This is a genomic window from Pseudomonas sp. A-1, assembly GCF_004801855.1.
Lineage (GTDB): Bacteria > Pseudomonadota > Gammaproteobacteria > Pseudomonadales > Pseudomonadaceae > Geopseudomonas.
Window position 1 is genome coordinate 1 of sequence record NZ_SSTC01000026.1, and the last position, 52,199, is coordinate 52,199.

Sequence of the window (52,199 nt, forward strand, 5' to 3'; positions counted from 1 at the left end):
TCGGCATCGGCGAAAGACAGCTGCTTCATGCAAGGGAACTCCAGAGGGGCTGGCGGGCCATTTCACCAGATCGGGAAGTGTTTTTCAGACCTTCCCTAGACGCCTAACAAAAAACAGACACCAATTGGTGCATAACACCCCGAACGGGACTGATGGATAAAACTCCGCCAGAGAAACGGAAAACCGCTCTGAGACGCAGCTTTGACAAGAGTGATGGTGGTGAAGGTAGGTTATGCACCATGGCGCCAAGTCCCTTTGTGTGCGCTGATGACAGGTGCCGAGAGTAGCGCGGGGCGCAAGTGCAACACAACCTGAGGAAGTCCCCGCCCATGGCCACGGACGGGGACGAGAGAGAAAGCGCCCTACCCCACCCGCACCTGCGGATTGACCCTGTGCCGCGGCGTGCCGCCGAGCAGCGCGCGCTCCAGGTTGTCCAGCGCCAGCTCGGCCATCGCCTGGCGCGTCTCGTGGGTGGCCGAACCCACGTGCGGCAGGGTCACCACGTTGGACAGGGCGAACAGCGGCGACTCGCGCAGCGGCTCCTTCTCGTAGACGTCGAGGCCTGCGGCGCGGATCTGGCCGTTCTGCAGCGCCTCGATCAGCGCTGCCTCGTCGACCACCGGGCCGCGGGCGACGTTGACCAGGATGGCGCCCGGCTTCATCAGCGCCAGCTCGCGGCGGCCGATCAGCTGGCGGGTCGCGGCGCTGAGCGGCACCACCAGCACCACGAAGTCGGCCTCGCCGAGCAGCTCGTCGAAGCCGCAGTAGCGCGCGCCCAGTTCCTGCTCCAGTTGCGGCTTGCGGCTGTTGCCGCTGTACAGCACCTCCATGTTGAAGCCGAAGCGGCCGCGGCGGGCGATGGCCGCGCCGATGTTGCCGAGGCCGAGGATGCCCAGGGTCTTGCCGTGCACGTCGCTGCCGAACTGCGCCGGGCCGACCGGGGCCTGCCAGTGGCCGGCCTTGACCCAGGCGTCCAGCTCCGGAACCCGCCGCGCGGCGGACATCAGCAGGGTGAAGCCGAGGTCGGCGGTGGTCTCGGTGAGCACGTCCGGGGTGTTGGTGAGCAGGATGCCGCGCTCGTTCAGATAGGCGAGGTCGTAGTTGTCGTAGCCCACCGAGATGGTCGAGACGACCTCCAGCTGGCCGGCGCGTTCTAGCTGGGCGCGGCCGAACGGCCGGCCGACGCCGAGCAGGCCGTGGGCCTCGGGCAGCGCCGCGGCGTACTGGGCTTCGATGTCGCCGGCCGGGTCGAGCAGGGTGACGTTGAAGTTGTGCCGCAAGCGTTCCTGGTGTTCGGGGCTGAGGCGGCTGAAGACGAAGACGTTCTTGCTCATGGCGTTCCTGCGCGGCTGATCCGGGGAAACAAGGCAGCAAGGATTGCCCGGATACGGCGGCCGGTCCAGCCCCGCCGCATCCGGGAGCGCCGGAGCGGTCCTGCGCAGTGCGGTGGCCTGCCGGCGCCGCCCTGCGCCGGTTTCGGTTCCGGGCTGGACTCAGCCGGCCTTCTTCAGGCCCAGCTTGTCGGCGTCGGTCAGCGGGCTGCGCGCCTCGGGGCTGGGCTTGATGGCGCGGCTGGTTTCGCCGCTGACCGACACCGGGATCTCGCCGTGTACGGTGGTGCGGCGCACCACGCGGCGGGCGTTGCCGTAGTCGTCGACGGCGATATGCTGGGTGACGCGGTTGTCCCATACCGCCAGGTCGCCCTTGCTCCAGCGCCAGCGCACGATGTTCTCCAGCTTGACGATGTGCGCCTGGAACAGCTCGAGCAGCGTGCGCGAGTCGCGCGAGCTGAGGCCGACGATCTTCTGCGCGAAGTGGCCGAGCAGCAGCGCCTTCTCGCCGGTTTCCGGATGCACGCGCACCAGCGGGTGCTCGGTCTCGTAGTAGACCGAGGTGAAGTCCTCGCGGAAGCGCAGGTGCTGCTCGACCCCGGCCAGCTCCTTGGGCGAGGCATAGTCGTAGACGTTGGTGTGGCGGGCCCACAGGCTGTCGGCCAGCTGCTTGAGCGGCGCCGGCAGTTCCTCGTAGGCGGTCACCGCATTGGCGAACACGGTGTCGCCGCCGAACTCGGGGACCACCTCGCCGCGCAGCAGGGTGATCTTCGGATAGTCGGCGAGGAAGGTGATGTCGGCGTGCCAGGAGTTGGCGCGCGAGCGCTCGGAGTCCACCTCGAGGATGCCGGCGGTGTTGGCCGCGGTATGCGCGGTGGGGTGCACCGAAAGGTCGCCGAAGCGGCGGCCGAAGGCTTCCTGCTCCGCGTCGCTGAGGTGCTGTTCGGGGAAGAACAGCGCCTTGTGCTTGAGCAGCGCCTGGTAGAGCTCGGCGAACTGCGCGTCGCTGAGGTCGGTGACGCGCACGCCCTTGACGGTGGCGCCGATGCGGCCGGTGATGGGTTGGATGCTGAGGCTCATGTCGGTTCTCCCTGGCGGTGATGCCCGCCGATCTCGTTGGCAAAGCGAAGGTTGTCTGTCAGGTTTCAGCCGGCGGCGCGTTGCTGGCGCTGCCGGACGTACTGGTTTTCCGGCCGGGCCAGGCCGAAGTGCTCGCGCAGGGTGGTGCCGGCGTACTCGGTGCGGAACAGCCCGCGGCGGCGCAGCTCCGGCACCACCAGCTCGATGAAGTCCTCGAGGCCGCCCGGCAGCCACGGCGGCATGACGTTGAAGCCGTCGGCGGCGCCGTTCTCGAACCACAGCTGGATCTGGTCGGCGACCTGTTCGGCAGTGCCGACCACCGTCCAGTGGCCGCGGGCGCCGGCGATGCGCAGGTACAGCTCGCGGATGCTCAGGTTGTCGCGCGCGGCCAGATCGAGCAGCAGCGCCTGGCGGCTCTTGCCGCCGTTGGTTTCCGGCAGGTCCTGCGGCACCGGGCCATCGAGGTCGTAGCCGGACAGGTCGGCGCCGATCATTCCCGACAGCAGCGACAGGCCGACCTGCGGGTGGATCAGCTCCTGCAGCTGCCGGTACTTGGCCTGGGCCTCTTCCTCGGTATGGCCGACGATGGCGAGGATGCCGGGGAGGATCTTCAGCTCCTGCGGGCTCCGGCCGTACCTGGCCAGGCGGCCCTTGACGTCGGCATAGAAGGCCTGCGCGCTTTCCAGGCTCTGGTGGGCGGTGAAGATCGCCTCGGCGGTGCGCGCGGCGATCTCCTTGCCGGCGTCGGAGGAACCGGCCTGCACCAGCACCGGGTAGCCCTGCGGCGAGCGCGCCACGTTGAGCGGCCCCTTGACCTGGAAGTGCTTGCCCCGGTGATCGAGCACGTGCAGCCTGGCCGGATCGAAGAACTGGCCGCTGGCCTTGTCGCGGACGAAGGCATCGTCCTCCCAGCTGTCCCACAGGCCCTTGACCACGTCGAGGAACTCGCCGGCGCGCTCATAGCGCAGGGCATGCTCGAGGTGCTCGTCGCGGTTGAAGTTCTGCGCCTCGGCCAGGGTGTTGGAAGTCACCTGGTTCCAGCCGGCGCGGCCATTGGAGATCCAGTCCAGCGAGGCGAACTTGCGCGCCAGGTGGTAGGGCTCGTTGAAGCTGGTGCTGACCGTGCCGATCAGGCCGATGCGCTCGGTCACCGCGGCCAGCGCCGACAGCAGGGTGAAGGGCTCGAGGAAGGAGGCCCGCGCATTGCGCGATGCCGCCTCCAGGCTGCCGCTGCCGAAATTGGCCGCCACGCCGTCGGCGACGAACACGGCATCGAACTTGGCGGCTTCGGCCAGCCGGGCGACCCGCAGGTACTCCCGGAAGTCCACCTCGGCGCCGGCCGGCACGTCCGGGTGACGCCAGGCGGCGATGTGATGGCCGGTGGCCATCAGGAAGGCATTCAGACTCAATTGACGCTGGCTCATGGGGCTCCCTGTCGGTCGAGAAGGTTCGGATTGCCGCCCGTTACGGCGCTGACAGGATGATTGCAGCAAGCGTGCCAATTGCATGAAGCCCGCATATTCAGCGCCTTTGCCGGCCTTTTGCTGTGCAACTGTTGGATTTTGCGCAGCACAGGCCGCGTTCTGCCGATTTTTCGCCAGCAGTGCGGGCAACAGCTCACAGTCAAAAACTGGAATATAGGAAGTAAATTTGATTATTTTTAAATATAAGCATGTGCCGCTACAGTCCTGCCGGATCGAGAACCCGTAGCAAGCGAGGCCGCCATGAACGCACCCGTCCTGACTCTGGCTCCCCATGAGAACAGCCGCGAGGAAATCCGGGCCAAGGCGCTGCTGTTCGCCGACATCCGCTCCCAGCAGCTGCTGGAACAGGCCGAGCTGGTCGCCGCCAGCCCCGTGCCCGTGCTGATCCACGGCGAAACCGGCACCGGCAAGGAACTGCTGGCCCGTCACCTGCACAAGCGCAGCGGCCGCAAGGGGCCGTTCGTGGCGGTGAACGGCGCGGCGATCAACGAAAGCCTGGCCGAGAGCGAATTCTTCGGCCACGAGGCCGGCGCCTTCACCGGCGCCAACGGCCGCCGCGAGGGCTGGTTCGAGGCCGCCCAGGGCGGCACGCTGTTCCTCGACGAGATCGGCGACCTGCCGCTGGCGCTGCAGGTCAAGCTGCTGCGCGTGCTGCAGGAGCGCGAGGTGGTGCGCGTTGGCGGACGCAAGCCGATCCCCATCGACGTGCGCATCGTCACCGCCACCCACGTCGACCTGCAGTCGGCGATCACCGCCGGGCGCTTCCGCGAAGATCTCTACTACCGGCTGAACATAGTCACCCTGCGCATCCCGCCGCTGCGCGACCGGCCCGGCGACATCCTGCCGCTGGCCCGGCACTTCCTCGGCCAGTTCGCCCGCGAACACGCCCGCCCGCTGCCCGAGCTGAACGCCGACGCCGTGCAGCGCCTGCTGGCGCACAGCTGGCCCGGCAACATCCGCGAGCTGGAGAACACCCTGCTGTCCGCCGCCCTGCTGGCCGGCGGGCCGCTGATCGAGGGACGCCACCTGCAGTTCAGCCGCCGGGCTGCGCCTGCCCCGGCCCCGACCACGACCGCTGGTGCGCCGGCTAATAATGCGGGCGCGCCGACCGACCCGCTCTGGCAGGGCATCCGCCAGCAGCTGCAGGAGCTGCTCGACCACGAGCACCCGGAGCTGCTGGCGCGCTGGGAGGAACTGCTGGTCGAGACCACCCTCGCCCGCCACCACTTCAACCAGGTGCACAGCGCCGATCGCCTGGGCATCAGCCGCCACGCCTTGCGGACCCTGATGAAGCGCTACGACCTGCTGCCACCACCGGCCGGCGCGCGCTACGGCAACGCCGGCTGAGGTCCGTTGCAGGGCGGCTCTCCGCCCGCCCGCGCTGGCGGGCGGGCTTCTGCGTGCTATCTGCTGCTGCGCCTGCTGCTGGCCTCGGGGCCGGTGCCCAGCCTGTCCAACCTGGCGGCGTCCCGAGCGCGGCGCTGCGGACTTTCCAACAGTTCGCTGCCGGCGCTGCGCAATTCGCCACAGCCTCGCCGAGCGCCGCGCCGCACGGCGCACCGTCGCCCGACCGGCGCCCTCCGCTCGCCAGCGGCAGAGCGCGCCAAACGGCCGCTTGCCGGCCTGTTATGTCGTTATGGCATTTTAATTTAACGATTTGAAAGACTTTGGCATAACACCTGCAACCACCCTTCCTGTACTCGCCGCGTCGCCATCCGGAGCTCCGGCAAGCCCCCTTCGACGGAAACAGGAAGTCCCCCATGAAACGCAAACTGCTGCTCCCCCTCGTCGCCGCCCTCGGCGCCAGCTGGTTCGGCGCCGCGCTCGCCGCCGAGCAACCCCAGGTGATCCGCTTCGGCCTGGCCACCGTCGGCAAGGGCGGCATTCCCTTCGCCTCCTCCAGCGTGACCAGCCTGGCCCACCAGCGCCAGGCCATCGAGAAGGAACTGGAAGCCGACGGCATCAAGGTCGAGTGGACCTACTTCAAGGGCGCCGGCCCGGCGGTCAACGAGGCGCTGGCCAACAAGCAGCTCGATTTCGCCTGGCAGGGCGACCTGCCGGCGGTGATCGGCAAGGCCGGCGGCCTCAACACCAGACTGATCGCCGCCGACGGCCTGCTCGCCTCCAACTACCTGGTGGTGCCGGCCGATTCGCCGGCCAGGAGCCTGGAGGACCTCAAGGGCAAGAAGGTGGCGCAGTTCAAGGGCACCAACCTGCAGCTGGCCACCGCGCGCACCCTCAAGCGCGAAGGCCTGCAGGACCGCGACTTCCGCACCATCAACATGGACTTCCCCACCGCCGCCGCGGCGCTGGCCTCCAGGGACATCGACGGCGCCTGGCTGTCGTCCACCGCCTTCGAGCTGCAGAAGAACGGCGTCGGCCGGATCATCTACGACACCCGCGCGGTGGACGCCCGCCTGACCCGCCAGACCCACGTGCTGGTCGACGGTGACTTCGAGCAAAAGCATCCGGAGATCGTGCAGAAGGTGGTCAACGGCCTGGTGAAGACCGCCGCCTGGGTGTCGGCGCCGGAAAACGAGGACGCGGCGTTCGAGCTGTGGGCCAAGTCCGGCACCCCGGTCGACTCGCTGCGCGCCGAGCAGGGCGACCTGCAACTGGTGCGCCGCTACTCGCCGCGTCTGGACGAGTTCTTCGTCGACCGCTACCGCGCCACCGTCGCCGAATCCAAGGAGCTGGGCCTGCTGCGCGGTGACGTCAACGTGGCCGGCTGGGTCGAGCCCAAGTACGTCGACACCGCCATCGAGCAGTTGGGCCTGCAGAAGCTGTGGCCGGTGTACGACGCCGCCAACCAGCCGCTGAACCAGTGAGCCGCGCATGACCACGACCACCGCCGGACTGGCGCACGGGCGCACCCTGGCCAGCTTCATCCTGCTGGCCACCCTGGCCGGCATCGGCGTCGGCCTGGCCAAGGTGACCACCGCGCTGTACGCCATCGACCTGCAGGCCTCGCCGCTGCAGCTGGGGCTGATCGCCGGGGCGCAGACCGCCGGCCTGCTGCTCACCAGCCTGCCGTGCGGCGTGCTGGTCGAGCGCCTCGGCCCGCTGCGCCTGTTCGTCCTCGGCAGCCTGCTGGCCGGCGCCGTCTACCAGTTGGTGCCGCTGGTGCCGCACCCGCTGTACCTGCTGGCGCTGACCCTGCTGGTAGGGCTGTGCATGCCATGCCGCTTCGTCTCGCTGAACACCGTGTTCATGCAGCAGCTGGCACAGATGGGCGAGGCGCGCGCCGGCTGGTTCCGCGGCTCGCAGATGATCGGCCTGCTGCTGATCGGCCCGACCCTGGCGGCGCTGCTGGTCGACTGGCGCGGTACGGCCGGCAGCTGGGGCCTGATCGGTCTGGCCTTTGCGCTGCCGGTGCTGCTGGCACCGCTGGTGCTGCGCATCTATCCAGCGCAGCGGCGCAGCGCCGAGCGCCTCAGCCTGGCTGCGCTCGGCCGCCAGTTCGGCCTGCTGCGCGGCGATGCCCAGCTGCGCGGCAACTGCCTGCTGGATTTCTGCGTGCAGGCGGCGGCGATGTACTTCGCCTTCTTCATCGTCGCCATCACCGTGCAGGACTACGGCTGGTCGGCGCAGCAGGCCGCCACCCTGCTCAGCGGCCACGGCCTGGCGTTCATCCTCGCGCTGTTCCTGCTCGGCCGGGTGTTCGGCGCGCGCAGCCGCAGCGGTTTCGTCGCCAGTCTGCTGCTGTGCAGCGCCGCGCTGGCGACCCTCGGCCTCGGCCAGAGCGCGCCGCTGCTGTGGGCCGGCGCCCTGCTGCTGGGCGCGAGCCTGGGCATGCTGCAGGTGGCCACCCTGTCCAGCTACGCGCGCAGCGGCCTGCGCCTCGGCCACGGCCGGGTCGCCGGGCTGGCCGCGCTGGTCGGGCCGGCCGGCAGCATGAGCGGCTGCCTGCTCGGTGGCCTGCTCGGCGCCCGCTTCGGCCTGCAACCGCTGTTCCTGCTGTTCATCCTGCCGTTCGCCGGCTTCCTGCTGCGCCAGCTGCGCGGCCCGCTACCCGATCTTTCCGCCCGGAGGACTTCCCCATGAGCACAACCCGAGTCGCGGCGGCGCCGCGTTCGTTGCCCCACTGGCGCTGGCCGGACCTGGCCCGCCCGCTCAACTGGCTGGGCGTCAAGGCCAGTGCCCTGCTGCTGCCGGTCGCCCTGCTGCTGCTGTGGCACACCGCGGTGGCCCGCGACTGGGTGTCGGCACAGATCCTGCCGCCGCCGGCGCTGGTCCTGCAGACCTTCCTCGACCTGCTGCGCAGCGGCGACCTGTGGTTCGAGCTGTCGATCAGCCTGCAGCGGGTGCTGGTCGGCTCGCTGCTCGGCGGTCTGGCCGGCCTCGCCCTCGGCCTGCTGATGGGCCTGTCGCGCCAGGTCGAGGCCTACCTGTGGCCGCTGTTCCAGGCCATCGCCCAGGTGCCGGTGCTCGGCTGGATTCCGCTGCTGATGATGCTGGTCGGCATCGACGAGGGGCTCAAGTACCTGGTGATCGCCAAGGCGGTGCTGGTGCCGATGACCATCAACACCTTCGCCGGCATCCGCAACATTCCGCACAGCTACCTGGAAGTGGCGCAGGTGTACCGCCTCACCCTGCTGCAGCGCCTGCGCCGGGTGATCCTGCCAGCGGCGCTGCCGAGCATCTTCACCGGCGTGCGCTTCGCCCTGACTAAGGGCTGGATCGCCCTGGTCACCGTCGAGCTGCTCGCCTCCAGCGAGGGCATCGGCTACCTGATGGTCGACGGCCGGCAGATGTTCCAGCTCGACCTGGTGATCGTGTCGATGCTGGTGATCGGCCTGGTCGGCCTGCTGCTGGACAAGGGCCTGGCGCTGATCGAAACCCGCCTGCAGCGCTGGCAGCGCCAGGCGTTCTGAGGAGCACGACAACATGACCGACCTTGCGAAACGCTTTCCCCTGCTCCAGCGCCAGCCCGATCTGCGCGGCTGGGCGGTGCCGGCCGGCCTGGTGCTGCTCTGGTGGCTGGCCACCGCGCTGCAGTGGGTGGACACCAAGCTGGTCGCCAGCCCGCCGGCGGTGGTCGACGCCGCCTGGCAGGCCGCCGTCAGCGGCGAGCTATGGCATAACCTCGGAGCCAGCCTGCAGCGCAACCTCGCCGGCTTCGTCCTCGGCGGGCTGATCGGCCTCGCCTTCGGTACCCTGCTCGGTCTGTCGCGGCTGGCCGAACGGCTGGTCGGCCCGACCTTCCACGCCGCCAAGCAGATCGCTCTGTTCGCCTGGATCCCGCTGCTGTCGGCCTGGTTCGGCTTCGGCGAGCCGGCCAAGGTGGCGTTCATTGCCCTGGCGGTGTTCTACCCGGTGGCGCTGAACAGCTTCGAGGGCATCCGCGCCACCCGCGCCGAGCTGTACGAGGTGGCCCGCGTGCTCGGCCTGTCGCGCGCCCAGCGGCTGTTCAAGCTGGTGCTCCCCTCCGCCGCGCCGGCGATCTTCACCGGCCTGCACCTGGGGCTGATCTACGCCTGGCTGGCGACCATCGGCGCCGAATACTTCTTCTCTGCCGGCCCCGGCATCGGCAACACCATGATCGACGGCCGCGAGCATTTCGAGATGGACCAGGTGCTCTACGGCCTGGTGGTGGTCGGCGCCGTCGGCCTGCTGCTCAACCGCCTGGCCGCCTGGATCGAGACCCGCAGCCTGGCCTGGCGCGTGCGCCCCCACTGATTGAAGGAAGCAACCCATGAGCAAGACCGATTTCCTGACCCTCGACGGGGTCGACAAGCGCTTCGCGGTCAAGGACGGCGAACTCAGCGTGCTGGAGAACATCAGCCTGAACATCCGCCAGGGCGAGTTCATCAGCATCGTCGGCGGCAGCGGCTGCGGCAAATCCACCCTGCTGCGCCTCTTGGTCGGCCTCGAGGAAGCCAGCGCCGGCCGCCTGCTGCTGGATGGCGTGCCGATCCGCGGCACCGATCCCGAGCGCGGCATCGTGTTCCAGGACCACCGCCTGTACCCCTGGCTGAGCGTGGAGGACAATGTGCTGCTGGCGCTGGCCAACTCGCCGCTCTCCCCAGCCGAACGCCTGGACACCGTGCATAGGCACCTCGAACTGGTCGGCCTGAAGAACTTCACCAGGGCCTATCCGTCCCAGTTGTCCGGCGGAATGAGCCAGCGCGTGGCCATCGCCCGCGGCCTGGTCAACCGGCCGAAGATCCTCCTGCTCGACGAACCCTTCGGCGCCCTCGACGCCCTCACCCGCGCCCAGCTGCAGGAAGAGCTGGCGCGCATCTGGCTGGCCGAGGGCATCACCACCGTGCTGGTCACCCACGACGTCGACGAGGCGGTATTCCTCGGCGACCGGGTGGTGGTGATGGAGCCGCGGCCAGGGCGGATCAAGCGCATCGTCGAGATCGACCCGCCGCACCCGCGCCGCCGCGAGGACTACCGCCTGGCCGAGCTGCGCAACGACATCCTGCAGGACTTCAGCCAGCACCAGGCCTCGCCGCTGCTGCACCCGCAGCACGAGCAGCGCGCCTTCCGCAGCTACGCCATGGCCTGGTAGCGCGCGGCCGGCGGAGGTTTCGTTAGCGCGCCCGCAGGCCTTTTTCACCCTGAACCAAGCGCCGCCGGCAGGTCCGGTGGCGCCTTTTCACGCTCAGATTTTTATATTCAAAATAGACATTAAATTCAAATTAATAATTCTTTTTGGAATTACAAAGGTTCACTTAGCCTAGCTCTCGCCGACAACAACGTCGCTTCATCAGTCGGCCAGTGACAGCCCATTCGACCACGAAACGCCCGCACGGCCGCCTCACCCAGCATTCGATCATTTGGAGCATCGAGCAATGAACAAGTCCACTCTGGCCCTCGCCATTGTGGCGGGCATCGTGGGTCTGCCATCCGTGCAGCAGGCGTCCGCCGCAGGTTTCATCGAAGACAGCAAGGCCAGCCTCGGTCTGCGCAACTTCTACTTCAACCAGGATATCCGCGACGCCAATGCGCCGTCGGTCAAGGAGTGGGGCCAGGGCTTCGTTCTCAACTACACCTCCGGCTATACCCAGGGCACCGTGGGCGTCGGTGTGGACGCACTCGGCCTGCTCGGCGTCAAGCTCGACTCCGGCGGCCGCTTCGGCAAGGCCGGCATCGAGCGCAGCCCCAGCCAGCTGTTCCCGCTGGAAAGCAACGGCAAGGCCGTGGACGAATTCAGCCACCTCGGCCTGACCGGCAAGCTCAGGGTATCGAAGACCGAAGCGCGCCTCGGCACCCTGCTGCCCAAGCTGCCGGGGGTGGTCTACAACGACGGCCGCCTGCTGCCGCAGACCTACGAGGGCGGCCAGATCACCTCCAACGAGATCGACAACCTGACCCTGATCGGCGGCCAGCTGGAACACACCAAGCTGCGCGCCTCCAGCGACCGCGAAAGCCTGAGCGCCGCCGGCCCCAACAAGCCGGACACCAACAAGTTCTACTACGGCGGCGCCGACTACCGGATCGGCAAGAACCTGCTGCTGCAGTACTACTACGGCAACCTCGAGGACTACTACCAGCAGCATTTCCTCGGCCTGACCCATACCCTGGCCCTGCCGCTGGGCAGCCTGGTCAGCGACCTGCGCTATTTCGACAGCAGCTCCGACGGCAAGAATGCCAGCGCCGCCGGGCGTGCCGAGGGCTGGTCGGTCGGCGGCGACCTGGGCCGGCAGGCCGGCGACCCGCACAAGGGCGAGATCGACAGCCAGCTGTCGAGCGCCCAGTTCACCTGGAAGGTCGGCGGCCACGCCCTGGGCCTCGGCTACCAGCACAACGGCGGCGACAGCATCCTCGGCCTGCTCAACCAGGGCGCCGGGGTCAGCGGCTACACCATCGCCGAGCGGCAGATCGGCGGCTTCCGCGCCCCGGGCGCCGACGTGTGGATCGCCTCCTACGCCTACGACTTCGCCGCCCTCGGCGTACCGGGCCTGACCGCCAGGGCGATCTACAACAAGGGCGTCGACTACGACGTGGCCAACAGCTCCAGCGATGTCGGCGAGTGGGAGCGCGACCTGCGCGTCGACTACGTGGTGCAGGGTGGCGCACTCAAGGGCCTCGGCTTTGCCTGGCTGAACGCCTCTCTGCGCAGCGACCTGGCCAGCCAGCGCGACGTCGACGAGAACCGCCTGATCGTCAGCTACAGCCTGCCGCTGCTGTAAGCCCGCTCGGCAGCGACAGCGCCCTGCTGCCACCGACAAAGCCCGTCGGAATTCTCCGTCGGGCTTTTGCCGCTCCGCCGCTTCAGGCGACTGCAGGCCAGCATGGAAGAAGCAAGCAGTCGCTTCATCGGGCACCCCCTGGGGGCAGGACAAAGAAAAGCGGGACTATAGGAAAGCCCGCTTATTCCATAAAAGAACATTTTGTTTCTTGACTAGTTCCTGGATGCATAAGCAAGTCCGGGCCTGACGGCCAGCCTTATATTTCCAAAAAGAATTAGAAAATAGAAATTTATTCTTTTTAATCCTGAAAAATCCTGCGCATAGTGATCTCCACCCAAGGACATTCCCCTTCTGAGGAGCAGAACCATGAGCATCCGCCTCGGCGACATCGCCCCCGACTTCGAACAGGAATCCAGCGTCGGCCGCATCCGTTTCCACGAGTGGCTCGGCGACAGCTGGGGCATCCTGTTCTCCCACCCGGCCGACTTCACCCCGGTGTGCACCACCGAGCTGGGCTTCACCGCCAAGCTGAAGGACGAGTTCGCCAAGCGCGGCATCAAGGCCATCGCCCTGTCGGTCGACCCGGTGGACTCGCACCTCAAGTGGATCGAGGACATCGAGGAGACCCAGGACACCCAGGTCAACTTCCCGATCCTGGCCGACGCCGACCGCAAGGTCTCCGACCTCTACGACCTGATCCACCCGAACGCCAACGACACCCTGACCGTGCGCTCGCTGTTCATCATCGACCCGGCCAAGAAGGTACGCCTGATCATCACCTACCCGGCCAGCACCGGGCGCAACTTCCACGAGATCCTGCGGGTGATCGACTCGCTGCAGCTGACCGACCACCACAAGGTCGCCACCCCGGCCAACTGGCAGGACGGCGACGAGGTGGTGATCGTGCCCTCGCTCAAGGACGAGGCGGAGATCCAGCAGCGCTTCCCGAAAGGCTACCGCGCGGTGAAGCCCTATCTGCGCCTGACGCCGCAGCCGAACCGCTGAGTTTCGACACCAAGGTTTCAACCCTCAAGCCACGCATGGGGTTCGGGGCCTGCCAGGCAGAACAGGCCCCTTTTTTATTCACACGAAAAGGAAATAGCGATGCTGGTCGTATCCCTTTCCGGCAGCCCCTCCCTGCAGTCGCGCTCCGTCGGCCTGCTGGAATGGTCGCGCCGCTGGTTGAGCGCGCGCGGTGTTGAGGTAGTCAGTTTCGGCGTGCGCGACTTCACCGCCGAGGACCTCCTCTACGGGCGCTTCGACAGCCCGCAGGTGGTCGAACTGGCCGAGCGCGTGCGCGCCGCCGATGGCCTGCTGGTCGCCACGCCGGTGTACAAGGCCGCCTATTCCGGTGCGCTGAAGACCCTGCTCGACCTGCTGCCCGAGCGCGCCCTGGCCCACCAGGTGGTGCTGCCGCTGGCCACCGCCGGCAGCCCGTCGCACCTGCTGGCGCTGGACTACGCGCTCAAGCCCGTGCTGGCCGCACTGAAGGCCGAAGAAGTGCTGCAGGGCGTGTTCGCCGACGATCGCCAGACTCGCTACGAAGAGGGCCGCGTGGTCCTCAGCGAGGAACTGGAACAGCGTCTGGAGGCGGCACTGGAACAGTTCTACCAGGCGCTGGTACGCCGTCCGCGCCATCTGCAGCCGGGGCAGCTCGAACAGCAGCTGCTCGGCGCCCGCTGGAGCGTCTGAACCACGATTCCCCTCCGGGCGAGCGCTCCCGCGCAGCCCATGCTTTTTTGCCCTCCCCCACACGGGGCGAGGCACTTGAAAGTCCTCACTCGTCCGTCAACGGACCGGCAGGCATCCACCACTACCGACTTGCATACAAGGAGAGCGCCATGCGCACCCCCTACCTGCGTCGCGGACTGGTCGCCCTGCTGGCTGCAGCGATCTCCTCCGCCGCCCTCGCCGCCGATGACGCCGACAACACCCTGCGCATCGGCTACCAGAAATACGGCACCCTGGTCCTGCTCAAGGCCAAGGGCAGCCTGGAACAGCGCCTCGCCGAACAGGGCGTGAAGGTGCAGTGGACCGAGTTCCCCGGCGGCCCGCAGCTGCTGGAAGGCCTCAACGTCGGCTCGATCGACTTCGGCGTGACCGGCGAGACCCCGCCGGTGTTCGCCCAGGCCGCCGGCGCCGACCTGCGCTACGTCGCCTACGAGCCGCCGGCACCCACCGGCGAGGCGATCCTGGTGCCCAAGGATTCGCCGATCAGGAACGTGGCCGAGCTGAAGGGCAAGAAGGTCGCCCTCAACAAGGGCTCCAACGTGCACTACCTGCTGGTGCGCGCCCTGGAGGATGCCGGCCTGTCGATCACCGACATCACCCCGGCATACCTGCCGCCGGCCGACGCCCGCGCCGCCTTCGAGCGCGGCAGCGTCGATGCCTGGGTGATCTGGGACCCCTTCCAGGCCGCCGCCGAGCAGCAACTGGCGGCGCGCACCCTGCGCGACGGCAGCGGCCTGGTCGACAACCACCAGTTCTACCTGGCCAGCGGCAGCTACGCCCAGCAGCACCCGCAGGTGGTCGGCGCGCTGATCGAGGAAATCCGCGCCATCGGCGAGGAAGCCAAGGCCGATCCGGCCAGGGTCACCGCGCAGGTCGCCCCGCTGATCGGCCTGCCGGCCGAGATCACCCACAAGGCCGTCGCCCGCCAGGGCTACGGCGCCCAGCCGCTGACTCCGGCAGTGGTGGAAGCCCAGCAGAAGATCGCCGACACCTTCGCCGACCTCAAGCTGATTCCCAGGCGCCTGAGCATCAAGGACGTGGTCTGGACGCCGCCAGCCAAGGTCGCCCAGCAGTAAGCCCGCAGGCGGGCGCTGCGCGTCCGCCTGAACTCCTTTCCCGAATCATCGCGCGCATGAGCCAAGCCCCCACGCGCGCCCGCATGAAGGATTATTGCGATGAGTCTGAACATCTTCTGGTTTCTCCCCACCCACGGCGACGGCCACTACCTGGGCACCGCCGAGGGCGCCCGCGCCGTCGACCACGGCTACCTGACCCAGGTGGCGCAGGCCGCCGACCGCCTCGGCTTCGGCGGCGTGCTGATCCCCACCGGGCGCTCCTGCGAGGACTCCTGGCTGGTCGCCGCCTCGCTGATCCCGGCCACCCAGCGCCTGAAGTTCCTGGTCGCCCTGCGTCCGGGGATCATCTCGCCGACCGTGGCCGCGCGCCAGGCGGCGACCCTCGACCGCCTGTCCAATGGCCGCGCGCTGTTCAACCTGGTCACCGGCGGCGATCCGGACGAGCTGGCCGGAGACGGCCTGCACCTGTCGCACGCCGAGCGCTACGAGGCCGCCGACGAATTCACCCGCGTGTGGAAGCGCGTGCTGAGCGGCGAGACCGTCGACCTCGACGGCAAGCACATCCAGATCAAGGGCGCCAAGCTGCTCTACCCGCCGATCCAGCAGCCGCACCCACCGCTGTACTTCGGCGGCTCCTCGGAGGCCGCCCACGAGCTGGCCGCCGAGCAGGTCGACCTGTACCTGACCTGGGGCGAGCCGCTGCAGGCGGTGGCCGAGAAGATCGCCGACGTGCGTGCGCGCGCCGCCAGGCACGGTCGTAGCGTGAAGTTCGGCATCCGCCTGCACGTGATCGTGCGCGAGACCAACGCCGAGGCCTGGGCCGCCGCCGAGCGGCTGATCAGCCACCTGGACGACGACACCATCGCCAAGGCGCAGGCCTCGCTGGCGCGCTTCGACTCGGTCGGCCAGCAGCGCATGGCCGCCCTGCACGGCGGCAAGCGCGACCAGCTGGAAGTGGCGCCGAACCTGTGGGCCGGCGTCGGCCTGGTGCGCGGCGGCGCCGGCACCGCGCTGGTCGGCGACGGCCCGACCGTGGCGGCGCGGGTCAAGGAGTACGCGGATCTCGGCATCGACACCTTCGTGTTCTCCGGCTATCCGCACCTGGAGGAATCCTACCGGGTCGCCGAGCTGCTGTTCCCGCACCTGGATATCGCCCAGCCGCAGCGTCCCGAGAGCCGCGGCTACGTCAGCCCGTTCGGCGAGATGATCTCCAGCGACATCCTGCCCAAGGCAGCAGCGCAGAGCTGAGGCCGCGAACCCCGCTCGCCGGAGCACGTTGTAGGGGCGAATTCATTCGCCCACCACGGCCTGCTCCAGGCGAATGAATTCGCCCCTACACGAGTTGGCATCATGAGTACGCGCAATACCGAGAAACTCCTCCTGCGCCTGGCGCCCTGGGCGCTGCCGGTCCTGCTGCTCGGCGTCTGGCAGCTGGCCGCAAGCAGCGGCTGGCTGTCCAGCCGCATCCTGCCGGCGCCCAGCGCCGTGGCCGTCGCCGGCTGGGCGCTGCTGAGCAGCGGCGAGCTGTGGCAGCACCTGGCGATCAGCGGCTGGCGCGCCGGCATCGGCTTCGTCATCGGCGGCAGCCTGGGCCTGGCGCTCGGCTTCGTCACCGGCCTGTCGAAATGGGGCGAACGCCTGCTCGACAGCTCGGTGCAGATGATCCGCAACGTGCCGCACCTGGCGCTGATCCCGCTGGTGATCCTGTGGTTCGGCATCGACGAGAGCGCGAAGATCTTCCTGGTCGCCCTCGGCACCCTGTTCCCCATCTACCTCAACACCTACCACGGCATCCGCAGCGTCGACGCCGGGCTGGTGGAGATGGCACGCAGCTACGGCCTGTCGGGCTTCGCCCTGTTCCGCCAGGTGATCCTGCCCGGCGCCCTGCCGTCGATCCTGGTGGGCGTGCGCTTCGCCCTCGGTTTCATGTGGCTGACGCTGATCGTCGCCGAAACCATCTCCGCCAACGCCGGCATCGGCTACCTGGCGATGAACGCCCGCGAGTTCCTGCAGACCGACGTGGTGGTGCTGGCGATCCTGCTCTACGCGGTGCTCGGCAAGTTGGCCGATGTCGCCGCCCGCAGCCTGGAACGCGCCTGGCTACGCTGGCACCCGGCCTACCAGCAAGGAGGTGCCAAATGAGCACCCAGGATCTGAAGCGCGGCATTCCGCTGCACCTGCAGGGTGTGGCCAAGGCCTTCGGCGAGCGCACGGTGCTGCATGGCATCGACCTGCACATCCCCGCCGGCCAGTTCGTCGCCGTGGTCGGCCGCAGCGGCTGCGGCAAGAGCACCCTTCTGCGCCTGCTGGCCGGACTGGACCATGCCACTTCCAGCGAACTGCAGGCCGGCAACGCGCCGCTGGCCGCGGCCCGCGAGGACATCCGCCTGATGTTCCAGGACTCGCGGCTACTGCCGTGGAAACGGGTGATCGACAACGTCGGCCTCGGCCTGTCCGGCGACTGGAAAAGCCAGGCACTGGAAGCGCTGGCAGCGGTCGGCCTTGGCGAGCGCGCCCACGACTGGCCGGCGGCGCTGTCCGGCGGGCAGAAGCAGCGCGTGGCGCTGGCCCGCGCGCTGATCCACCGCCCGCGCCTGCTGCTGCTCGACGAGCCGCTCGGCGCGCTGGACGCACTGACCCGCATCGAGATGCAGCAGTTGATCGAGCGCCTGTGGCAGCAGCACGGCTTCACCGTGCTGCTGGTCACCCACGACGTCAACGAGGCGGTGGCGGTGGCCGACCGGGTGATCCTGATTGAGGACGGCCGCATCGGCCTCGACCTGCCGATCCCCCTGGCCCGTCCGCGCCCCCGCGCCTCGGCGGCGCTGGCCGCGCTGGAAGCCCGGGTGCTCGAGCGCGTGCTGGCCCTGCCGGCGCAGGCAGAAACGGCCGAACCCGTATCGCCATTGCCCACGCAGCTGCGCTGGGCCCTTTGACCAACCATTCCCAGTCCAAAACCACCAGCCTTACCCATACCCCTGAAGGAGCAAGACCATGACCATCAAAGCCATCAACGTGCGCAACCAGTTCAAGGGCACCATCAAGGAGATCGTCCTGGGCGACGTGCTCTCCGAAATCGACGTGCAGACCGCCGCCGGCATCGTCACTTCGGTGATCACCACCCGCTCGGTCAAGGAGCTGGAGCTGGCCGTCGGCAGCGAAGTGATCGCCTTCGTCAAATCCACCGAGGTGTCCATCGCCAAGCTGTGATCCGCCGAGCGGAACGGGGCGACGCAGCGGGAGCGCCCTCTCCCGCTCGCATCCGGCCACCTCCGCTGGCGCCCGAGCATAGTGCAACGCCCGCTGGAGACAGCGGGCGTTCTCTTTCCAGGCAGGCAACCGCCCGGCAGGCACATCTGGCTTAAGTCCCGATTAAGCCCATTCCCGCAGCCCTTCAGCCTGGATTCAGCCTGGTTCCGTACTGTAGCCACATCGAATCCGCAGGAGCCTGCCCCCATGAACAAGAAGCTCATCTCGCTGGCCCTGGCCGGCGCCACCGCCGCACCGCTGCTGGCCCAGGCACAGACCCAGTCCCTGACGCTGGACGTCACCCTCAAGGAATACCGCGGCAAGGGCGCCTACCTGGCCATCTACCTGACCGATGCCGACGGCCAGTACCAGAAGACCCTGTGGGTCGCAGGCAAGAAGGCCAAGTACTACCGCCACCTGCGCGACTGGACCCGTGGTGGCGGCGCGCAGAGCGCCGAGTACGACGGCCTGACCGGCGCCAGCGTCGGCAGTGGCGACAACCTGACGGTCGAGGTCGAACTGGAGCAGGCCCTGCTCGATGCCGGCTACGAGATCCGCGTCGACAGCGCGGTCGAGGACAAGCGCGACAACCGCGCCGAGGTCCGCCTGCCGCTGACCCGCGAGCCGGGCGAAGCCAGCGGCAGCGGCTACGTCGACCGCCTCAGCTACAGTTTCTGATCCCCACGAGGCCACCATGAATCGTCGCCTGCACCTGCTGACCAGCCTCCTGCTCAGCGCCCTGCTGCTGGTTTCCGCCGCCACCGGGCTGGTGCTGTCGGGCGCCAGCCTGAGCGAACAGTTCGGCCAGCTGGACGCCCCCGGCGACAGCGTGGCCGTCGTCGCCGAGCGCGTCAGCCAGCACCTGCCCAACGTCGAGCGCCTGGAGCGCAGCGCCAACGGCACCCTGCTCGCCACCCTCGGCGGCGATGTCGAGGAGCCGGTCCACGTGGTCGACCCGGCGACCGGCGAAGACCTCGGCCCCTACGCCCCGTCGGCCACCCTCGAGTGGCTGCGCGACCTGCACCGCGAGCTGCTGCTCGGCTCCACCGGCCGCTGGCTGAGCGGCCTGGCGGCGCTGGCCCTGGCGCTGCTGGCGATCAGCGGCGCGATCCTGCTGGCCCGCCGCCTCGGTGGCTGGCGCCGCCTGCTGACGCCGATCCGCGCCGGCCAGGGCATGCTGCACTGGCACACGGTGATCGCCCGCTGGACCCTGCCGGGGCTGGCCGTGCTCGCCCTCAGCGGCCTGTACCTGTCGGCGACCAGCCTGGGCCTGCTCGGCGACGGCTCCGACAACGAGCCGGCCTGGCCGGAAGGCATCCAGGCCGCCCCGCACCTGCCGCTGGGCAGCCTCGCGGCGCTGCGCCAGGTGGAGCTGCCCCAGCTGCGCGAGCTGGAATTCCCCAGCGCCGCGGACGACATCCACTACCTCGGCGTGCGTACCGCCAGCGGCAGCGGTTTCGTCAACGCCGCCAGCGGCCAGTGGATCAGCTTCCAGCGCAACGGCGCGGCGCAGAACCTCTTTGAGACCGCCTACGCCCTGCACACCGGCGAGGGCATGCCGCTGTGGTCCATGGCCCTCGCCGGCCTGGCGCTGTCCACCCTGTTCCTCGGCGGCAGCGGCCTGCTCGGCTGGTGGCAGCGGCGCGGCCGCGCCGGCGTGCAGGACCAGGGCGTACCGGCCGAACAGGCCAAGGCGGTGATCCTGGTCGGCAGCCAGGGCGGCTCGACCTGGACCTACGCCCGCCAGTTGCAGGCGCAACTCGAGGCTGCCGACTGGCCGGTGCACGTCGCCGCCATGAACGCCGTGCAGGACGATTACCCGCAGGCACGCTGCCTGCTGCTGCTCGCTGCCACCTACGGCGACGGCCAGGCGCCGGACAGCGCCGCACAGTTCCTCGGCCGCCTGGCCGAAGTCAGCTGGCCCGCCCGCGGCCTGCCGGTGGCGGTGCTCGGCTTCGGCGATCGCCAGTTCCCGTGCTTCTGCGCCTATGCCGACGCGGTCGAGCAGGCCCTGCTGCAACGCGGTTGCCAGCCGCTGCTGCCGCTGCAGCGCGTCGACCGCCAGGCCAGCGGCGAGCTGAACGCCTGGGCCGGGCAGCTCGGCGAATGTCTCGGCACCCCGCTGCGCCTGCAATCGGCGCTGCTGCCGACCAGCGCGGTGCGCCTAACCCTGCAGGAGCGCCAGTGCTACAGCGAGCGCGGCGGCCAGCCGGCCGCGGTGCTGCGCTTCGCCGTGGCCCCCGGCAGCACCAGCTTCGCCCCCGGCGACCTGCTGGCCATCCGTCCGCTCGATGCCGCGGCGGTCGACACCGCGCCGGCCGATGCCACGGCGGTCGATACCGCGCAGGCCGACGCTTCGCAGAAAGACACTGCGCCGCGCCTGTACTCCATCGCCAGCGCCGCTGACGACGGTTTCGTCGAGATCTGCGTGCGCCGCCATCCGCAGGGGCTGTGCTCCAGCTACCTGCACGGCCTGCAGCCGGGCGCCACGCTTGAGGCGAGCATCCAGCCGCATCCGGGCTTCCGTCCGCAGGCCGGCGAGCATCCGGTGCTGCTGATCGGCGCCGGCGTGGGTGTGGCGCCGCTGATCGGCTTCGTGCGCAGGAATGAATCCCGCCGCCCCATCCAGCTCTACTGGGGCGGACGCCACGCCAGCGACCAGCTGTATGGCGAGGAACTCCGGCAGTGCCTGGCGGACGGCCGCCTGCAGCGCCTGCAGCGGGCCTTCTCCGAGGGGCCGACGCCGGCCTACGTGCAGGACCGCCTGCGCGAGGATGGCGCCAGTATCCGCGCACTGCTGCAACAGGGCGCCCAGGTGCTGGTCTGCGGCTCGCGGGAGATGGCCGCCGGCGTGCGCGCCGTGCTGGAAACCCTGCTGGCCGAGATGGGCAGCAACCTCGATCAACTCAAGGCACAGGGGCGCTTCCGTGAAGACGTTTACTGATTGCGAACCGCTGCTGCGCTACAGCCTCAGCGGGCCGACCATGGGCAGCCGCTTCACCGCGGTGTTCTTCGCCGCCGCCGGGCTCGACACCCGGCCCATCCAGGCCGAGCTGCAGGCGGCGGTGGACCGGGTCGATGCGCAGATGTCGACCTGGAAGCCGGACTCCACCCTGATGCAACTGAACCGCGCGCCACTCGGCGAGTGGTTCGAGCTGCCGGACGAGCTGTACCAGGTGCTGCTCGCCGGCCTGCACGTCGGCAGCCTGTCGCACGGTGCCTTCGACATCGCCCTCGGCGCGCAGGTCAGCGCCTGGGGCTTCGGCCCGGCGCCGGCAGGCGCAAGCGCAACGCCGCGCTGCACGGCCGCCACGGCGCTGACCCTCGACACCGAGCGGCGCGCCGTGCGCAAGGAGGCCGAGGTCAGCCTCGACCTCAACGGCATCGCCAAGGGCTTCGGCGTCGACGAACTGGCCCGCTGCCTGGAACGTCATGGCATCCAGCGCTATCTGGTGGGCATCGACGGCGAGCTGCGCGCCCGCGGCGAGAAGCCCGACGGCGCCTGGCGCGTCGCCCTGGAGAAGCCCGAGTACGGCCGCCGCGAGGTGTTCGCCAGCCTGGAACTGGCCGACACGGCCATCGCCACCTCCGGCGACTATCGCCACTGGCGCGAGCGCGATGGCCAGCGCTATTCCCACACCCTCGACCCGCGCAGCGGCGCGCCGCTGCACAACGGCATCGCCTCGGTCACCGTGCTGGCCGGCAGCTGCCTGTACGCCGACGCCTGGGCCACGGCGCTGATGGTGCTGGGCGTCGAGCGCGGCGCCCGGCTGGCCCGCGAGCAGGGCCTGGGCGCGGTGTTCCTGGTGCGCGAGGGAGAGCACATCCGCGAGGTCACGGTGGGAATCTGACTTCAGATCCGCGCCAGCAGGGTGCGCGCCTTGTCGATGGCGATCTGCGCCCGCTCCAGGGGGCCGACGCCCTGCTCGCAGAGCTGGCGGGTGGGGATTTCCAGGCCCAGCGGCAGCTCGAAAGGATGCTCGATTGACGAACACCGCTCCTGGCGAGCCAACCCGGCAGGCGCAGATTGATGGCTGCCCCGGACCTCCCGCGCCGCGCCCTATACTGGCCATATGCTGCGCACCCGGGGCCCGTCGACGCCCCTCGGGGAGCAGCGCCGTCCTGAGCCATCGGTCATGCCTGATGCACCTTGTCCGCCCGCTTTGCGCGGCCTTGAGCCTGCTGCTCGCCGCCGGTTGTGCAAGCCTTCCCTGGTCGAGGCCTGGGGCGGATCTGCAGTCGAGCAGCGGCAAGCCTGCGGCCATATCGCTCGGCGAGCCGATCCTTCTCGCCGGGCCGCGGTCGCGCCTGCTCCAGGCGGTGGTCGATGCGCAGCAGGCCGTTCATGTCCTGCTGTGGTCGCAGCCCGAAGATCGTCTGCGCCATCGCGTCGTCAGCGATGGGCAGCTGCGCGAAGCCGAACCTGTACCTGCAGCACCCTCGTCGGCCGAACGGCTCGACGCCGTTGTCGACGCCGGCGGCGTGCTGCATGTGATCGTCGACAATCGCCTCTTCACGCTCGGTGCTGCCGGCTGGGAGGAGCTGGAGAATCCCGGCTGCCGGCGGTTCGTCCGCGGCGCGCCGAATGTCGCCTGTCTCTTCGAACTCTCCGCGCCCGATCCGCGCAACAGGAAACGCTGGGACTGGTTCGGCTTCGGTGGTCTTGGCGCCGGGATCGTCTGGCCCTGGCCGAGCCTGGTCACCAAGTTCGGCATCGCCGAACACACGGCTTCCGGCTGGCTCGAGCGCGGCATCGTCGATCGGGCGAGCAACCTGAGTCTCGCCTACGCCGACGCCGTCGCCAGCAGGGATGGCGACATCGAGGTCGTCTATCGTCGGCGGCGCTTCATGTTGGCCGAGGACAGCCAGCTGCGCTACGAGCGCTTCAACGCGCCGGGCCACCCGGCAGCGCCCCTGCCGGCGCAGCGGATCGCCCCGCGGGGCGCCGGCGACGCCAGCTGGTCGCTGCTCGGAATCACGCTCGAGGAACTGGTTTCCCTCACTGCCAGAACCGCACCCGAACCCTTCTGGAGCAATCCGCGGATCGCTGCCGATCCTCGGGGCCGGGAAAGCCTGGTCCTCGCCTCGGACAACGCCGGCGGCATCTGGGTGCGCCGGATCGTCGGCGGCCTGCCCGAACCCGCGCGCCTGCTGCTCGACGGCAAAGGCCACCGCCGCCTCACGGGCGTGGCGACCCTGGAGAATGGCCGCGTGATCGTGCTGGTTGAAGAGACTCGCGTGGGCTGGTGGTCGCCCCCGCCGCAGCCGCTCGGGCTCATGGAGTACCGTGACGGACAGTGGTCAGCGCCCATCGCCGTCGGCGCGACCGCAACCCTCGACTCGAGCAGCCTGCTCGCCATCGGCAGCGACTCCGTCGGCGTGTTTGGCGTCGATCAGGAGGGGCGGCCCTGGCTGCGCCGGATCAGGCTGCTGGACTGATCCACACGCCGCTTCCAGGCCGAGCGCGGGTGGACGTCGGGAGGATGCTAGCTAGCCGGCGTCCCTGTCGGCAGCCCTGGCGCTCTCGCCTGCCGCCGGCCTGCCACGCCACCGCTGACGCAGCAGCGACCGGATGCCGTCCATGATCAGCACCAGGATCGCCAGCCAGATGGCGATGTAGGTCGGCCACTGCGACGGCGCGATGGACTCCCCCAGCAGCAGGGAGGCCAGGACCAGCAGGACCGGCTCGACATAGGAGAGCAGGCCGAACAGCGCCAGGTTGAGCCGCGGCGCCGAAAGCGCGGAAAGTGCCAGTGCCGAGGCGCTGAGGGCGCCCAGCCCGACGATCAGCAGGGGAAGATGGGCGGCGCCATCCGCGCCACTCAGCACCATCCCGCCCTTCCAGATGAAGAACAGGCTCAGCGGCAGGCTGAGGGTCATGTCGCACCACAGTCCCCCCAGGTTGTTGGTGCCAATGACTCGGCGCAGATAGAAATACAGTGGGTATCCCAGGCAGACCAGCAGGGTCGGCCACGAAACCCGGCCAACCACGGTGAACTCATTGATCACGCCGATTCCGGCCAGTCCGCAGGCCAGAAGCTGCAGCGGGGTTATCCGCTCGTGGAAGGCGAATCGCCCGACCATGGCGGCGGTGATGGGCAGCAGGAAGTAGCCGAGCGAGACGTCCAGGGCGTGGCCATTCAGCGGGGCCCACATGAACAGCCAGACCTGGATGCCCAGCAGGAAGGCGGACAGGAGGCGCTTGGCCCAGAACAGGCTTTCGCGGCGCAGCCTTCGCCCGATTGACCTCACTTCATCCCAGGCGCCTGTCGCCAGGAGCAGCAGCGTCAGGCACGGAACCGTGAGCAGCGTTCTCCAGCCATAGATTTCCTCGCCGCTCAACGGCGCCAGCAGCCCCGTGTAGGCATACATGACGGCGAACAGGATCGAGGACAGGACATTGAGCAGAATGCCGGCGGAGGTGTTGCCTGGACTGGGAGTATTCATGGGGGGGGAGATCGATTCTGGAATGGCGCCAGGTCTGCCGGACGCCCCGCAAGGCATCTGGAAAATCTGGCAAGCAAAAGCGGATTCACTGGCGAAGTCGACGAGCGACCACCCTGGGCAGTACTTGTACGCCCCTGAGCGACTGGTCGTCGGCGGCGTGCTCGCGCGGATTGTGACCGATGCCGCCACGGCTGGGAACGAAGATCGTTGGCCAGCGCGTTCTGACTTGACCCCCGCCCTCGCCGCCGCCTTCGCCCCGAATGCACCGGCTCACAACTGCAACCCCAGCAACTGCGAGACGCCCTCGGCCGCGTCGCGCAGCAGCCCCGGCTGGCTGGCGACGTAGGGGCTGGCGCCGCCCTTCTCCTGTTCGAACCAGGCGGCGAAGCGGCGCACGTCCTCGGCGCGGTGGAAGGCGACCATCAGCTCGTAGTTGAGGAACAGGCTGCGGCTGTCGAAGTTGGCGGAGCCGCTCAGCGCCAGCGTCTCGTCGAACACCGCCAGCTTGCCGTGCATCATCCCCGGCACCAGCCAGATGCGCGCCCCGGCGGCGGCCAGCGTGCGCAGCGGCCGCCCCCGGGCCAGGTCGGACAGGCGGTGATTGGAGCGCGCCGGCAGCAGCAGGTCGACCGCCACCCCGCGGCGCGCGGCCAGGCACAGCGCCATCAGCAGGGCCGTCTCGGGAACGAAGTACGGCGTGGCCAGGGCGATGCGCTGGCGGGCCTGGTAGGCGCCGCTGACCAGCAGCGCGTAGACGGTGTCGTCGGCCTGGTCCGGGCCGGAAGCGACCAGTTGCGCCCCGCCGGGCACAAACCCCGCCGGGGCACAGCCGGGATGGCTGGCCGGCAGGCCCCTGGCGAAGGCCCAGTCGCGCTCGAACAGCGCGCTGGCCTGGGCGCTCAGTGGCCCGCGCAGGTCGAAGCTCAGGTCGCCCCACGGCGCGGCGCCGGACTTGCCCTCGAAGTATTCCGCCGCCAGGTTGCGTCCTCCGCACCACAGCCGGCATTCGGCCCGCCCCGCATCGGCGATCAGCAGCTTGCGATGGTTGCGCAGGTTGGTCGGCGAGCGCAGCGGGGCGTGCAGCGGCGGCGCGAACAGCGCCAGCTCGCCGCCGGCGGCGGTCAGGCGCTGCAGGTTCGGCCGACGGGCCATCAGGATGCCCATGCCGTCCAGCAACAGCCGGACACGCACGCCGGCGCGGGCCTTCCGGCAGAGCCGGTCGAGCACGGCCTCGCCGAGAGCATCGCGGCCGATGAGGAAGGTACACAGGTCGAGCGAGACCTGCGCCGCGTCGATGGTGGCCCACAGCGCCTCGCCGGCCTGCCGGCCGTCCGTGTGCACGTTCAGCTCGCGGTAGTGCGCCGGCGCGGGCTGGCCGAGCGTCATGATGGTTTCGACAGCCCAGCCGCCGGCGCGGCCCTCGGCACTGGGTGCAGCCACCGGCGCGAGCGGCGGACGGGCCAGCTTGCGGGTGCCGAACAGCAGGAAGGCCGGCAGGGCCAGGTAGGGCAGCAGCAGGATGAACAGCATCCAGGCGACCGCCGCCACGGGATGCCGGCGCTGGCGCCGCACATGGGAGTTGACGACGTAGACGAGGACGGCCACCACGGTGATCAGGCCATCCAGCGTCAGCCAGTGGATGAGGGACAGCTCGGACAGCATGGACGACACCTCGGCCGCTGGAGCGCGGCAGCCCGTATTCCGAACGCTCCGTCAGTCGCGTTGCCGCCGCGCCGTTCATTCTCGGGAGGCGCGGCGGCTCCATAAAGTGTCGCTGCTAATGGGGAAACTGCGAGCGCAGCGAGCACAAAGCGATGCCCGCCTGCGCCCCGGTGCCGCCCGGCTGCCACCGCTCCTCGACCAGCAGTACGGCCTGGCTGTACTTCATAGCGCCGCGCAAGCTGGAAGGCTGATCCGGCGTTTCTGTCTGCTGGAAATCGCCGCCTCAGAACAGCTCCATCTGCCCATCCACCAGCCGCCGGAAGTCGCTGTGCACGAAGGGCAGGATGGCGTCGGCCACCGGCTGCAGCTGGCGCGTCACGTAGTGGTCGTAGTCGATGGGCGCCTGGCGGGCTTCCAGCGGCTCGGGGCCGGCGGTGGTGATCACGTAGCTGATCCAGCCGCCGCGCTGGTACTGCAGCGGGCGTCCGTGGCGGGCGTTGTACGCGTCGGCCAGGCGCGCCGCCTTCACATGGGGCGGCACGTTGCGTTCGTAGTCGTCCAGGCGTCGGCGCAGGCGCTTGCGGTAGATCAGCAGCTCGTCCAGCTCACCGGCCAGGGTGCGGCGCACATAGTCGCGCACATAGTCCTCGAAGGGTTGCCGCCGGAAGATGCGCTGGTAGAGCTCCTGCTGGAACTCCCGGGCCAGCGGCGACCAGTCGGTGCGCACGGTTTCCAGGCCCTTGAACACCATCTCCTCGCTGCCGTCGGCGCGCCGCACCAGGCCGGCGTAGCGCTTCTTGCTGCCCTCCTCGGCTCCGCGGATGGTGGGCATCAGGAAGCGCCGGTAGTGGGTCTCGAACTGTAGTTCGAGGGCGCTGTCGAGGCCGAACTCGGCCGTCAGGTGCTCGCGCCACCACTGGTTGACCTGCTGCACCAGCTCGCGGCCGATGCGGCTGGCGTCTTCCTCCGCGTGCGCGCGGCCGAGCCAGACGAAGGTGGAGTCGGTGTCGCCATAGATCACCTGGTAGCCGCGCGCCTCGATCAGCTCGCGGGTACGGCGCATGATCTCGTGCCCGCGCATGGTGATCGAGGACGCCAGGCGCGGGTCGAAGAAGCGGCAGCCACTCGAGCCGAGCACGCCGTAGAAGGCGTTCATGATGATCTTCAGCGCCTGCGCCAGCGGCTGGTTGCCGCCCTGCTTGGCCGCGTCGCGGCCCTCCCAGACCCGCGCGACTATGGCCGGCAGGCAGTGTCGGCTGCGCGAGAAGCGCGCGCCGCGGAAACCCGGCACCGAGTGCGCGTCGTCGCTCTGGCGCAGCCCTTCGATCAGGCCGACCGGGTCGATCAGGAAGGTGCGGATGATCGACGGGTACAGGCTCTTGTAGTCCAGCACCAGCACCGACTCGTAGAGGCCCGGGCGCGAATCCATGACGAAACCGCCGGGACTGGCCTCCGGCAGGCGCTCGCCGAGGTTGGGCGCGACGAAGCCCAGGCGGTGCATCGGCGGCAGGTACAGATGGGTGAAGGCCGCCACCGAGCCGCCGCTGCGGTCGGCGGCCAGGCCGGTGACCGTGGCCCGTTCGAGGAGGAACGAGAGCAGCTCGGCCTTCGCGAAGATGCGCGTCACCAGCTCGCAGTCCTTGAGGTTGTAGCGCGCCAGCGCCGGCTTGTCCTCGGCGAAGCGGCGGTCGATCTCGGCCATGCGCTGGTAGGGGTTGTCGATCGCCTTGCCCTCGCCCAGCAGCGTCTGCGCCACGTTCTCCAGGCTGAACGAGGGGAAGTTCCAGGTCGCCGAACGCAGCGCCTCGATGCCGTCGATGATCAGCCGCCCGGCGGCCTCGGCGAAGAAGTGGCCGTTGCGGCTGCCATGCTCGCGCCAGCCCATCTCGTCGCCAGCGCGCCCCAGGCGCAGCGGCACCTTCAGGCGCTGGGCGTGCTCGCGCAGCACGCGCAGGTCGAACTGCACCAGGTTCCAGCCGATGATGGCGTCGGGGTCATGGCGCGCCAGCCAGTCGTTGAGCCGCTCCAGCAGCTCGGCACGGCTGGCGCAGTACTCCAGGGCGAAGTCCAGCCCGCTCGCCTCGCCATTGGCCGGGCCGAGCATGTACACCTGGCGCTGGCCGCAGCCTTCCAGGGCGATGGAATACAGATCGCTGCGGCTGTTGGTCTCGATGTCGAGGGAGACCAGGCGCAGGCGCGGACGATAGTCGGGGGCAGGACGCAACTGGGCATCCAGCAGCACACCGTCGTCAGCCGGCGTACCGGCGAAGGTCAGCGGCGCGGTGATGAAGCGCTCCATCAGGAAACGCTCGGGCGGACGGATGTCGGCCTCGTAGACATCCACGCCACCGGCGCGCAGGACCTTTTCCAGACGCAGCAGTTGCGCGTACTGCCGGCAGTAGAGGCCGAGCACCGGGCGGTGATGGAAGTCGCGCAGCTCCAGCTCGCGCAGCTCGGCATCCGCCTCGCCCTTGAGCAGCTGCTCGGCGCGCCGGCGCTGCTCGGCGGGGACGAAGGCCACCGCAGGCTGCACGGGCACCCGCACGCGGCGCGGACCGGCGTCGGTCGCCAGCCAGAACTCGACCTCGATGCCCGCCGACGTGTCGCGCCAGTGCCGCGTCAGCACGAAACCCAGTTGCCCTTCCACGCCGATGACCTTGAGATGATTCCGACAGGGGGATTTTACGTGCTTGTTGGTAGTCCGGCGAACGGGGACGGCTGGCAATGTACGCCAAGGTGGTCCGTCGACTTTGAGACTGCTCAAGAGCGGTGTGGCGGGCGCCAGGGGATATCGGTGTACCGGCGCTCAGGGCGGATCAGATTGCGAGTGTGGGACCAAACTCAAGAACTCAGAGGCATGTCCGCCCTCGGTTAGGATCGGGTGATCACGCCATGAAGAATAAATCACCCCCCTTTTCTGTAGCAGAACCGAAATGGCAACACCAATCTACCACTGCAACAAAATATTGAGCGAAAGTCTCACTCAAAATAATTCACCTGACGAATTAAAATTTACCAGGCACCCTGCACACATCCACACATCCACACATCCACACATCCACACACCACTAAAATAATTCTTAAAGTTATTTGGCGGCCGTTACCAAAAAACAATTCATGTCGATTTGTCGAATGGACACTTCGCTTCTATCTGGCGCATAATTTGATGTGCCAGCCAATACATGCAGGCGGCGATCACAGGAATGGTCCTGGATGCTTTCCCTGAGAGCATGAAAACCGAGTGCATAAACACAGCTTAAAAGGAGTTCAGCATGAAGGCTGAAGATATTTTTAGCAATGTCAACGGGAAGAATGGGGAGTTATCCCATAAACTGCGCACTGTTAGCGACCTTATTAGACACATAAAAACAAAAGAGAAAAGCAGCCCTGCAAATTACAGTATTTTCTTAGGTGCTGGAGCGTCAGTCACATCTGAAATTAGAACAGCGGCACAACTCATTGATGAGTGGGCCAAGGAGTTGTACGAGAGATTCTGCGATGGCCAGGTGGCAGAAAGTGCAGAACAGGCCAGACTGTATTTCGAGAGCAAACATTCTAGTTGGTACAGTCCCGACAACCCTTACTCATCTCTCTTTGAAAAGAAGTTTGACCTACCAACTCAACGCAGGCGATTTGTTGAGCAAGAAGTTGACAACAAACTCCCTTCTATTGGATACGCATACCTAGCCTCCCTAGTAGACAATAATTACTTCAACACCATCTTTACAACAAACTTCGACGACCTAATAAATGAGGCTTTTTATTTGTTTTCAAACACAAGACCGCTCCTCTGCGCTCATGACTCATCAATACATTCGATAAGCATTACATCCAAGAGACCAAAAATAGTAAAGCTCCATGGAGACTATCTTTTTGATGACATCAAGAGCACACTTCGTGAAACTGAATCCCTAGAACAAAACACCAAAGAAAAGTTTGTTGAGTTCTGCAAAGAGTATGGATTAATAGTGGTTGGCTATTCTGGAAGTGATCGTTCCATTATGGATGTCCTTGAATTCCTGGTTAGACAAGAAAACTACTTGAAAAATGGCGTATACTGGTGCCTACGTCGCTCAGACAAAGTTTGTCATGCACTCAGAAATCTGATTTGGAAAGATAAAGTCTATCCAGTACTGATAGATGGCTTTGATGAGCTCTTCGCAGAAATTCATGCTCAAACTGTCCGAGGGGAGCTAAAGCTAAACTCCAGCAAGGAACAGTCCAAGCTAAATCAGACAATTCAAGGAATCATTCTCGACAACTTTGAACTCTCAAAAAACAAAATAATATCAAAAGAAATCCTATCCATAAAAAACGATGGTGACTCAAAAGATATCTCCGAGTTCGTGAAGCAACTTTCCAGCGCAAATGAAACATCACAACTCGGAATAAAAGACGTAAGGAATTTACTAGAAATCAACTCGCTCATCGATAGCTCCGAACTGCATAAGGCAGAAGAGGCCTGCAGAGCATGCTATGAATCTGCATTCAAGCCCGACGACAAGAAAGTTTATATCGAAAAATATATTGATATCTACCATAGGCTCGGCCTCAACCAAAAAGTCAGTTTGTGGTGCGACAAACTTATTGAGATCGACCCAAACAACATTGAATACCACCTTAAAAAATCAGCATCAATAGACTCTCTAGATGAAAGAATTGAGTACCTCTCCGGCATTCTTTTGTCCTTCAAATACAGCACTACATTGTTGAACGCAATTTCCTCAAGCTTAACTAGGCGAGCACAGAAAGAGACGCTTGACAAAGCCGCCAGATACCTTGACGAAGCAAAGGGGTATTTGGAAAGAAGCCTGACAATTGACCCGAGCCTAAACAATCATGCATGGAAAATAAAAACTGATTTATTGATTGCACTCTACTTCAAGTCAGGCGATGCGAACTCAAAGAAAGATATCAAACTCAGCATATTAGATCACGTGAGCCTTGCCAGGGGTCGCAACCCAGAGCATAAGCAATCTTTGGAGATTGCCGAGTTAAGCCTGAGTGTTTCATGCGACAAAGTCGAACTCAAAAAACTCATCGGTTCGCTACTCGACTTAAAGAAGAAATCCTCCGACGCCAAGCGACGCAACTTGAATGCAGTTATTGCAAACTGCTTTGAGCATATTTACGAACTAGATGACAACGACGACTTAAAGTCAGAACTTAAATACTTCATAGAGGAGCATCTGGATTCCGAGGACAAAAGCGCACGCATAGCCATGACCAAAATCAGGTATTGGTCGAGCGTTGCCAATAACAAAGATTTAGCCGAAAGCGAACTAAGCACTCTACTTAAACGCAAGAATCTGGGAATGCATATCGGAGAAATCCTCAAGCTCCCAATAGATTTCAACAAGCAGACATTAATCCAACTGCAAGAAAAACTTGAAAGCGACAGGTATGCATTGCGCAAAAACTATTACTTTGAGACCCTTAGCGAAATCTGTGTCTTTAAAGGCGACACGGAAGAAGCGGACCACTACTTAGAACTCGCGTACAAGGAAGGCATGTCATTCTGCTCTTACATGTCAAACAAGACCTACATCCTGCTCCTGTCTAAAAAATACGCCCAAGTCACAAACCTGGCAACCTTGTATGCCAAGCAAATAGAAGATCATGAGGCTGAGCCGATTCAGATCAACATCCAGTATGCAGCAAAACAAACCGGACACAGTCTGTTCAACGAACTCACACTTAGAAACCTGAGTGCAAAAAGCGATTCTGATGAAGTCAAGATTTGCGCTTTTTCGCTACTAAATCAACCGATTGATGCAAGGCGCATCATCAAGAAGAAGCTAGCAATGGATCCTGGATTAATCTTTAAATACAACAAGTGGCCGGCACTTAGTGAAGACTGCTTCCCCGAAAAGACTGCTCACTCGGAAGTTGCCTGAAGAAATTAATATTTAGAGCAGAGGGTGGAGAGGGATACCTCCCCACCTTTTAACAACAATAAAAATAGCGTTTCGCATTGTGTTGAGGATTGATTTTTGTGGGTAAAGCTAACTTAAAAATAGATTCCCTCATCTCGTAGACACTTTGATCGGCAGTTTCTGGTCGACTAACGCTGGCCATGACAGGCCGTGCGCGCACCCCAAAAAAAGCGCCGTTTCACGAGCAACAATATCCCAGCCTGAACCGGGATGCTCCTTACATTGTCTGGCTCCAACAGAAATGTCATAGTGATATTATGCCGGCGTGCCCGCGGCACCTTCCTGCCACCAGTGCGGAAGCACCTGCCCTTGCTGGCCAGCCTCGTCGCGTAGCCGGAGCGCGCCTGTCCAATGCGGGCATACCGATAACCGCCCGACACGCAACACCACCGGCACGCGGTAGGAGGCATGCGATGAATGAGCTGTCCGCCCATCACCCGGGGCGCTGGTGGCACAGCCTGCCCGATGGCCGAATCCAGTGCGACCTCTGCCCCCGTGACTGCAAGCTGCGCGACGGGCAGCGTGGCGCCTGCTTCGTGCGCATGCGCGAAGGCGAGCAGGTGGTGCTGACCACCTACGGCCGCTCTTCCGGCTTCTGCATCGACCCTATCGAGAAGAAGCCGCTCAACCACTTTCTCCCCGGATCGGCGGTGCTGTCCTTCGGTACGGCAGGCTGCAACCTCGCCTGCAAGTTCTGCCAGAACTGGGATATCAGCAAATCGCAGGATATGGACCACCTGATGGATCAGGCCAGCCCGCAGCAGATCGCCCTGGCGGCGGAGAACTCGGGCTGTGCCAGCGTGGCCTTCACCTACAACGATCCGGTGATCTTCGCCGAATACGCCATCGATACGACCATCGCCTGCCGCGCGCGCGGCATCCGCACGGTGGCGGTGACCTCCGGCTACATCCACGCCGAACCGCGCCGCGAATTCTTCGCGGTGATGGACGCGGCGAATGTCGACCTCAAGGCCTTCACCGACGACTTCTATTTCAAGCTCACCGGCGCCCATCTGCAGCCGGTGCTGGATACCCTGGTCTATCTGCACCACGAGACCGACGTCTGGACGGAGATCACCACCCTGCTGATTCCGGACCACAACGATTCGGACTGGGAGATCGAGGCCCTGTGCGCCTGGGTATTCAGGGAGCTGGGGCCGGACGTGCCGCTGCACTTCACCGCCTTCCACCCCGACTTCAAGATGCTCGAAACCCCGCACACCCCGCCGGCAACGCTCAGGCGCGCCCGGCAGATCGCCCTGGCGCAGGGGCTGCACTACGTCTACACCGGCAATGTGCACGACGCCGAGGGCGGCACGACCTTCTGTCCGGGCTGCGGCGCGCCGCTGATCGAGCGCGACTGGCACCATATCCTGCACTACCGGCTGACCGCCAAGGGCCGCTGTCCGCAGTGCCACACCGCCATCGCCGGGCGCTTCGACCAGCAGGCCGGTACGTTCGGCCAGCGCCGGATTCCGCTGCGGCTGAACCCGCAGTCCTGAACGGCTGGCCTCCCGTCGATGGGCCGCAGCGGCGCTGCGCCGGCTAGCGCCCGGGCGGAGCGACGGCAGCCGATGCCGGTTGGGCGCCGGCAACAGCGGCAGCCTCGGCGACCGGGTGCGGCTGGGCCGGGGCCGCACGCCGCGCCACCAGCAGCACTCCCGCCAGCACCAGACCAGCCCCGGCCAGTTGCGCCAGGGAAACCGGCTCGGCGAGCAACAGCCAGGCGAAGAAGATCGTCAGCATCGGGCCCAGGGTGCCGATCAGCACGGTACGCGCCGCGCCGATGCGCTGCACGGCGGCCGATTGCCAGAACACCGGCAGCACCGTGGAAAACAGGGCCATGCCCGCGCCATACAGGTAAACCGGTGCGGGCTGGTTCAGCGCGGAAAGCGGCTGACTGAGCGCGAAGTGAATCTGCGTCGCCAAGGTCGAGACGATGATCCCCAGCGCGGCAAAGCGCATGGAGCCGACGCGCTTGATGGCGATCTCCGCGCCGGCACTGTACAGCGCATAGGACAGCGCCGAACCGAACACGAAGGCCGCGCCGATCAGCACCACGCCCATGTCGTCGGCCACCTGCAGGTCGTGGGCGAACGCCAGGCCAATGCCGGCGTAGGACAGCAGCAGCGCGCCGATCTGGCGCCGCTCCAGGCGCTTGCCCATGAACAGCACGCCGATCAGCACGGTCAGGGTCGGATAGATGAAGAGAATCAGCCGTTCCAGGGCTGCGGAGATGTACTGCAAGCCGACGAAGTCGAGGATGCTGGCCCCGTAGTAACCGAGCAGCCCCAGCAGGATCAGCAGCCCCCAGTCCTGGCGAGTCAGCGCGGGGCCGCTGCGCAACAGCGAAAGGCTGACCCAGAGCACCACCGGCAAGGCAAAGGTCATCCGCAGGGTCAGCAGGGTGACGGCATCCACGGGCGCTGCGGCATAGGCCAGCTTGACCAAGATCGCCTTAAACGAAAAACCGAATGCCGCGAGAATCGCCAGCACGATGCCCCAGCGCTCGGCCGACCAGTTGTTCCACGCCATGGCAGATCACCTCTCAGACTTTTTCTGAGACGAATGATCACGCCAAGCGAAACCCGGTTAAATTGGCTTTTCAGCAATACAGCGTTCGGATTTGACCAAGCCTATGCATTACGACCTGACCGACCTGCGCCTGTTCGTCGCCATTGCCGAGGCGCGCAACCTCACCCGCGGCGCCGAGCGCGTCCATCTGGCGGCCTCTTCGGCCAGTCATCGCATTCGCCTGCTGGAAGAGTCGACGGGCACGCCGTTGCTGGTTCGCCAGGCCCGCGGCGTCAGCCTGACCCGTGCCGGCGATGTGCTGCTGCGCCACGCGCGCCAGGTGTTCGCCCAGCTCGAACAGATGCATGCTGACCTCAGCCCCTATGCCAAGGGGGTGCGCGGCCACGTCAGCCTGTGGGCCAACACCCACGCCACCCATGCCTTCCTGCCGGACAGCCTGGCGACCTTCCTGCAGCGTCACCCCCAGGTGGGTATCTCGCTGGAAGAGCACACCAGCCCCGAAGTGGTCCTGGCCGTCGCCCGCGGCGAGGTGGAGGTCGGAGTCGTGGCCGATACGGTGGCCGGCGCCGAAGTGGAGCTGATCCCCTATCGCGCCGACCGCCTGGTACTGATCGCCCCGCCCGACCACCCGCTGGCCAGACGCGCCCGTACCGCCTTTGCCGAGGTGCTGGACCACCCCTTCGTGATGCTGCATGCCGGCTCGGCCATTCACACCTTCACCATGAACGCCGCCGCCGCGCTCGGCCGCCATCTGGAGGTGCGCATCCAGGTGCGCAGCTTCGAGGCCGTGTGCCGCATGGTCAGCGCCGGCGTCGGTCTGGGCCTGGTGCCGCGCAGCGCCATCGCCGAACACAGCCAGCGCTTGCCGCTGGCCGTTGTCGAACTGGAGGAACCCTGGGCACAGCGCGACCTGCAGGTGTGCGTGCGCAAGCGCGAGCTGCTGTCGCGCTTCGCCGCGGACCTGGTCGACTGCCTGACCGACAGCAGGTTGGAACCTAGATGACGCAGGCGCCATCGGCCAGGTAGCCGCATCGCACAGCGACCGCCAGCGAGAAAGAACGGTCAGCTCGGCGCGCAGCTGCTTTGGGCCGCATGCTGTCGCTGGAGAGTGGCCGGAAGCAAACGTTCAGAGCACAAAAATCTGCCCCTTGGCCGACGACCCTGGCCAAGACTCAATACAATCTGCGCCCGATAACCCTGAGCCATGAACATGGCTGCATCGAACAAGGAACCCGCCCCCATGGCCTCCCCGGATAAACAGCAAAAACGTGCCCAGCGGGCCAAAGTCAAGGCCAAGCAGAACCGGTCGGGCAAAGCCAAGGCCAATGTCGTACATCCGCTGCTGGCCAATCCGCTGGTCAACGAGCCATTCGATGATGTCGAAATCGACCTGAGCACCTTCGACTTCAAAGACATCGAGGAGAACGGTTTCGATCCGGCGCACTTCGACGACCTGTTCCAGGCGATGAAAGTCGGCGAAGGCATCAGCCTGCTCGCGATGTGCCTGGTGTTCCTGCAGTACCCGGTGTTGGAGCTGGTGGTCGCCGAGGAAGAGGAAGAAGCAGCCATCGACTTCATGATGGGCCTGCTGATCGCCTATCGCGGGTTCTTCCACGATGAAGACGAAGACACGGCAGTGAATTGGATCAGCAGCGCCGCCTTCCAGACTGCCTACAACGAAGCGTCGATGATCCTGCAGAAGAAGTACGCCCGCGGCACCTCGAGCGACCGAGCTTAGCCGCGAGCCGAGCAGCCACGGTTGGCAAGTCCATTCGAGCGAGAGCGGTGCGAGCAGGCCGGCGCGTTCGGCCAGCGCCGGATTTCGCTGCGGCTGGCCCCTCGGCCCTGAGCGTCAGCTCAGAACTGCCTGACCAGCGCCGCCACCAGGATGCCGACAGCAATCGCGGGCAGCGTTTTTTTCAGCAGCAGCATGGTGGCGGCCGTGGCCAGCAAAGCCAGCCTTGCGCCGGTGTCCCCCTCCAGCGCCATGGGGGCCAGCAGAGCCACCAGCACGGAGCTGGCCATGGCGCCGATGAACTGTTTCACCCGGTAGCCGATGGGCACGAACGACATCACGTAGACACCGCCCCAACGGGTCGCCAGGGTCACCACCGCCATGACCAGCACCAGGATCAGTGCGCCGAAACCCGTCGTTTCAAGACTCACGTTTCTTCTCCGGCAGGGATGTTCCGGTCAAGCCGCCTGCCAGTGCGCCCACGACCACGTGGCTGTTGTCCGGCAGGAACCAGTAGGCCAGCAGGGAGGCGCCGGCCGCGACGACCCAGATGGTCAGGATACGCAGATTCTTTTCCCCGCCCACCACCATGGCCAGCAGGAAGCAGCCCATCACCATGTCCAGCCCCAGACTCCGGGGATCGTGAATGGCCCCGCCAAAGCAGATGCCCAACCAGGTGCCCACGACCCAGAACGACCAGAGGGCGAGGCCGCCGCCCAGCAGCAGGCCGATCCCCGGCTGGCCGCGACCGAACGCCTGCATGGACATGGCCCAGTTGGCATCGGAGGCCAGGAGCATGACGCCATATCGCCTTGCCGACGGCAACTGGCGCAGCCATGGATAGAGTGTCGCCCCCATCAGCAGATGCCGAGCATTGATGGCGAACACGGTGAGCACCAGGGTGAAGAGCGGAACCTGAGGCCCCCACAACTCCAGTGCGGCGAACTGGGAGGCGCCGGCGAAGACCAGCGTGCTCATCGCCATGATCACCGAGTCCTCCAGTCCGGCCTGTACGGCGGCCAGGCCAAAGGCCGCGCCGAAAACCGTGACGAACAGGGAGATGGGGACGAGCTGCCTGAAGCCAGCCCACACCATCTGGCGATCGAACTCGTGCAGGGTGGTATCCGTGCCCGTCATGCCGCAGCCTCTCTGCTTGTCGATGTCGATTCCGCTGCTACAACGGGTGTTGCAGCAGGCTCAGGCTGCGACTATGCGCGGCGCCGAGCAAAAAGAAAAACGCATAATCCTGCTGTATGCTATTTGATATTCGAATGCCAAGGCGTGCCCCATGACCTTCCAGGACCTGCAGATCGACTGGCTGAAATGCTTCGTTGCCGTGGTGGATGCCGGCTCGCTGTCCGGCGCGGCGCCGGAAGTGCATCGCTCCCAGTCGGCCGTGAGCATGCAGCTCAAGAAGCTCGAAGCGGCCCTGGACTGCCAGCTGCTGGTGCGCGGCCCCCGGCAGCATCAACTCACGGCGCAGGGACAGTTGCTGCTGGGCTATGCGCGGCGGATGCTCGACCTGCACGCGGAAACCCAGGCGGCGTTTCACGGCGAGGAACTGGCCGGCCGCATCCGCCTGGGCGTCCCGGACGATTATGCCGCGCGTTACCTGACCCCCGTGCTCAAGCGCTTCGCGCCCCATCATGGCGCGGTGGAGATCGAGCTGAACTGCGAGCAGTCGACCGCGCTGATCCCCCGTGTCGAGCGCGGCGATCTCGACCTGGCGCTGGTTTCCCGGGACCAGCCGCGACACGGCACCCTGCTGTTCCATGAGCCGATGGTGTGGGTCGGTTCCGCCCAGTTCGAGGTCTGGAGACGCGACCCGCTGCCCATCGCGGTCTATGAAAGCACCAGCCTGGCCAGGCGCAGCGCCCTCAACTCCCTGGCCCTGCAGGGGCGCCGCTACAAGGTGGTGTACAACAGCTCGAGCCTGGCCGGACAGATTGCCGCCGTCGAGAGCGGGCTGGCCGTCGCGGTGCTGACCCAGTGCAGCGTGCCCGCCGGCCTGCAGATCCTGGGTGGCGAACATGGCCTGGGGCCGCTCGAACCCATGGAGGTCGCGGTGTATCGCAGCCGGGCCTCGCAGGGCTGCAAGGCGGTGGACAGCCTGCACAACCTGCTGATCAGGACGCTCAGGCATTCGGCGGCAGCCTGAAGGGCGGCGCCGACGAATTCGAAAGCAAGACCCGGAGTGTGTCCCGCCCCCGGCCGGGCCTACAGTAGGCAGCGTCGAACTCGTGGGATAATCCGGACATGTCCAAGCCAACCGAACAACCTGCTGCAGCGACTCTGTCCGACCCGCGCTGGGCCCGGGTGGTCGCCCGCGACCCGCAAGCCGATGGCCGCTTCTGCTACGCGGTGCGGACCACGGGCGTCTACTGCCGCCCCTCGTGCGGCTCGCGCACGCCGCGGCCGGAGAACGTCCGCTTCTTCGCCTCGGCCGCCGCCGCCGAGCGGGCGGGCTTCCGCCCGTGCAAGCGCTGCAAGCCCGACCAGGCGCCCCTCGCCGAGCGGCAGGCCGCCCTGGTGGCCGCGCTGTGCCGACAGATCGAGGCCGCGGACACGCCGCCCAGCCTGGCGGAGCTGGCGCGCGGCGCCGGGATGAGCGCCTTCCACCTGCATCGCCTGTTCAAGGCGGTCACCGGCGTGACGCCGAGGGCCTACGCGGCGGAACTCCGCGCCCGCAAGGTCCGCGCGACGCTGGGCGGCGGCGGCAGGATCACCGATGCGATCTACGCGGCCGGCTACAACTCGTCCGGCCGCTTCTACCAGGAGTCGGCACACCTGCTGGGCATGCCTCCCGGGAGCTTCCGCGACGGCGGCAACCGGGCGGTCATCCGCTTCGCGGTGGGCGAGTGCTCGCTGGGCTCGATCCTGGTCGCCGCCAGCGAACGTGGCGTCTGCGCCATCCTGCTCGGCGACGATCCCGATGCCCTGGCCCGCGACCTCCAGGACCGCTTCCCCAAGGCCGAGCTGATCGGCGCGGATGCCGCCTTCGAGCAACTGGTGGCCACGGTCGTCGGCTTCGTGGAAATGCCCGGGCGCGGACTCGACCTGCCCCTCGACGTGCGCGGCACCGCCTTCCAGCAGCGCGTCTGGCAGGCACTGCGGGAAATCCCGGCCGGCACCACGGCGAGCTATGCGGAAATCGCCCAGCGCATCGGCACGCCCAAGGCAGTGCGCGCCGTGGCGGGCGCCTGCGCGGCCAACGCGCTGGCCGTGGCCATTCCCTGCCATCGGGTGGTGCGCAGCGACGGCGGGCTTTCCGGCTATCGCTGGGGGGTGGAGCGCAAGCGGGCGCTGCTCGAGCGGGAGGCCACGCCGTGACCATCAAGCTTTCCTGCGCCATGGCGCTGGGCGCCACCTTCCGCCCCCAGGATATCCTGGCCTTCCATCGCCGCGACCCGCAGGCCATCGCCGAGCGGGTCGATGCGACCGCGCTGCACAAGGGCCTCGTCTGGGGCGATGCCGCGGCCTGCCTGTCCATCGAATTCCACCGCGACCGGGCACAGGCGTGCCTGTCCGTCGACGGCGCAGTGGCGGAGGCCGGACAGCCGGCCTTCGAGGCCATGGTCCGCCGCATGCTCGGCCTGGAGCAGGACGTGGAGGCCTTCGAACAGCGCCACCGCCGCCATCCCCAGCTCGGCCCCCTGATCGCCCGACAGGCCGGCCTGCGCGTGCCGCTCGCCGCCACCCCGTTCGAGGCGCTGACCTGGGCGATCACCGGCCAGCAGATCAGCGTCGGCGCCGCCGTCGCCCTTCGCCGCAAGCTGGTGATGGCGGCGAACGTGCGTCATTCCGGCGGCCTGCTGTGCTACCCGCAGGCTCCCCAGGTCGCCGGGCTGAGCGAAGCGACCCTGCGCCAGGCCGGCTTCTCGGCGACCAAGGCCGGCGCCCTGCTGACCCTCGCCAGAGGGGTGGTGGAGCAGCGCCTTCCCCTCGACGCCTGGATGCACACGCTCCCGGTGGAGGAGGTCCGGACGCAGCTTGAGGCGCTGCGCGGCATCGGCCCCTGGACGGTCAACTACGCGCTGCTGCGCGGTTTCGGCTGGCTGGACGGCTCGCTGCACGGCGATGCCGCCGTGCGCCGCGGGCTGCAGGCGCTACTCGGCCAGCCGGAGCAGGTCAGCGAGGCGCAGGCGCGGGCCTGGCTGGCGGAGTTCTCGCCCTGGCGCGCGCTGGTCGGCGCGCATCTCTGGGCGATGCAGTCCTCTGCCGCCTATTGAGCGAACCGACCCGGGCCGGGCAACGCCTTGCCGCGACCTTCGCCATCGGTGGCTCAGTAGGCGCCGGCGAAGTCGACTTCGCCGTGCAGCGCCTCGCCGGCCTGGTAACGCGCCAGGTTGTCGACGAACAGCCGGGCCAGTGCGGCCGGCACCAGCGGGCCGGCGATGTGCCCGGTCAGCGTCAGGCCTGGCGCGTCCCAGAACGGATGCTGCGCCGGCAGCGGCTCCTCGCGGAACACGTCGAGGACCGCGCCGGCCAGCAGGCCCTCCTGCAGGGCGTGCAGCAGCGCCGCGTCCACCACCGCGCTGCCCCGCCCCACGTTGACGAACAGCGCACCCGGCGCGACGGCGCGGAAGAAGCTTTCATCGTAGAGGTCGGCGGTCTGCGGCGTGTCGGGCAGGATGTTGACGATGTAGTCGGCTGCGCCGGCCTCGGCGTGCAGCGCGTCGAGCCCGGCGACGCGCTCGAAGTGCTCGAGCGGGCGCGGCCGGTGGGCGATGCCGGTCAGGCGCAGGCCGAAGGGCGCCAGCAGGCGGGCGACCTCGCGACCGATCTCGCCGGCGCCGACGATCAGCAGCCGGCGCCCGAACAGGCTGCCGGGAATCCGCGCATCCCACTGGCGCTGCCGCTGGCTTTCCCGGCGCGCCCGCAGCTGCTGCTCGTGCTCGAGCAGGTGGGCGAGCAGGTACTCGGCGATCGGCTGGCCGAACACGCCGACGGCGCGGCTCAGCCGGTAATCGCGGGGCAGATCGGCCGCCAGCAGCGGCCGGTAGCCCGCCCAGGTCGACTGCAGCCACTGCGGGCGCAGCCCGGCGCGCAGCAGCGGCACCAGCCGGTCCGGCTCGCCCAGCCAGATCGTGCAGCGGCGCAGCGCCTCCGGTGCGGCGTCCGCCGCGATCAGTTCGAGATCGCCGCACAGGGCGTGCAGCGCGGCGCGCAGTTCGGGGTTGCGGGCATCGGCGAGAAGGATGGGGCCCATCGCGGCGGCTCCTGAGGTCGGCGGGATCGACTCGCGACTATACGCGCGCACGCTGCGCCCCTGAAGCGCCGCGCACGCCATGTGGTCCGCCCGAGCCTGCTTCCTCGTCAGCCGCGCAGCATCGTCGCCTCGTCCTGATCCGCCCGGACTGCACCACTGTCATCGTCAGGCCGCGGCCACGGTGGCATGTCGCGGCAGGCCGATGGAAATCAGCGCGGCGAGCAGCACGAAGGCGCTGGACACCCACAGGCAGGCTTCGAGGCCCCAGGCCTGGAACACCCAGCCGGACAGCAGCGTGCCGATCAGCCGGCCGAGGGCGTTGGACATGTAGTAGAAGCCGACGTCCAGCGAGACCCCGTCCTCCTTGGCGTAGCTGACGATCAGGTAGCTGTGCAGCGAGGAGTTGATGGCGAACAGCGCGCCGAACAGCAGCAGGCCGCCGATCAGCACCGTCTGCGCGGAAAGCTCCGAGCCCAGGCCCAAGGCGATGGCCGCCGGCAGTCCGGCCAGCAGCGCCGCCCAGACGAAGGCCGCACGGCCGTCCGGCACCCTGCCGCTGCGCTTGCCGGTGAAGTACGGCGCGAACGACTGCACGAAGCCGTAGCCGATCACCCACACGGCGAGGAAGCCGCCGACCTGCCAGAAGTCCCAGCCGAAGCTGGCGGACAGGTACACCGGCAGGGCCACCACGAACCACACGTCGCGGGCACCGAACAGGAACAGCCGCGCGGCGGAAAGGATGTTGATCGCCCGGCTCTTCGACAGCAGGTCGCGGAACTTGGGCTTGCTCTTGGCCTTGCCGAGGTCCTTCTTCAGCGTCACCAGGCTGGCCAGCCAGATCAGCGCCAGCACGGCGGCCATGGCCAGTACCGCGCCGGTGAAACCCAGCGTCGTCAGCAGCGCACCGCCGAGGAAGAAGCCGACGCCCTTGAGCGCGTTCTTCGAGCCGGTGAGCAGCGCCACCCACTTGTACAGGGTGCCCTGCTGACTGTCCGCCACCAGCAGCTTGATCGAGCTTTTCGCGCTCATCTTGTTGAGGTCCTTGGCGATCCCGGACAGCGCCTGCGCCGCCATCACCCAGGGCACGGTGAGCATGGCCGCCGGCACCGTGAGCATCAGCAGCGCCGCCACCTGCAACCCCAGGCCGATGTTCATGGTGCGGTTGAGGCCCAGGTGCGCGCCCAGCCAGCCGCCGACCAGATTGGTGACCACGCCGAAGATCTCGTAGAACAGGAACAGCGCGGCGATCTGCAGCGGGCTGTAGCCGAGACCGTGGAAGTGCAGCACCACCAGCATGCGCAGGGCGCCGTCGGTGAGGGTGAAGGCCCAGTAGTTGCCGGTGACCAGCAGGTACTGGCGGATTTCGGGAGAGAGACGAGCAAGGGCGTGCATGGGGAAATCCGTATGGCAGATCGTGTAGGGGCGAATTGATTCGCCTGACGGAACCGCGCTGGCGAATGAATTCGCCCCTACTGGCCAGAAACCGTAGGGTGGGTTATGGCCTGCGGCCTGACCCGGCTAACACAGGCCGTAGGGTGCGCCGCGCGCACCGAGCAAGGAGCCCTGGTGCGCAGGGCGCACCCTACATAGGCGAGCGCGAGTTTCTCAGCCGGCCAGGCCGACCTTGCGGGCCAGCTCGACGGTGCGGTTGGCGTAGCCCCACTCGTTGTCGTACCAGGCGTAGACCTTCACCTGGGTGCCGTTGACCACCAGGGTCGACAACGCATCGATGATCGACGAGCGCGGATCGGTGCGGTAGTCGATGGACACCAGCGGGCGCTCCTCAAAGCCGAGGATGCCCTTGAGCGGGCCTTCGCTGGCGGCGGTCTTGAGCAGCGCGTTGACTTCCTCGGCGCTGGTGGCGCGCTCCACCTCGAACACGCAGTCGGTCAGCGAGGCGTTGGCCAGCGGCACGCGCACGGCGTGGCCGTTCAGCTTGCCGCGCAGCTCGGGGAAGATCTCGGCGATGGCGGTGGCCGAACCGGTGGTGGTGGGGATCAGGCTCATCAGGGAGGCGCGGGCGCGGCGCAGGTCCTTGTGCGGCTGGTCGAGGATGCTCTGCGTGTTGGTCAGGTCGTGGATGGTGGTGATCGAACCGTGGCGGATGCCGAGGGCCTCATGGATCACCTTGACCACCGGGGCCAGGCAGTTGGTGGTGCAGGAGGCAGCGGTGACGATGCGATGCTGCTCGGGATTGAACAGCTGGTCGTTGACGCCCATGACGATGTTCAGTGCGCCCGCCTCCTTGACCGGTGCACTGACCACCACGCGCCTGACGCCCTGGTCCAGATAGGCCTGGAGGACGGCGACGGTCTTCATCTTGCCGCTGGCCTCGATCACCAGATCGCAACCCGACCAGTCGGTATCGGCGATGGCCTTGTTGGCGGTGACCTTGATGCGCTGGCCGTCGATGACGATGCAGTCGCCCTCGCTGCTCGCCTCATGCTGCCAGCGGCCGTGCACCGAGTCGAAGTTGAGCAGGTGGGCGTGGGTCGCCGCGTCGCCGGCCGGGTCGTTGATCTGCACGAACTCCAGCTCCGGCCAGCCCCAGGCCGCGCGCAGGGCCAATCGCCCGATGCGACCGAAGCCGTTGATGCCTACCTTGATGGTCATGATCTTGTTGTCTCCGTTCCCGGTGAAGGTTTATTCAGCGTCGAACTGGGCGATCCAGGCGACATGCGCCGGATGCTGGATGGCCTTGGGGCGCAGCGCCTGCACCAGCGCCACCGCCTCGGTGCACGGCAGGCCGCGGTCGATCAGCAGGCGCGCGGCGATCAGCCCGGTGCGCCCGGAGCCGCCCTTGCAGTGGATGGCGATGCTGCGGCCTTCGCCGAGCAGGCCGGCGATGCGCTCGCGGGCCAGGCTCCAGGCCGCATCGAAATCGGCCAGCGGCACCTGCTCGTCGGCCACCGGCAGGTGGAACCACTCCAGGTCGCGCGCGGCGCACAGTGCCGGCAGCTCGGCGGCCTGGTTCTGCTCCAGCTCGCTGGCCGGCATCAGGGTGATCAGCGCCTCGGCGCCGGCCGCGCGCAGGGTGTCCAGGGCGTCAGCCACGCTGGTGTCCTTGCTGCCGGGGCACGGGGTGAAGATCAACCGGCCGGAGCAGCCGGGGACGCCGAGGATGTCGTAGGGGTGGGACACGATGGTTTTTCCTTGAAGGTTCAGAGGGTGCGCAGGTTGACGCGGCGGGACAGCTCTTCGGCCGATTCCTTGCGCTCGGAGTAGCGGTCGACCAGGTAGTCGGCGCGCCCGCGCAGCAGCAGGGTGAACTTGACCAGCTCCTCCATCACGTCGACCACCCGGTCGTAGTAGGCGGAAGGCTTCATGCGGTCGGCCTCGTCGAATTCGAGGAAGGCCTTGGCCACCGAGGACTGGTTGGGGATGGTGAACATACGCATCCAACGACCGAGTACGCGCATCTGGTTGACCGCGTTGAACGACTGCGAGCCGCCGCAGACCTGCATCAGCGCCAGGGTCTTGCCCTGGGTCGGGCGGATCGCGCCCATGGTCAGCGGAATCCAGTCGATCTGCGCCTTGAACACCGCGCTCATCGCGCCGTGGCGCTCCGGCGAGCACCACACCTGGCCTTCCGACCAGAGCACCAGCTCGCGCAGCTCACGGACCTTGGGGTGGTCCTCGGGCGCGTCATCCGGCAGCGGCAGGCCGGACGGGTCGAAGATGCGCGTCTCGGCGCCGAAGCGCTGGAGCAGGCGTGCGGCTTCCTGGACCAGCAGCCGGCTGTAGGAGCGCTCGCGGTTGGAGCCGTAGAGCAGCAGGATGCGCGGCGGATGTTCCGGCTGCGCTGGCAGGCCGAGCTTGCCCAGATCAGGCAGGTCGAGCAGTTCGGGATCGATGTTGGGCAGGTCGTCGTGCATGGCGTCCATCCGGGGCAAAGGGGTTACAGGCTGCCGATACGGACCAGCTCGGTTTTCAGGGCAGCGGCATCCAGCTGGTCGAGGGGCAAGACGAGAAAGGCCTGGATACGGGTCTTGATCCGGGCGACCGTGGCGTCGAACGCGGCAGCGATTTCGGCAGCGCTACCCGTCACCTCGGAAGGGTCCGCCAGCCCCCAATGGGCGCGCAGCGCCGGGCCGAAGAACACCGGGCAGGCCTCGCCGGCCGCCTTGTCGCAGACGGTGATGACCAGATCGGGTTGCAGCTCGGCATGCGCTTCGATGGGCTTGCTGGACAGACCGTCAAAGGCCACCCCCGTCCGTTCCAGTGCTTTCAGCGTGAGCGGATGAACGAAGCCCTTCGGCTCGCTGCCGGCGCTGTAGGCGCGCAGGCCGGTCGGGGCCAGATGATTGAACAGGGCTTCGCAGAGGATGCTGCGGCAACTGTTGGCCGTGCACAGGAACAGAACCTTCATGGCGGTACTCGGGGTTCGGCGCCCTCAGGCGCAGGCGCTGGTGCGCTCGGGGCGGTTGCGCATGCCCTCCAGGCGCTCGGTATCCGGCCGCAGCCAGTGCTTGTTGGCCGCCAGGATGGTGGTGAGCATCTCGTGCACCCAGTCGGGCAGATGGGGATGTAGCCGGTAGTACACCCACTGGCCCTGGCGACGATCCTCCAGCACTCCGCAGCTGCGCAGCAGCGCCAGGTGTCTGGAGATCTTCGGCTGGCTTTCCTCCAGCGCCGCGGTCAGCTCGCAGACGCACAGCTCGCCTTCGCGGGCGATCAGCAGGGTCATCCGCGCACGGGTTTCGTCGGCCAGGCATTTGAAAACCGTGGTGGGGGTCAGGTGCTCGACCATGGCAATCCTCAGCGTTTGTTCTTCACCAGCACGAACATCTTGATGCGCTCGTGGATCTCGTGAAGGGTGTGGCGATAGGCGTCAGGCTTGCGGCTGGTGACCGGATCCTCGAAGTCCCAGGCGAGGTATTCGCCGGCTCCGGGGAGCGCCTGACATTCGAGAGCTGCTTTATCGCACAGGGTGATGACGTAGTCGAAACGCTCGCCGGCAAACTCGTCCAGCGACTTGCTGTGCAGCGCATCGGTGGCCACCCCCAGGTGCTCCAGGGCACTCAGGACGCGTGGATCGACCGCCGCCGGCGCAGTACCGGCGCTGAAGGCGGCGAAATGCTCGCTGTCGGTGTGGCGCAGCAGGGCTTCGGCCATCTGCGAACGCGCCGAGTTGGCGGTGCAGACGAACAGCACGCGGGTCTTGTAGCTCATCATGAGGCTCGCTTGAGAATGCGTTTTGGCGAATATATTATCTGCCATATGTGAAGTAAAGCATGCCTGCATCGACAAGGGCTGCCCAATGAAAAAAGCTCTGAGTACCTGCCTCCTGTGCGATGGCTTGCCGCGCTGGCAGAAAAATTCACATATTCAACTATCCGAATGTTAAGGTTTCGAGAATGTGCTGCCTGCCTGGCGGCACCCACCAGGGCAACCCCTCCCACGGACTTGCGAGGCCCGGCATGCTGAACACCCCGACTACAGTGGACGTACTCATCATCGGCGGCGGCCAGGCCGCGCTGGCCACGGCCTACTTCCTGCGCCGCACCCAGCGATCCTTCCTGCTGCTCGACGAACAGGCCAGCCCCGGCGGCGCCTGGCTGCACGGCTGGGACTCGCTGCGGCTGTTCTCCCCGGCCACCTGGAGTTCGATTCCCGGCTGGCCGATGCCGGCCAGTGCATCCACCTACCCGACCCGCGCCGAGGTCATCGACTACCTGAGCCGCTACGAAGAACGCTACCAGCTGCCAGTGCTGCGCCCGGTGCATGTCGAGGCGGTCGAGCGCGATGGCGATTACCTGCGGGTACGCGCCGGTGAACGAACCTGGCGAGCCCGCGCGGTGGTCAGTGCCACCGGCACCTGGAGCCATCCGTACATTCCCGACTACCCCGGCCGCGCTGAGTTCGCCGGGGTGCAACTGCACTCGGCCCACTACGTCGACCCAGCCCCATTCGCCGGCCAGCGGGTGATGATCGTCGGTGGCGGCAACTCGGGCGCGCAGATCCTCGCCGAGGTGTCGAAGGTCGCCGAAACCCTGTGGATCACCCCCGAGCCGCCGCTGTTCCTGGCCGACGATGTCGATGGCCGCGTGCTGTTCGAGCGCGCCACCGAACGCTGGAAGGCCCAGCAGGAGGGCCGCACGGTCGAGCAGCCGATCGGCGGCCTCGGCGACGTGGTGATGGTCGAACCGGTGCGCGAGGCGCGCAGCCGTGGCGTGCTGGTCAGCGAAAGGCCGTTCAAGTGCTTCACCGAACACGGCGTGGAGTGGGCCGACGGCCGTCGTGCCGAGGTCGATGCGGTGGTCTGGTGCACCGGCTTCCGCCCGGCTCTGGATCACCTGAGCGCGCTGGGGGTGATCGAGGCCGACGGCAAGGTGGCCGTCGAGAATACCCGTGCGCTGAAGCAGCCGAACCTGTGGCTGGTCGGCTACGGCGAGTGGACCGGCGCCGCCTCGGCCACCCTGATCGGCGTGACCCGCACGGCGCGCAGTACGGTGAGCGAGATCGACGCAGCCCTCGGTGGCCACTGAATATCCGGCTCTGCCTATCGCAAGCCCGGCGTCTGCAAGAATGGAAGGAAACATCGATGTCCAGTCCCTGTGAAGTGGCGGCCCGGCAGGCCGCCGGCGCCCCGCTCGGTTTCTTCGAGCGCTACCTGACCCTCTGGGTGTTCCTGTGCATCGTCGCCGGCACCCTGCTCGGCCTGCATGCCCCGGCCGTGGCCCAGGGCATCGGCGCGCTGGAGGTGGCCCAGGTCAACATCCCGGTCGGCGTGCTGATCTGGGTGATGATCATCCCCATGCTGATGAAGATCGACTTCGGCGCCCTGCACGAGGTACGCGAGCAGAAGGCCGGCATGGGCGTCACCCTGTTCGTCAACTGGGCGGTGAAGCCGTTCAGCATGGCGCTGATCGGCTGGTTGTTCGTCAAGGTGCTGTTCGCCGACTGGCTGCCGGCAGGCGAGCTGGACAGCTACATGGCCGGGCTGATCCTGCTCGGCGCCGCGCCCTGCACGGCGATGGTGTTCGTGTGGAGCAACCTGTGCAACGGCAACGCCAACTTCACCCTCACCCAGGTGGCGCTCAACGACCTGGTGATGGTGTTCGCCTTCGCGCCCATAGTCGCGCTGCTGCTCGGCGTGTCGTCGATCCCGGTGCCCTGGGACACCCTGCTGCTGTCGGTGGTGATGTACATCGTCATTCCGCTGGCCATCGCCCAGTTCCTGCGCGCCCAGTTGATGAAACGGGGGGAAGCGGCCTTCCAGGCCGCGCTGGCGAAGGTCTCGCCGTTCTCCATCCTCGCCCTGCTGGCCACCCTGGTGCTGCTGTTCTCCTTCCAGGGCAAGACCATTGTCGAGCAGCCGCTGGTGATCGGCCTGCTCGCCGTGCCGCTGCTGCTGCAGACCCTGTTCATCGCCGCCCTCGGCTACTGGCTGTGCCGCAGCCTGAAGGTGCGCCACGATGTGGCCGGCCCCGCCACCATGATCGGCGCCTCCAACTTCTTCGAGCTGGCGGTGGCGGTGGCCATCGTGCTCTATGGTTTCGACTCCGGCGCCGCGCTGGCCACGGTGGTCGGCGTGCTGATCGAGGTGCCGGTGATGCTCGCTCTGGTGCGCATGGTCAACCACAGCCGCGCCTGGTACGAACGCGCCCTGCCGCGCAGCTGAGGAGTCGTCATGGAAATCTTCAAGTGGCTGAACGACCAGCTGCTGCGCATGGAATGGCTGTCCGCCCTGGTACGCCTGCTGGTGGAGGACGTGCTCGGCCTGGACATGGCCAGCCGCCTCGGCGGCAGCCTGCACTTCTTCATCTACGACGTGATCAAGATCTTCATCCTGCTGTCGGTGCTGATCTTCGTCATCTCCTGGGTGCAGAGCTACTTCCCGCCCGAGCGTACCCGGCGCATCCTCGGCGGCATGCGCGGCTTCCGGGCCAACCTGACCGGCGCGCTGCTCGGCACGGTCACCCCGTTCTGCTCCTGCTCGTCGATCCCGCTGTTCATCGGCTTCACCAGCTCCGGGCTGCCGCTGGCGGTGACCTTCTCCTTCCTGATCTCCTCACCGCTGGTCGATCTGGCCTCGATGATCCTGCTGGCGAGCATCTTCAACTGGTCGATTGCCCTGGCCTACGTGGCGGTCGGCATCGTGCTGGCGGTGCTCGGCGGCACCCTGATCGGTCAGGCGCGGATGGAGCGGTACGTCGAGTCCTTCGTGACCCGGCACAAGGTGCTGGACCTGCCCCAGGAGCAGCTGAGCCTGCGCGATCGCCTGAGCTATGCCCGCGAGCAGGTCGCCGAGATCATCCGCAAGGTCTGGCTGTTCATCCTGATCGGCGTGGGCATCGGCGCCGCGATCCACAACTGGATTCCGCAAGACCTGATCACCAGCCTGATCGGCCGCGACCACTGGTGGTCGGTGCCGCTCGCCGCTCTGGTCGGCGTACCGATGTACGCCGACATCTTCGGTACCCTGCCGATCGCCGAGGCGCTGACGGCCAAGGGCGTTGGCCTGGGCACCGTGCTGGCCTTCATGATGGCGGTGACCGCGCTGTCGCTGCCCTCGCTGATCATGCTCAAGAAGGTGGTCAAGGCGCCGCTGCTGGCGCTGTTCTTCGCCATCGTGGTGGTCGGCATCATGCTGATCGGCTATCTGTTCAATGCCTTTGCCTACCTGTTCATCTGAACCGGCTCATACATCCCAGGAGAAACCTGATGATCATCAAAATCCTCGGTTCCGGCTGCAAGAAGTGCGTGACCCTCACCGAAAACACCCGGGCGGCGCTGGCCAGCCTCGGCCGCGAGGCCGAGGTGGTCAAGGTCACCGACTTCGCCGAGATCGCCGCCCACGGCGTGATGTCGACCCCGGCCCTGGCCATCGACGACAAGGTGGTCTCCGTGGGCAAGGTGCTCACCCCCAGCGAGGTTGCCGCCCTCATCCAGGGCTGACCTGACGCCCTACCCGGCGAGCGCGCCGTCCAGTTCGGGCACCGCCGCGAAGTGGCGCAACGATCTTGCCGGTCTGGCCGAGCTGGATCGCCCGGTGGGCAGCTCTGCGGCCTACCACGCGGCGCTGCACAAGATCCTCCACGTCGCCAGCACCAACGCCACCGTGCTGCTGTTCGGCGAGAGCGGCATGGGCAAGACCATCTTCGCCCACGAGGTGCGCGCCAACGGCCCCTTCGTGGCGATCAACTGCGCGGCCATTCCCGAGGCGCTGATCGAGTCCGAGCTGTTCTACGTGCAGCGCGGCCCGGTGCGCCTGACCGAGATCGAGGAGGTGTACATCGAGGTAGCTATGGAGCTGAGCGAAGGCAACGTCTCCCGGGCCGCCGGGATGCTCGGCTATACCCGCGCCCAGCTCGACTACCGGCTGAAGAAGATGGCACAGGACGAAGGCTGAGGCGGCCGGCAAAAAGAGCTGCCGCGCCCGGGAACGGCAGCCGCGAAAGGCGATCGAAGAGGACCGCAAGCCCCCGCCCCGGAGCACGGGCGGGAAGATCACCAAGGCCTCGACGACCGCTCGCCATCATGATGAAAAAAAACTTGAGCAAGGCCGCCCTTTGGCCGGGACTGCTGCTCTGGGCCGCCTGCACGGCACTCGCCGCCAGCGCGGCCGAACGCCCGCTACGCCCGGAAAGCCCGGTGGTGAGGGCCCTGGTGGAAAGCGCCTCCCGCGATCTCGCCGCCGGGCGGACCGAACAGGCGGCCGCCACCCTGGAGCGCGCCCAGCGCATCGAACCGGGCAATCCGGTGATCGTGCACTACCTCGGCCAGGTTCGTTTGCGCCAGGGCAACTACCCGCAGGCCGAGGCGCTGGCCGCCAAATCCGACGTCCTCTCCGGGGGCGACCGCACCCTGCGCGAGCGCAACGTCTGGCTGATCAATGCCGCCCGGGAGGCCGCCGTGCAGGGACTTCCCCCGGCGGAAGCCGCGGAGCCAGCGGATGACGCGCAGGTCGCCCTGCAACAGCGGCTCGACGAGGAGATCGCCGCGCGCCAGCAGGCCGAAGCCCGGGCTGCCGCCCTGCGCGAGCAGCTGGCCCAGGAGCAGGCCCGCAGCAACCAGCGGAGCTGGTGGCGGGACGCGGAATACGAGGGCGCACCCGAGGAACCCGGCATGCAGGCGGCGGTGTACGACTCGGCGCAGGAGGCGGAGATCTACCGCATCCCCCGTGGCCATCTTCCGCCACCCGGGCAATGCCGCATCTGGTTTCCGGGGCGCTCACCGGGCAAGCAGCCGCCGCCGGGCGACTGCCGCCAGCTGCGCCATCGCGTGCCGGCGGGGGCCTGGTTGATCGGCTCCTGACCAATGAATTGGCTAAATCTTGGGACCGGGCGCAAAGGCCCGTAGGGTGGGCTTTAGCCCACCAACGGGGATCAGCGTGGGCTAAAGCCCACCCTACAAAGCTGATCGGACTGTAGGGGCGAATTCATTCGCCTGTGCGCGGCGATCTGGCGAATGAGTTCGCCCCTACAGGGATGGGGTGGCCTCAACGCAACCGCCGCACCACTCCCAGCGCCGCAACGAACAACAGGGCGATCCCCGCGAACACCGTGGCCGGCGCCGCGGCCGCGCTGCCCGCCGGCGCCAGGCCCAGCCAGCCGGCCAGCTCGGCGCTGCCGGCGGAG

The 52,199-nt window shown here is 67.0% G+C and carries 48 protein-coding genes and 1 pseudogene; 31 read left to right on the forward strand and 18 right to left on the reverse strand.

Going from position 1 to position 52,199, the window contains the following annotated elements; genetic code table 11:
* Positions 1-362: 362 nt before the first annotated feature.
* From E5198_RS07940 to E5198_RS07950, 3 genes are all read right to left on the reverse strand, one after another.
* Positions 363-1,334: a D-glycerate dehydrogenase gene (locus tag E5198_RS07940; protein ID WP_136489464.1), complete on the reverse strand. Its 972-nt coding sequence runs from the start codon at positions 1,332-1,334 to the stop codon at positions 363-365.
* A 159-nt stretch (positions 1,335-1,493) separates the two neighbouring features.
* Complete coding sequence (locus tag E5198_RS07945) at positions 1,494-2,411, reverse strand: TauD/TfdA family dioxygenase (RefSeq protein WP_136489465.1); 918 nt, start codon at positions 2,409-2,411, stop codon at positions 1,494-1,496.
* A gap of 65 nt (positions 2,412-2,476) precedes the next feature.
* Positions 2,477-3,835: an LLM class flavin-dependent oxidoreductase gene (locus tag E5198_RS07950; protein WP_136489466.1), complete on the reverse strand. Its 1,359-nt coding sequence runs from the start codon at positions 3,833-3,835 to the stop codon at positions 2,477-2,479.
* Between the two features lie 300 nt (positions 3,836-4,135).
* Between E5198_RS07950 and E5198_RS07955 the strand changes: the two genes are divergently transcribed.
* The 17 genes from E5198_RS07955 to E5198_RS08035 all read left to right on the forward strand — a co-directional run bounded on the left by E5198_RS07955 (position 4,136) and on the right by E5198_RS08035 (position 21,943).
* Positions 4,136-5,242: a sigma-54-dependent Fis family transcriptional regulator gene (locus E5198_RS07955; RefSeq protein WP_136489467.1), complete on the forward strand. Its 1,107-nt coding sequence runs from the start codon at positions 4,136-4,138 to the stop codon at positions 5,240-5,242.
* Positions 5,243-5,655: 413 nt separating this feature from the next.
* Positions 5,656-6,723 carry an ABC transporter substrate-binding protein gene (locus E5198_RS07960; RefSeq protein ID WP_136489468.1) on the forward strand — a complete coding sequence of 356 codons (1,068 nt, stop codon included), beginning with the start codon at positions 5,656-5,658 and terminating at the stop codon, positions 6,721-6,723.
* A 7-nt stretch (positions 6,724-6,730) separates the two neighbouring features.
* Positions 6,731-7,939, forward strand: coding sequence for an MFS transporter (locus tag E5198_RS07965; RefSeq protein ID WP_136489469.1), 1,209 nt, complete (start codon positions 6,731-6,733; stop codon positions 7,937-7,939).
* Positions 7,936-8,769: an ABC transporter permease gene (locus tag E5198_RS07970; protein ID WP_136489470.1), complete on the forward strand. Its 834-nt coding sequence runs from the start codon at positions 7,936-7,938 to the stop codon at positions 8,767-8,769. Before E5198_RS07965 ends, E5198_RS07970 begins: the two co-directional genes overlap by 4 nt.
* 13 nt (positions 8,770-8,782) lie before the next feature.
* A complete protein-coding gene (locus tag E5198_RS07975) occupies positions 8,783-9,574 on the forward strand; it encodes an ABC transporter permease (protein ID WP_136489471.1) in 792 nt (263 codons plus the stop codon).
* Positions 9,575-9,590: 16 nt separating this feature from the next.
* Positions 9,591-10,412: an ABC transporter ATP-binding protein gene (locus E5198_RS07980; RefSeq protein ID WP_136489472.1), complete on the forward strand. Its 822-nt coding sequence runs from the start codon at positions 9,591-9,593 to the stop codon at positions 10,410-10,412.
* A gap of 283 nt (positions 10,413-10,695) precedes the next feature.
* Entirely contained in the window at positions 10,696-12,036 is a 1,341-nt protein-coding gene (locus E5198_RS07985; protein ID WP_136489473.1) for an OprD family porin, read from the forward strand.
* A 366-nt stretch (positions 12,037-12,402) separates the two neighbouring features.
* On the forward strand, positions 12,403-13,041 hold the full coding sequence (locus tag E5198_RS07990) for a peroxiredoxin (protein WP_136489474.1): 639 nt from the start codon (positions 12,403-12,405) through the stop codon (positions 13,039-13,041).
* Positions 13,042-13,140: 99 nt separating this feature from the next.
* Positions 13,141-13,728, forward strand: a complete 588-nt coding sequence (gene ssuE, locus E5198_RS07995) for an NADPH-dependent FMN reductase (RefSeq protein ID WP_136489475.1) — start codon at positions 13,141-13,143, stop codon at positions 13,726-13,728.
* Between the two features lie 149 nt (positions 13,729-13,877).
* Positions 13,878-14,843, forward strand: a complete 966-nt coding sequence (locus E5198_RS08000) for a sulfonate ABC transporter substrate-binding protein (protein ID WP_136489476.1) — start codon at positions 13,878-13,880, stop codon at positions 14,841-14,843.
* 99 nt (positions 14,844-14,942) lie between these two features.
* A complete protein-coding gene (ssuD, locus tag E5198_RS08005; protein WP_136489477.1) occupies positions 14,943-16,091 on the forward strand; it encodes an FMNH2-dependent alkanesulfonate monooxygenase in 1,149 nt (382 codons plus the stop codon).
* Positions 16,092-16,193: 102 nt separating this feature from the next.
* Positions 16,194-16,985, forward strand: coding sequence for an aliphatic sulfonate ABC transporter permease SsuC (ssuC, locus tag E5198_RS08010; RefSeq protein ID WP_136489478.1), 792 nt, complete (start codon positions 16,194-16,196; stop codon positions 16,983-16,985).
* On the forward strand, positions 16,982-17,779 hold the full coding sequence (gene ssuB, locus E5198_RS08015) for an aliphatic sulfonates ABC transporter ATP-binding protein (RefSeq protein WP_136489479.1): 798 nt from the start codon (positions 16,982-16,984) through the stop codon (positions 17,777-17,779). The genes ssuC and ssuB overlap by 4 nt, the downstream gene beginning before the upstream one ends.
* Before the next feature lie 58 nt (positions 17,780-17,837).
* On the forward strand, positions 17,838-18,053 hold the full coding sequence (locus E5198_RS08020) for a molybdopterin-binding protein (RefSeq protein ID WP_090215127.1): 216 nt from the start codon (positions 17,838-17,840) through the stop codon (positions 18,051-18,053).
* A gap of 246 nt (positions 18,054-18,299) precedes the next feature.
* Positions 18,300-18,770 carry a DUF2271 domain-containing protein gene (locus E5198_RS08025; RefSeq protein ID WP_136489480.1) on the forward strand — a complete coding sequence of 157 codons (471 nt, stop codon included), beginning with the start codon at positions 18,300-18,302 and terminating at the stop codon, positions 18,768-18,770.
* Between the two features lie 16 nt (positions 18,771-18,786).
* Positions 18,787-21,036 (forward strand): PepSY domain-containing protein, encoded by a 2,250-nt coding sequence (locus E5198_RS08030; protein WP_136489481.1) that lies wholly within the window; start codon positions 18,787-18,789, stop codon positions 21,034-21,036.
* Complete coding sequence (locus tag E5198_RS08035; protein WP_256659010.1) at positions 21,020-21,943, forward strand: FAD:protein FMN transferase; 924 nt, start codon at positions 21,020-21,022, stop codon at positions 21,941-21,943. Before E5198_RS08030 ends, E5198_RS08035 begins: the two co-directional genes overlap by 17 nt.
* Positions 21,944-21,945: 2 nt before the next feature.
* Here the strand turns inward: E5198_RS08035 and E5198_RS08040 are convergent.
* Positions 21,946-22,068, reverse strand: a pseudogene (locus E5198_RS08040) (sugar phosphate isomerase/epimerase); the annotation flags it as partial.
* Between the two features lie 197 nt (positions 22,069-22,265).
* On the opposite strand from E5198_RS08040, the gene E5198_RS08045 reads away from it, so the two are divergent.
* Complete coding sequence (locus E5198_RS08045) at positions 22,266-23,531, forward strand: hypothetical protein (RefSeq protein ID WP_136489482.1); 1,266 nt, start codon at positions 22,266-22,268, stop codon at positions 23,529-23,531.
* Positions 23,532-23,582: 51 nt separating this feature from the next.
* Here the strand turns inward: E5198_RS08045 and rarD are convergent, their stop codons facing one another.
* The 3 genes from rarD to E5198_RS08060 form a co-directional block, all read right to left on the reverse strand.
* Positions 23,583-24,539, reverse strand: coding sequence for an EamA family transporter RarD (gene rarD / locus E5198_RS08050; protein ID WP_136489483.1), 957 nt, complete (start codon positions 24,537-24,539; stop codon positions 23,583-23,585).
* A 270-nt stretch (positions 24,540-24,809) separates the two neighbouring features.
* The gene (locus E5198_RS08055; protein ID WP_136489484.1) at positions 24,810-26,201 is read right to left on the reverse strand and encodes a phosphatidylserine/phosphatidylglycerophosphate/cardiolipin synthase family protein; all 1,392 of its coding nucleotides are present in this window, start codon (positions 26,199-26,201) and stop codon (positions 24,810-24,812) included.
* A gap of 283 nt (positions 26,202-26,484) precedes the next feature.
* Positions 26,485-28,848: a DNA polymerase II gene (locus tag E5198_RS08060; protein ID WP_136489485.1), complete on the reverse strand. Its 2,364-nt coding sequence runs from the start codon at positions 28,846-28,848 to the stop codon at positions 26,485-26,487.
* Positions 28,849-29,473: 625 nt separating this feature from the next.
* Here E5198_RS08060 and E5198_RS08065 point away from each other — a divergent pair.
* Together E5198_RS08065 and amrS are read left to right on the forward strand one after the other, a co-directional pair.
* Positions 29,474-32,098 carry an SIR2 family protein gene (locus E5198_RS08065; RefSeq protein WP_136489486.1) on the forward strand — a complete coding sequence of 875 codons (2,625 nt, stop codon included), beginning with the start codon at positions 29,474-29,476 and terminating at the stop codon, positions 32,096-32,098.
* A gap of 452 nt (positions 32,099-32,550) precedes the next feature.
* Complete coding sequence (amrS, locus tag E5198_RS08070; protein WP_136489487.1) at positions 32,551-33,639, forward strand: AmmeMemoRadiSam system radical SAM enzyme; 1,089 nt, start codon at positions 32,551-32,553, stop codon at positions 33,637-33,639.
* 43 nt (positions 33,640-33,682) lie between these two features.
* On the opposite strand, the gene E5198_RS08075 is transcribed toward amrS, so the two are convergent.
* Positions 33,683-34,672, reverse strand: a complete 990-nt coding sequence (locus E5198_RS08075) for a DMT family transporter (protein WP_136489488.1) — start codon at positions 34,670-34,672, stop codon at positions 33,683-33,685.
* Between the two features lie 103 nt (positions 34,673-34,775).
* Between E5198_RS08075 and E5198_RS08080 the strand changes: the two genes are divergently transcribed.
* Complete coding sequence (locus E5198_RS08080) at positions 34,776-35,675, forward strand: LysR substrate-binding domain-containing protein (protein ID WP_136489489.1); 900 nt, start codon at positions 34,776-34,778, stop codon at positions 35,673-35,675.
* A 237-nt stretch (positions 35,676-35,912) separates the two neighbouring features.
* Positions 35,913-36,410 carry a hypothetical protein gene (locus E5198_RS08085; protein ID WP_136489508.1) on the forward strand — a complete coding sequence of 166 codons (498 nt, stop codon included), beginning with the start codon at positions 35,913-35,915 and terminating at the stop codon, positions 36,408-36,410.
* Positions 36,411-36,529: 119 nt separating this feature from the next.
* Here E5198_RS08085 and E5198_RS08090 read toward each other — a convergent pair whose 3' ends face one another.
* Positions 36,530-36,838 carry an AzlD family protein gene (locus tag E5198_RS08090; protein WP_136489490.1) on the reverse strand — a complete coding sequence of 103 codons (309 nt, stop codon included), beginning with the start codon at positions 36,836-36,838 and terminating at the stop codon, positions 36,530-36,532.
* Positions 36,828-37,544, reverse strand: a complete 717-nt coding sequence (locus tag E5198_RS08095) for an AzlC family ABC transporter permease (RefSeq protein WP_136489491.1) — start codon at positions 37,542-37,544, stop codon at positions 36,828-36,830. The genes E5198_RS08090 and E5198_RS08095 overlap by 11 nt, the downstream gene beginning before the upstream one ends.
* Positions 37,545-37,695: 151 nt before the next feature.
* Here E5198_RS08095 and E5198_RS08100 point away from each other — a divergent pair, with 151 nt between their 5' ends.
* The 3 genes from E5198_RS08100 (at position 37,696) to E5198_RS08110 (ending at position 40,636) form a co-directional block, all read left to right on the forward strand.
* The gene (locus E5198_RS08100) at positions 37,696-38,565 is read left to right on the forward strand and encodes a LysR family transcriptional regulator (RefSeq protein ID WP_136489492.1); all 870 of its coding nucleotides are present in this window, start codon (positions 37,696-37,698) and stop codon (positions 38,563-38,565) included.
* 98 nt (positions 38,566-38,663) lie between these two features.
* The gene (gene ada / locus E5198_RS08105; protein WP_136489493.1) at positions 38,664-39,737 is read left to right on the forward strand and encodes a bifunctional DNA-binding transcriptional regulator/O6-methylguanine-DNA methyltransferase Ada; all 1,074 of its coding nucleotides are present in this window, start codon (positions 38,664-38,666) and stop codon (positions 39,735-39,737) included.
* Positions 39,734-40,636 (forward strand): DNA-3-methyladenine glycosylase, encoded by a 903-nt coding sequence (locus E5198_RS08110; protein ID WP_218569044.1) that lies wholly within the window; start codon positions 39,734-39,736, stop codon positions 40,634-40,636. Before ada ends, E5198_RS08110 begins: the two co-directional genes overlap by 4 nt.
* Before the next feature lie 53 nt (positions 40,637-40,689).
* Here E5198_RS08110 and E5198_RS08115 read toward each other — a convergent pair whose 3' ends face one another.
* The 8 genes from E5198_RS08115 to E5198_RS08150 all read right to left on the reverse strand — a co-directional run bounded on the left by E5198_RS08115 (position 40,690) and on the right by E5198_RS08150 (position 46,788).
* Complete coding sequence (locus E5198_RS08115; RefSeq protein WP_136489494.1) at positions 40,690-41,616, reverse strand: D-2-hydroxyacid dehydrogenase; 927 nt, start codon at positions 41,614-41,616, stop codon at positions 40,690-40,692.
* 165 nt (positions 41,617-41,781) lie between these two features.
* Positions 41,782-43,008 carry an organoarsenical effux MFS transporter ArsJ gene (gene arsJ / locus E5198_RS08120; protein ID WP_136489495.1) on the reverse strand — a complete coding sequence of 409 codons (1,227 nt, stop codon included), beginning with the start codon at positions 43,006-43,008 and terminating at the stop codon, positions 41,782-41,784.
* A gap of 213 nt (positions 43,009-43,221) precedes the next feature.
* Positions 43,222-44,229, reverse strand: a complete 1,008-nt coding sequence (locus E5198_RS08125; RefSeq protein WP_136489496.1) for an ArsJ-associated glyceraldehyde-3-phosphate dehydrogenase — start codon at positions 44,227-44,229, stop codon at positions 43,222-43,224.
* A 30-nt stretch (positions 44,230-44,259) separates the two neighbouring features.
* Positions 44,260-44,757 carry a cyclin-dependent kinase inhibitor 3 family protein gene (locus tag E5198_RS08130; protein ID WP_136489497.1) on the reverse strand — a complete coding sequence of 166 codons (498 nt, stop codon included), beginning with the start codon at positions 44,755-44,757 and terminating at the stop codon, positions 44,260-44,262.
* A 20-nt stretch (positions 44,758-44,777) separates the two neighbouring features.
* Positions 44,778-45,491, reverse strand: a complete 714-nt coding sequence (gene arsH, locus E5198_RS08135) for an arsenical resistance protein ArsH (protein ID WP_136489498.1) — start codon at positions 45,489-45,491, stop codon at positions 44,778-44,780.
* 23 nt (positions 45,492-45,514) lie between these two features.
* The gene (locus E5198_RS08140; protein ID WP_136489499.1) at positions 45,515-45,985 is read right to left on the reverse strand and encodes an arsenate reductase ArsC; all 471 of its coding nucleotides are present in this window, start codon (positions 45,983-45,985) and stop codon (positions 45,515-45,517) included.
* Positions 45,986-46,009: 24 nt separating this feature from the next.
* Complete coding sequence (locus E5198_RS08145; protein WP_136489500.1) at positions 46,010-46,366, reverse strand: metalloregulator ArsR/SmtB family transcription factor; 357 nt, start codon at positions 46,364-46,366, stop codon at positions 46,010-46,012.
* 8 nt (positions 46,367-46,374) lie between these two features.
* Positions 46,375-46,788, reverse strand: coding sequence for an arsenate reductase ArsC (locus tag E5198_RS08150; protein WP_136489501.1), 414 nt, complete (start codon positions 46,786-46,788; stop codon positions 46,375-46,377).
* Between the two features lie 248 nt (positions 46,789-47,036).
* Here E5198_RS08150 and E5198_RS08155 point away from each other — a divergent pair, with 248 nt between their 5' ends.
* From E5198_RS08155 to E5198_RS08180, 6 genes are all read left to right on the forward strand, one after another.
* Positions 47,037-48,104: an ArsO family NAD(P)H-dependent flavin-containing monooxygenase gene (locus E5198_RS08155; protein ID WP_136489502.1), complete on the forward strand. Its 1,068-nt coding sequence runs from the start codon at positions 47,037-47,039 to the stop codon at positions 48,102-48,104.
* Between the two features lie 56 nt (positions 48,105-48,160).
* Complete coding sequence (gene arsB / locus E5198_RS08160; protein WP_136489503.1) at positions 48,161-49,240, forward strand: ACR3 family arsenite efflux transporter; 1,080 nt, start codon at positions 48,161-48,163, stop codon at positions 49,238-49,240.
* A gap of 9 nt (positions 49,241-49,249) precedes the next feature.
* Entirely contained in the window at positions 49,250-50,254 is a 1,005-nt protein-coding gene (locus tag E5198_RS08165) for a permease (RefSeq protein ID WP_136489504.1), read from the forward strand.
* A 29-nt stretch (positions 50,255-50,283) separates the two neighbouring features.
* Positions 50,284-50,517 carry a thioredoxin family protein gene (locus tag E5198_RS08170; RefSeq protein WP_136489505.1) on the forward strand — a complete coding sequence of 78 codons (234 nt, stop codon included), beginning with the start codon at positions 50,284-50,286 and terminating at the stop codon, positions 50,515-50,517.
* Positions 50,518-50,611: 94 nt separating this feature from the next.
* Positions 50,612-50,971 (forward strand): helix-turn-helix domain-containing protein, encoded by a 360-nt coding sequence (locus E5198_RS22185; protein WP_218569045.1) that lies wholly within the window; start codon positions 50,612-50,614, stop codon positions 50,969-50,971.
* 143 nt (positions 50,972-51,114) lie between these two features.
* The gene (locus E5198_RS08180; protein WP_136489506.1) at positions 51,115-51,876 is read left to right on the forward strand and encodes a tetratricopeptide repeat protein; all 762 of its coding nucleotides are present in this window, start codon (positions 51,115-51,117) and stop codon (positions 51,874-51,876) included.
* Positions 51,877-52,199 lie beyond the last annotated feature (323 nt).

Excerpts from the sequence above, each read along its gene's own strand:
- E5198_RS07940 (WP_136489464.1), bottom strand. The coding sequence starts at position 1,334 with ATGAGCAAGAACGTCTTCGTCTTCAGCCGCCTCAGCCCCGAACACCAG.
- E5198_RS07945 (WP_136489465.1), bottom strand. The coding sequence starts at position 2,411 with ATGAGCCTCAGCATCCAACCCATCACCGGCCGCATCGGCGCCACCGTC.
- E5198_RS07950 (WP_136489466.1), bottom strand. The coding sequence starts at position 3,835 with ATGAGCCAGCGTCAATTGAGTCTGAATGCCTTCCTGATGGCCACCGGC.
- E5198_RS07955 (WP_136489467.1), top strand. The coding sequence starts at position 4,136 with ATGAACGCACCCGTCCTGACTCTGGCTCCCCATGAGAACAGCCGCGAG.
- E5198_RS07960 (WP_136489468.1), top strand. The coding sequence starts at position 5,656 with ATGAAACGCAAACTGCTGCTCCCCCTCGTCGCCGCCCTCGGCGCCAGC.
- E5198_RS07965 (WP_136489469.1), top strand. The coding sequence starts at position 6,731 with ATGACCACGACCACCGCCGGACTGGCGCACGGGCGCACCCTGGCCAGC.
- E5198_RS07970 (WP_136489470.1), top strand. The coding sequence starts at position 7,936 with ATGAGCACAACCCGAGTCGCGGCGGCGCCGCGTTCGTTGCCCCACTGG.
- E5198_RS07975 (WP_136489471.1), top strand. The coding sequence starts at position 8,783 with ATGACCGACCTTGCGAAACGCTTTCCCCTGCTCCAGCGCCAGCCCGAT.
- E5198_RS07980 (WP_136489472.1), top strand. The coding sequence starts at position 9,591 with ATGAGCAAGACCGATTTCCTGACCCTCGACGGGGTCGACAAGCGCTTC.
- E5198_RS07985 (WP_136489473.1), top strand. The coding sequence starts at position 10,696 with ATGAACAAGTCCACTCTGGCCCTCGCCATTGTGGCGGGCATCGTGGGT.
- E5198_RS07990 (WP_136489474.1), top strand. The coding sequence starts at position 12,403 with ATGAGCATCCGCCTCGGCGACATCGCCCCCGACTTCGAACAGGAATCC.
- ssuE (WP_136489475.1), top strand. The coding sequence starts at position 13,141 with ATGCTGGTCGTATCCCTTTCCGGCAGCCCCTCCCTGCAGTCGCGCTCC.
- E5198_RS08000 (WP_136489476.1), top strand. The coding sequence starts at position 13,878 with ATGCGCACCCCCTACCTGCGTCGCGGACTGGTCGCCCTGCTGGCTGCA.
- ssuD (WP_136489477.1), top strand. The coding sequence starts at position 14,943 with ATGAGTCTGAACATCTTCTGGTTTCTCCCCACCCACGGCGACGGCCAC.
- ssuC (WP_136489478.1), top strand. The coding sequence starts at position 16,194 with ATGAGTACGCGCAATACCGAGAAACTCCTCCTGCGCCTGGCGCCCTGG.
- ssuB (WP_136489479.1), top strand. The coding sequence starts at position 16,982 with ATGAGCACCCAGGATCTGAAGCGCGGCATTCCGCTGCACCTGCAGGGT.
- E5198_RS08020 (WP_090215127.1), top strand. The coding sequence starts at position 17,838 with ATGACCATCAAAGCCATCAACGTGCGCAACCAGTTCAAGGGCACCATC.
- E5198_RS08025 (WP_136489480.1), top strand. The coding sequence starts at position 18,300 with ATGAACAAGAAGCTCATCTCGCTGGCCCTGGCCGGCGCCACCGCCGCA.
- E5198_RS08030 (WP_136489481.1), top strand. The coding sequence starts at position 18,787 with ATGAATCGTCGCCTGCACCTGCTGACCAGCCTCCTGCTCAGCGCCCTG.
- rarD (WP_136489483.1), bottom strand. The coding sequence starts at position 24,539 with ATGAATACTCCCAGTCCAGGCAACACCTCCGCCGGCATTCTGCTCAAT.
- E5198_RS08055 (WP_136489484.1), bottom strand. The coding sequence starts at position 26,201 with ATGCTGTCCGAGCTGTCCCTCATCCACTGGCTGACGCTGGATGGCCTG.
- E5198_RS08065 (WP_136489486.1), top strand. The coding sequence starts at position 29,474 with ATGAAGGCTGAAGATATTTTTAGCAATGTCAACGGGAAGAATGGGGAG.
- amrS (WP_136489487.1), top strand. The coding sequence starts at position 32,551 with ATGAATGAGCTGTCCGCCCATCACCCGGGGCGCTGGTGGCACAGCCTG.
- E5198_RS08075 (WP_136489488.1), bottom strand. The coding sequence starts at position 34,672 with ATGGCGTGGAACAACTGGTCGGCCGAGCGCTGGGGCATCGTGCTGGCG.
- E5198_RS08080 (WP_136489489.1), top strand. The coding sequence starts at position 34,776 with ATGCATTACGACCTGACCGACCTGCGCCTGTTCGTCGCCATTGCCGAG.
- E5198_RS08085 (WP_136489508.1), top strand. The coding sequence starts at position 35,913 with ATGGCCTCCCCGGATAAACAGCAAAAACGTGCCCAGCGGGCCAAAGTC.
- E5198_RS08095 (WP_136489491.1), bottom strand. The coding sequence starts at position 37,544 with ATGACGGGCACGGATACCACCCTGCACGAGTTCGATCGCCAGATGGTG.
- E5198_RS08100 (WP_136489492.1), top strand. The coding sequence starts at position 37,696 with ATGACCTTCCAGGACCTGCAGATCGACTGGCTGAAATGCTTCGTTGCC.
- ada (WP_136489493.1), top strand. The coding sequence starts at position 38,664 with ATGTCCAAGCCAACCGAACAACCTGCTGCAGCGACTCTGTCCGACCCG.
- E5198_RS08115 (WP_136489494.1), bottom strand. The coding sequence starts at position 41,616 with ATGGGCCCCATCCTTCTCGCCGATGCCCGCAACCCCGAACTGCGCGCC.
- arsJ (WP_136489495.1), bottom strand. The coding sequence starts at position 43,008 with ATGCACGCCCTTGCTCGTCTCTCTCCCGAAATCCGCCAGTACCTGCTG.
- E5198_RS08125 (WP_136489496.1), bottom strand. The coding sequence starts at position 44,229 with ATGACCATCAAGGTAGGCATCAACGGCTTCGGTCGCATCGGGCGATTG.
- arsH (WP_136489498.1), bottom strand. The coding sequence starts at position 45,491 with ATGCACGACGACCTGCCCAACATCGATCCCGAACTGCTCGACCTGCCT.
- E5198_RS08140 (WP_136489499.1), bottom strand. The coding sequence starts at position 45,985 with ATGAAGGTTCTGTTCCTGTGCACGGCCAACAGTTGCCGCAGCATCCTC.
- E5198_RS08145 (WP_136489500.1), bottom strand. The coding sequence starts at position 46,366 with ATGGTCGAGCACCTGACCCCCACCACGGTTTTCAAATGCCTGGCCGAC.
- E5198_RS08150 (WP_136489501.1), bottom strand. The coding sequence starts at position 46,788 with ATGAGCTACAAGACCCGCGTGCTGTTCGTCTGCACCGCCAACTCGGCG.
- E5198_RS08155 (WP_136489502.1), top strand. The coding sequence starts at position 47,037 with ATGCTGAACACCCCGACTACAGTGGACGTACTCATCATCGGCGGCGGC.
- arsB (WP_136489503.1), top strand. The coding sequence starts at position 48,161 with ATGTCCAGTCCCTGTGAAGTGGCGGCCCGGCAGGCCGCCGGCGCCCCG.
- E5198_RS08165 (WP_136489504.1), top strand. The coding sequence starts at position 49,250 with ATGGAAATCTTCAAGTGGCTGAACGACCAGCTGCTGCGCATGGAATGG.
- E5198_RS08170 (WP_136489505.1), top strand. The coding sequence starts at position 50,284 with ATGATCATCAAAATCCTCGGTTCCGGCTGCAAGAAGTGCGTGACCCTC.